The sequence below is a fragment of the Streptacidiphilus jeojiense genome, from assembly GCF_000719095.1.
GTDB lineage: Bacteria > Actinomycetota > Actinomycetes > Streptomycetales > Streptomycetaceae > Streptacidiphilus > Streptacidiphilus jeojiensis.
On record NZ_JOEH01000045.1, the window covers coordinates 1 to 40,899 of the forward strand.

Annotated in this window: 34 protein-coding genes and 1 pseudogene; 18 read left to right on the forward strand and 17 right to left on the reverse strand. The window is 69.9% G+C overall.

Annotated features, from left to right (window positions below):
• A pseudogene (locus IF29_RS48265) lies at positions 1 to 239 on the forward strand (hypothetical protein); the annotation flags it as partial.
• A gap of 74 nt (positions 240 to 313) precedes the next feature.
• Positions 314 to 616: a hypothetical protein gene (locus tag IF29_RS46575; protein WP_157624138.1), complete on the forward strand. Its 303-nt coding sequence runs from the start codon at positions 314 to 316 to the stop codon at positions 614 to 616.
• A 54-nt stretch (positions 617 to 670) separates the two neighbouring features.
• Here IF29_RS46575 and IF29_RS0138085 read toward each other — a convergent pair whose 3' ends face one another.
• The 4 genes from IF29_RS0138085 to IF29_RS0138100 all read right to left on the reverse strand — a co-directional run bounded on the left by IF29_RS0138085 (position 671) and on the right by IF29_RS0138100 (position 5,443).
• Entirely contained in the window at positions 671 to 1,504 is an 834-nt protein-coding gene (locus tag IF29_RS0138085) for an alpha/beta fold hydrolase (RefSeq protein WP_030265904.1), read from the reverse strand.
• A 57-nt stretch (positions 1,505 to 1,561) separates the two neighbouring features.
• Positions 1,562 to 2,584, reverse strand: coding sequence for a DUF4331 family protein (locus tag IF29_RS0138090; protein WP_030265907.1), 1,023 nt, complete (start codon positions 2,582 to 2,584; stop codon positions 1,562 to 1,564).
• Positions 2,585 to 3,053: 469 nt separating this feature from the next.
• Positions 3,054 to 3,686: a TetR/AcrR family transcriptional regulator gene (locus IF29_RS0138095; protein WP_030265909.1), complete on the reverse strand. Its 633-nt coding sequence runs from the start codon at positions 3,684 to 3,686 to the stop codon at positions 3,054 to 3,056.
• Between the two features lie 98 nt (positions 3,687 to 3,784).
• Positions 3,785 to 5,443, reverse strand: coding sequence for an MFS transporter (locus IF29_RS0138100; RefSeq protein WP_051726570.1), 1,659 nt, complete (start codon positions 5,441 to 5,443; stop codon positions 3,785 to 3,787).
• Positions 5,444 to 5,546: 103 nt separating this feature from the next.
• Here IF29_RS0138100 and IF29_RS0138105 point away from each other — a divergent pair, with 103 nt between their 5' ends.
• Positions 5,547 to 6,191: a TetR/AcrR family transcriptional regulator gene (locus tag IF29_RS0138105; RefSeq protein ID WP_030265917.1), complete on the forward strand. Its 645-nt coding sequence runs from the start codon at positions 5,547 to 5,549 to the stop codon at positions 6,189 to 6,191.
• On the opposite strand, the gene IF29_RS0138110 is transcribed toward IF29_RS0138105, so the two are convergent.
• The gene (locus IF29_RS0138110) at positions 6,192 to 6,917 is read right to left on the reverse strand and encodes an LmeA family phospholipid-binding protein (protein WP_198037666.1); all 726 of its coding nucleotides are present in this window, start codon (positions 6,915 to 6,917) and stop codon (positions 6,192 to 6,194) included. It abuts the gene before it with no gap.
• Between the two features lie 197 nt (positions 6,918 to 7,114).
• On the opposite strand from IF29_RS0138110, the gene IF29_RS48700 reads away from it, so the two are divergent.
• The 5 genes from IF29_RS48700 to IF29_RS0138135 all read left to right on the forward strand — a co-directional run bounded on the left by IF29_RS48700 (position 7,115) and on the right by IF29_RS0138135 (position 13,353).
• On the forward strand, positions 7,115 to 8,722 hold the full coding sequence (locus IF29_RS48700; RefSeq protein WP_051726572.1) for a protein kinase domain-containing protein: 1,608 nt from the start codon (positions 7,115 to 7,117) through the stop codon (positions 8,720 to 8,722).
• Positions 8,723 to 8,830: 108 nt separating this feature from the next.
• Complete coding sequence (locus IF29_RS0138120; RefSeq protein WP_030265927.1) at positions 8,831 to 9,976, forward strand: VOC family protein; 1,146 nt, start codon at positions 8,831 to 8,833, stop codon at positions 9,974 to 9,976.
• Between the two features lie 49 nt (positions 9,977 to 10,025).
• Positions 10,026 to 10,964 carry a fumarylacetoacetate hydrolase family protein gene (locus IF29_RS0138125; RefSeq protein ID WP_030265929.1) on the forward strand — a complete coding sequence of 313 codons (939 nt, stop codon included), beginning with the start codon at positions 10,026 to 10,028 and terminating at the stop codon, positions 10,962 to 10,964.
• A gap of 29 nt (positions 10,965 to 10,993) precedes the next feature.
• Positions 10,994 to 13,003 carry an acetoacetate--CoA ligase gene (locus IF29_RS0138130; protein ID WP_030265932.1) on the forward strand — a complete coding sequence of 670 codons (2,010 nt, stop codon included), beginning with the start codon at positions 10,994 to 10,996 and terminating at the stop codon, positions 13,001 to 13,003.
• Positions 13,000 to 13,353, forward strand: coding sequence for a DoxX family protein (locus IF29_RS0138135; RefSeq protein WP_030265935.1), 354 nt, complete (start codon positions 13,000 to 13,002; stop codon positions 13,351 to 13,353). Before IF29_RS0138130 ends, IF29_RS0138135 begins: the two co-directional genes overlap by 4 nt.
• Before the next feature lie 74 nt (positions 13,354 to 13,427).
• On the opposite strand, the gene IF29_RS0138140 is transcribed toward IF29_RS0138135, so the two are convergent.
• The gene (locus tag IF29_RS0138140; protein WP_030265938.1) at positions 13,428 to 14,462 is read right to left on the reverse strand and encodes an alpha/beta fold hydrolase; all 1,035 of its coding nucleotides are present in this window, start codon (positions 14,460 to 14,462) and stop codon (positions 13,428 to 13,430) included.
• 50 nt (positions 14,463 to 14,512) lie between these two features.
• Entirely contained in the window at positions 14,513 to 16,108 is a 1,596-nt protein-coding gene (mhpA, locus tag IF29_RS0138145; RefSeq protein ID WP_030265941.1) for a bifunctional 3-(3-hydroxy-phenyl)propionate/3-hydroxycinnamic acid hydroxylase MhpA, read from the reverse strand.
• Between the two features lie 502 nt (positions 16,109 to 16,610).
• Here mhpA and IF29_RS46580 point away from each other — a divergent pair.
• Positions 16,611 to 16,751 (forward strand): hypothetical protein, encoded by a 141-nt coding sequence (locus IF29_RS46580; protein WP_157624139.1) that lies wholly within the window; start codon positions 16,611 to 16,613, stop codon positions 16,749 to 16,751.
• A 52-nt stretch (positions 16,752 to 16,803) separates the two neighbouring features.
• Here the strand turns inward: IF29_RS46580 and IF29_RS44170 are convergent, their stop codons facing one another.
• Positions 16,804 to 18,711: a magnesium transporter MgtE N-terminal domain-containing protein gene (locus tag IF29_RS44170; protein ID WP_051726573.1), complete on the reverse strand. Its 1,908-nt coding sequence runs from the start codon at positions 18,709 to 18,711 to the stop codon at positions 16,804 to 16,806.
• A gap of 739 nt (positions 18,712 to 19,450) precedes the next feature.
• Entirely contained in the window at positions 19,451 to 19,672 is a 222-nt protein-coding gene (locus IF29_RS0138160) for an MDR/zinc-dependent alcohol dehydrogenase-like family protein (RefSeq protein ID WP_051726574.1), read from the reverse strand.
• A gap of 427 nt (positions 19,673 to 20,099) precedes the next feature.
• On the opposite strand from IF29_RS0138160, the gene IF29_RS0138165 reads away from it, so the two are divergent.
• The 5 genes from IF29_RS0138165 to IF29_RS0138185 are packed head-to-tail and all read left to right on the forward strand — an operon-like array spanning position 20,100 to position 25,198.
• Positions 20,100 to 21,197 carry an extracellular solute-binding protein gene (locus IF29_RS0138165; protein ID WP_030265952.1) on the forward strand — a complete coding sequence of 366 codons (1,098 nt, stop codon included), beginning with the start codon at positions 20,100 to 20,102 and terminating at the stop codon, positions 21,195 to 21,197.
• Between the two features lie 3 nt (positions 21,198 to 21,200).
• Complete coding sequence (locus tag IF29_RS0138170; protein WP_030265956.1) at positions 21,201 to 23,006, forward strand: ABC transporter permease; 1,806 nt, start codon at positions 21,201 to 21,203, stop codon at positions 23,004 to 23,006.
• Positions 23,003 to 24,166: an ABC transporter ATP-binding protein gene (locus IF29_RS0138175; RefSeq protein WP_051726576.1), complete on the forward strand. Its 1,164-nt coding sequence runs from the start codon at positions 23,003 to 23,005 to the stop codon at positions 24,164 to 24,166. Before IF29_RS0138170 ends, IF29_RS0138175 begins: the two co-directional genes overlap by 4 nt.
• Before the next feature lie 40 nt (positions 24,167 to 24,206).
• Positions 24,207 to 24,992 (forward strand): COG4280 domain-containing protein, encoded by a 786-nt coding sequence (locus IF29_RS0138180; RefSeq protein ID WP_030265963.1) that lies wholly within the window; start codon positions 24,207 to 24,209, stop codon positions 24,990 to 24,992.
• Positions 24,989 to 25,198 (forward strand): hypothetical protein, encoded by a 210-nt coding sequence (locus tag IF29_RS0138185; protein WP_030265966.1) that lies wholly within the window; start codon positions 24,989 to 24,991, stop codon positions 25,196 to 25,198. Before IF29_RS0138180 ends, IF29_RS0138185 begins: the two co-directional genes overlap by 4 nt.
• Positions 25,199 to 25,267: 69 nt before the next feature.
• Here IF29_RS0138185 and IF29_RS0138190 read toward each other — a convergent pair whose 3' ends face one another.
• The 3 genes from IF29_RS0138190 to IF29_RS0138200 all read right to left on the reverse strand — a co-directional run bounded on the left by IF29_RS0138190 (position 25,268) and on the right by IF29_RS0138200 (position 29,530).
• The gene (locus IF29_RS0138190) at positions 25,268 to 25,873 is read right to left on the reverse strand and encodes a Chromate resistance protein ChrB (RefSeq protein WP_198037667.1); all 606 of its coding nucleotides are present in this window, start codon (positions 25,871 to 25,873) and stop codon (positions 25,268 to 25,270) included.
• A gap of 116 nt (positions 25,874 to 25,989) precedes the next feature.
• On the reverse strand, positions 25,990 to 27,612 hold the full coding sequence (locus IF29_RS0138195; RefSeq protein ID WP_198037668.1) for a hypothetical protein: 1,623 nt from the start codon (positions 27,610 to 27,612) through the stop codon (positions 25,990 to 25,992).
• Between the two features lie 463 nt (positions 27,613 to 28,075).
• A complete protein-coding gene (locus IF29_RS0138200; protein WP_232242807.1) occupies positions 28,076 to 29,530 on the reverse strand; it encodes an FAD-dependent monooxygenase family protein in 1,455 nt (484 codons plus the stop codon).
• 240 nt (positions 29,531 to 29,770) lie between these two features.
• Here IF29_RS0138200 and IF29_RS0138205 point away from each other — a divergent pair, with 240 nt between their 5' ends.
• Both IF29_RS0138205 and IF29_RS0138210 read left to right on the forward strand, forming a co-directional pair.
• Complete coding sequence (locus IF29_RS0138205) at positions 29,771 to 30,262, forward strand: nucleotidyltransferase domain-containing protein (RefSeq protein WP_030265979.1); 492 nt, start codon at positions 29,771 to 29,773, stop codon at positions 30,260 to 30,262.
• 164 nt (positions 30,263 to 30,426) lie between these two features.
• The gene (locus tag IF29_RS0138210) at positions 30,427 to 31,893 is read left to right on the forward strand and encodes an arabinofuranosidase catalytic domain-containing protein (protein ID WP_030265982.1); all 1,467 of its coding nucleotides are present in this window, start codon (positions 30,427 to 30,429) and stop codon (positions 31,891 to 31,893) included.
• A 164-nt stretch (positions 31,894 to 32,057) separates the two neighbouring features.
• Here the strand turns inward: IF29_RS0138210 and IF29_RS42830 are convergent, their stop codons facing one another.
• The 4 genes from IF29_RS42830 to IF29_RS0138230 all read right to left on the reverse strand — a co-directional run bounded on the left by IF29_RS42830 (position 32,058) and on the right by IF29_RS0138230 (position 36,690).
• Positions 32,058 to 35,375 carry a lectin gene (locus IF29_RS42830; protein ID WP_051726577.1) on the reverse strand — a complete coding sequence of 1,106 codons (3,318 nt, stop codon included), beginning with the start codon at positions 35,373 to 35,375 and terminating at the stop codon, positions 32,058 to 32,060.
• Between the two features lie 85 nt (positions 35,376 to 35,460).
• Positions 35,461 to 35,703: a hypothetical protein gene (locus tag IF29_RS47180; RefSeq protein ID WP_030265990.1), complete on the reverse strand. Its 243-nt coding sequence runs from the start codon at positions 35,701 to 35,703 to the stop codon at positions 35,461 to 35,463.
• Positions 35,704 to 35,910: 207 nt separating this feature from the next.
• Positions 35,911 to 36,117: a hypothetical protein gene (locus IF29_RS0138225; protein WP_198037669.1), complete on the reverse strand. Its 207-nt coding sequence runs from the start codon at positions 36,115 to 36,117 to the stop codon at positions 35,911 to 35,913.
• 42 nt (positions 36,118 to 36,159) lie between these two features.
• Complete coding sequence (locus IF29_RS0138230; protein WP_030265997.1) at positions 36,160 to 36,690, reverse strand: DUF6985 domain-containing protein; 531 nt, start codon at positions 36,688 to 36,690, stop codon at positions 36,160 to 36,162.
• Positions 36,691 to 37,273: 583 nt separating this feature from the next.
• Between IF29_RS0138230 and IF29_RS0138240 the strand changes: the two genes are divergently transcribed.
• A complete protein-coding gene (locus IF29_RS0138240; protein WP_051726578.1) occupies positions 37,274 to 37,849 on the forward strand; it encodes an SMI1/KNR4 family protein in 576 nt (191 codons plus the stop codon).
• 159 nt (positions 37,850 to 38,008) lie between these two features.
• Here IF29_RS0138240 and IF29_RS0138245 read toward each other — a convergent pair whose 3' ends face one another.
• Positions 38,009 to 39,979 carry a HEAT repeat domain-containing protein gene (locus IF29_RS0138245; protein WP_030266005.1) on the reverse strand — a complete coding sequence of 657 codons (1,971 nt, stop codon included), beginning with the start codon at positions 39,977 to 39,979 and terminating at the stop codon, positions 38,009 to 38,011.
• A gap of 435 nt (positions 39,980 to 40,414) precedes the next feature.
• Between IF29_RS0138245 and IF29_RS0138250 the strand changes: the two genes are divergently transcribed.
• Entirely contained in the window at positions 40,415 to 40,855 is a 441-nt protein-coding gene (locus IF29_RS0138250; RefSeq protein WP_232242809.1) for a hypothetical protein, read from the forward strand.
• The last annotated feature ends 44 nt before the right edge of the window (positions 40,856 to 40,899 follow it).

Genomic DNA, 40,899 nt, shown 5'->3' on the forward strand with positions numbered 1-40,899 from the left:
GGTGGCCCACCCTGTCGGCAGAGCGGAAGCTACCCGGGTCCACGCCCCCGGCGCACCACCCCACGCTGATCGGCTACACCACGCCAAGGGACGCGATCCCGCTGGTCAAGCGGGGCATCGGCAACCTCGCTGCCGCTGACCTCAGCCAGATCACCCGCGCGGTGAAACGCAAGCTCAAGATGCTGCAGTACCGGCCGGAGGTCCTCGACGGCTGTCTGGCGGGCGCCGGCCTGAGCATGGCTTTGTCCCCTGACCGACGCTGGGATGAAAATGCCCGACCGCTTACGACGCCAGGTATGGCAGCATCATCGCCATGTCATTGCTGACCTGGGACTACGAGGGTGAACTGTTCTGTGCCCTCACCACCGTGACTGGTACAGCTGAAGGCCGGATGACACATTTCGAGCTCAGCGAGGCTCGCATGGTTCCGGGCGGAGCTCCTTCTGTGCCTGCTTCGCCGGCTCCAGGGCCGACAGCTGTGACGGTGCTTGTCTACGCACCCGAGGATGAGAAGCCAGCAGAGGTCTACTTCGACACGATGCAAACGCTGCCGTTCGCCGTCCTCCAGCACTTCGTGGCGCTCGTTGCCTCACGCTTGGAAAGCGCAGGATCGTAGAGCAGCCGCCCTGGCAGCACAGCCAGATCCTGGGCCGACATCACGAGTTCAAGTTCAGTAGCCGAAGAACCTCAGCAGCTGGTCGTTGACTTCTTCGGCGTGGGTCCAGCACAGGCCGTGGTCGGCGCCTTCGATCGGTGCGTAGGTGCTGTCCTTGATCAGCGCGTGGGCGGCCGGCCCGCAGGCGTCGATGGGCAGGATCCGGTCTGCGGTGCCGTGCAGGATGAGCACGGGGATGTCGATCTTCGGCAGGTCGGCGCGGAAGTCGGTGTACCAGCTCGCCACGCAGGCGATCGTGCCGACGGGCGAAGCCGAGACCGCGGCGTTCCAGGCGTCCTGGACTGCCTCAGCGCTGATTCGGGTGCCCAGGTTTTCGTCGAGGTTGAAGAAGTTCTTGTTCCATTCGGTGAAGTAGGCGAACCGGTCGGCCGTCAGCGCGGCCGCGATCTGGTCGAACACCTCCTGGGGCACGCCGTCCGGGGTCTGCGGGGTCTTGAGCAGATACGGGGGGACGCCGGAGATGATCGCGGCCTTGCGGACCCGGGCCGAGCCGTAGGTGCCCAGGTAGCGGGCGATTTCTCCGCCACCCATGGAATGCCCGGCCAGGTCGGTGTCTTGGAGGTCGAGAGTGGTCAGCAGGGTGTTCAGGTCGGAGGCGAAGGTGTCGTAGTCGTAGCCGGTGCTGGGCTGGCTGGAGCGGCCGAAGCCGCGGCGGTCGTAGGTGATCACGCGGCGTCCCTGTGCCAGCAGGGCCCGTTCCTGACGTTCCCAGGCCCGGCCGCTGAGCGGGAAGCCGTGGATCAGGACGATCGGCCGTCCTTGGCCGTGGTCCTCGTAGTGCAGCTCGATCGGTGTGGAGTTCTCGTCGCCGACGGTGATGCGGGGCATGCTCTGCTCCTTCGTGAGGGGCGCCGGGCCAGGGAACCGGTCCCGGCTGAGGCTTGCTCATGCAGGCCGGACGTAGGGGAAGTCCGGGAGGCGCAGTGCCTGGGCGGTGGCGGGGGTCAGGCCCGAAGGCACCGCGGTGTTGAGCACCAGCGAGAGCATTGCCTCGGGTGCATTGTCGGCCAGGGTGCGACCGTTGCGCGCGGCGAAGCCGTAGCCAGCCGGGGTGCCCAGGACGTAGGGCAGTACGTCGGGGAAGAGCTCGCAGGCCACGGTATTTCCGTAGCCGTCCGGGTCAGCCGATGTGCCCGCGGCGCGTACGACCGCGGCAACCTGGTCGGCGATCTGCTTTCCGGCGGCCGCGGCGTCCTGGGAGGGGTGGCGCGTGTTGGCGGGGTTGGTGAACTCGACGTCGGTGGGCCAGAAGATCGGCCACATCATCGGGTGCCCTGCGCGGTTGACCTGCCGCCAGCCTCCCGCGTCGGTGGCGAGTTTCGTCGCCGCCCACAGTCCGATCCGGGTACCGGGCCTGAGCACCGGGTGGCTGTGGGGCACTTCGAGCACGATCGTCTGGACGGTGGTGCCGGCGAAGCTGTTGGACGCCGCCTGCGGCTGCCAGTCCGCCAGCTGGGGTGCGGAGCCGTCGGCCACTGCGGCGTTGATCCGTGCAAGCAGCGACAGGTCGATGTAGAAGCAGTCCGCGATCCTGCCGGCATAGATCCGCACGCCGCCGGAACGCACACTCTCGCCGGTGCGGCCCTGGGCGAGGACTGGTGAGTCGGCGAGGTCCCCCTGGGCATCCTGGCCCGTGAGCTCGCCCATGGTGTAGGCCTGCTGGCCGTCCTCGTCCGGCTCATCGAAGGCGAAGCGATAGGTCAGGGCCTCGAAGTCGGCGCCGTCGAGGTGGACCTTGAATTCGTAGCGCGCTTCAGAATGGAAGCCGGGTTTTGCGCATGTGCCCGTGATGTCGGAGTTGACGTTCACCACGAACACGGTGCTGTCCTGGCCGGGGAAGACATACAGATCGTCGATGAGCAGTTGGCCGCTTCGCGCGGCGAGAGGGGTGTCGAGGTGGTGGGACATGTAATCGCCTCGCGGAGTCGAGTTACCGGTCGGCCCACGGTGGTCGCAGCGTTGCTCCGGCGGGGGAGCCGACCGAAGTGCTGCGGTCCCGCTGGTGCTACGGCCGTCGCCACTGTTGACGGATACAGGATCCTTCGGTCGGCAGGCGATGCGTACGCCAGAACCGGGTGGTCGCATGCGATGCGGTATCCGAAGACATCCTGATAATGATGATTTAATCAGTAGCGATGAAAGTAGTCAACTGTCTTCGATGGCGCCAGAGAGCTCTCGGGAGCGGGCCCCTGGGTTGACGCAGCTTCAGGGCCTGGACTTCCAGCTGCGGGCGCTTGGCGGATCAGGCGAAGAGCGTCGGCCGCAGGCGCAGGGATGTGCTCTTCCGGCAGCACCGCGGCAAACCTCGGCATCGCGGGGAGCGCGGGCACGGGCCGGTGCTCCGGCGATGGTCTCGGGCGCGGCTGGGCGCGCGGGGTCAGGGGAGCTGCGGCAGGGGGCGGGTGGCGACCTCGTGGGCCTCTTCGAGCGGGAGGCCCAGGAGACGGAGAATCAGTTCGGCCATCTGCTCGCCCGCCTTCGCGTCGATGCCGGCGGCGGTGTTGAGCTGGAGCAGTCCGATCATCGCGCCGCCCACCGCGCTCAGTGCGACCTTCGTGTCGTCGAGGACGAACCGGCCCGATGTCCTGCCGACCTCCAGGTCGCGCAGGGCACGCGGGCCCAGGCCGGTGTCGGCGTGCACGTGGGGGAGTCCCCGGAGCCGGACGATCTGGGTGACCTCCGGATGGGTGGCCGCCAGGATCAGGGTCAGGCGCACGGAGGCGGAGATGGTCTCGGCCGGGTCGTCGATGTGCTGGGTGACGCTGTCGAGGAGTTGTCCGTACTCCTCCAGTGCGTCGGCGACCGCGGCGTCGAAGAGCTCGGTCTTGGTGGCGAAGTGGTTGTAGAAGGTTCCGAATCCCACGTCCGCACGTGCGGCGATCTCCTGGATGCTCGCCGAGGTGTCTCCGGACTCGGCCAGGATCCTGCGTGCCGCGGTGACCAGTGCCTGACGGGAATGGGCCCGACGGCGCTCGAAGCGGTTGGCAGTCTGCGGGGTCGGCTTCTGCATGTGCTCACCCTAGAGCACGTACTTCACAATTGATGAACCTGTCAGAGGTGGCAGGGGCTCAAGGGCTCAGAGGTCGCAGGGGCGAGGAAGAACGCCGCTCATGCACTGCGTACACCGTGGGCGGTGCCCTGGGTTTCACCGGTGTCCCTGTCCGGCTCCGTGTCCGTGTCGGTGGCGCTGACGCGGCCGGGCTGCTCCTGCTCCGAGGACGACCGCCCCGCGGACGGCATGACCAGGGCCACGACGCCGGTCCCCACGGCCATCGCGATGCCGCCGATGAGGCTGGTGTGGGCGACGGCGTCGGCGAAGGACTGGTGGGCGGCCGAGACCAGGGCCTGGGCCTGTGTCGGGCCGCCCTGCGGGCTGTGCGCGATGTGCTCGGCCACGCCCAGGGCTCCGCCGATCGAGTCCTTGGCGGTGTCCAGTGCGGCGCCGGGCAGCTTGCCCGCGACCGCGTCGGTGAGCCTGTCCCGGTAGGTGGTGTTCAGGACCGAGCCGAGGATGGCGATGCCGAGTGCGCCGCCGAGTTCGAGCGCGGTGTCGTTGGTGGCGCCGCCGACGCCGAGATCGTGCTCGGGGAACGCCTCCATGATCGTGTCCGTGCACGGGGACACGCTCAGGCCGATGGCGAAGCCCAGCAGGGCGAACGGGGCGACGAAGTCGGTGTAGCCGGAGCCCGGGTCGATCCGCATCAGCAGCAGGACACCGGCGGTGCCGACGGCCATCCCGGCGACGACCATGGGCTTGACGCCCAGCCTGGGGGTGAGCCGTCCGGTCACCGCGGCTCCCACGAACACCGCGCCGGCCAGCGGGAGCAGCCGTATGCCGGTGTCGAGCGGGCTGTAGCCGAGGACGAACTGCAGGTGCTGGGTGGAGTAGTACAGCGCCCCGAAGGTTCCGAAGAAGAACATGAGGACCGCGATCATGGAGCCGGAGAAGCTGCGGATCCTGAACTTGCGCACGTCCAGGATCGGGCGCGGGTGTCGCAGTTCCCAGGGGACGAATGCGGCCAGGCCCAGCGCCGCGGCGATCGCGCCGGCGAGAGGCCCGCCGGTCCAGCCGAAGCGGGCGCCTTCGATGACGGCGTAGACCAGGGCTCCGACGGTGACGACGGACAGCAGGCCGCCGACGACGTCGATCCGTCCCCTGCCTTCGGCGCGGGAGGGCGGCACCAGGGCCATCGCGAGCACGATCGCCACCGCGGCGACGGGCACGTTGATCAGGAAGGTCGATCCCCAGGCGTGGTTCTCCAGCAGTCGGCCCGCGAGCAGGGGGCCGAGGGCGATGGCGAGCCCCGAGGTCGCGCTCCAGGCGGTGATGGCCTTGGCCCGCTCGCTGCGGGGGAAGGTGGCGACCAGCAGGGAGAGGGTGGCGGGCATGATCAGTGCGGCGCCGATGCCCATGACGGCGCGGGCGGCGATCACCGCGTCGGCCTGGTGGACCAGGCTGCCCATGACGGAGCCGGCGCCGAAGATCAGCAGGCCGGTGACGAGTCCGCCGCGGCGGCTGTACTTGTCCCCGACCGCACCGAGCATCAGCATCAGGGCGGCGTAGGGGACGGTGTACGCGTCGATGACCCACTGCAGCTGGCTGGCGTCCAGGCCCAGGTCGCGGGTGAGGTCGGGCGCGGCGACGATCAGCGAGGTGTTGGCCATCACCACGATCAGCAGGCTGAGGCACAGCACGAACAGGGCGGCCCAGCGCTTGGGGTAGGGCCCGGCCATCCGGGGGACGGGAGTGGAGGCGATCAGTGGCATAGCGGGTCCTTCATGCGGAGCAGAAACTTGCACATCGATGTGCATGTTAGTTTCCTGCGCACGCATGTGCAAGTATTGCTGGAGAGCCGAAGAAGGAGATGCCGTGACCACCCCCGCGCCCAGCGCCCCGCTCAGGCGGCACGCCCGCTCCAATCGCGCGCGCATCCTGGCGGTGGCACGGCGGGAACTGGGCTCGAGCCCGGATACGACGCTGGACGAGATCGCGATCGCGGCCGGTGTGGCCCGGCGGACCCTGTACGGGCACTTCCCCGGCCGTGAGGCCCTGCTGGAGGCACTCGCCGAGGAGGCCGAGCAGGCGCTGCGCGACGCCCTCGAGGACGGGCCGGCCCTGGACGGGCGCCCGGAGTACGCACTCGCACAACTGGTGCTGCGGCTCTGGGGAGTGGGCGACCGCTACCGGATGCTGATCTCCGTCGCCCGACGTGATCTGGGCTTGGAGCGGGTGGAGAAACTGCTGGAGCCGGCCCGGCACGCGGTGACCGCGGTGCTGGCGCGCGGACAGGGGGAGGGAACGTTCCACCGGCTGCTGCCGGTCGACGCCCTCAACGCCGGCCTGGAGGCCCTCAGTATGGCCCTGCTGGAACGCCTGGATCCGGAGGAGTTCCAGGACCTCCCGGGAGCCGTGGCCATGCAGAGCCTCGTCGCCGCAGGCGTACCTGCGCTTGCGGCCCAGGAGGTCGTGGGGGAGGTCCGCCGAGAGGCCCCCGGCGCATCCTCCGGCGCATGATCAGACCCGGGTGTCCGAGGTGCCGGCGCCGCTGTCGGGGGTGAAGGTGACATCACGTCCCGTCAGGTCCACGTTCACCCCGGAGGCGTCGGTCGTGAGGCCTTGGAGCTTCAGCCCCTGCGGGAGGTTGCGGAGGGTGAGCGGCTGCTCCAGGGCCCTGGTGACCATGGACGCGACGCCGGGGGGCAGGTCGCCCACGACACGGGGGTCCCGGAAGGCGATGCCGGTCGGGCCTGCGACGGCGAGTTCGGCGGAGACGGTGACCTGCCCCAGTAGGGGCACGTCCGCGGTGGCGTCCACGCGTCCCGGGTCGCGGTCGGGCCGGATCTGTAGTCCCAGGCTGTCGGAGAGGTCGCGGTAGGACAGGGACGCGGTTCCCCGCACCGAGTCGACGTGGGCGGCCTGTGCGTTGCCGTACGCGCGCAGGCCGTTCAGGTGCAGGCTCAGGCCGGTGATCGGGACAGGACGGGAGCCGGAGGCCGGTATCTCGCCCGAGCTGAGGTCGACGTGGGCCAGCTGCCCCGAGAGGACCTGGGTGAGGACGGGTATGCCGCCCACGTGGACCGAGGTCGGACCGGCTGCCCCGGTGGCCTCCTGGAACGCCTCGGCCGTCCGGTGCTCCACCCAGGCGTCGGTGAGCCGGTCCGCGAAGCCCGCGGCCGCCACGGCGCAGAGCAGGCCGAGGGCGGCGAACCGCCGGGCGCGGGGCTTCGGTATCAGACGCATCATCATCGTTCCTTGCTGCAGGGGGAGTTGCGGTGCCCCGGGCTGGCCGGCCCCTGGGGTTGCACGACGCCCGCGGTCGACCCGGGGCCCGGCCCACAGTAGATACTTGCACGTTCATGTGCAAGTATTGGCGGATCATCCGTCCCTGGAGAGGTAGGGCACCGCACATGGAGAGGATCACTCCCCACCAACGGGGCATGGCCGTGATCCACGAGGACCGCGCCGCGATGACGTCCGGGAGCAGCCAGGCCGGACCGATCGGCGGCCGCTACGTCCTGCGCGAGGTGATAGGCCGCGGTGGGATGGGCGAGGTGTGGCTCGGAGAGGACCTCCTGCTCGGCCGGCCGGTCGCGGTCAAGGTGCTGCACGCGGAACTGTCCTTCGATGAGACGGCCCTGGCCCGGTTCCGCCGGGAGGCGCGTTCCGCGGCCTCCCTCAACCACCCCCGCATCGCCACCGTGTACGACGCCGGCGAACTGCCCTGGACCCCGCCGAGGCCCTACCTGGTCATGGAGTACGTCGACGGGCAGACCCTGGCCGAACGTCTGCGCCAGGGGCCGCTGCCGGTCCACGAGGCGGTCGGGTTCACCGTCGGTGTCCTGGACGGACTGGCGTTCGCGCACGCGCGCGACCTGGTGCACCGCGACATCAAGCCCGCCAATGTGATGATCACCAACGGCGGTGGGGTCAAGGTGATGGACTTCGGCATCGCCCTGGCCCTGGGAGGGCCGGACACCACCAGGACCGCCACGGGCACGGTGATGGGAACCGCCGCCTACATGTCACCGGAGCAGGCCTGCGAACGGACCACGGACTCACGCTCGGACCTGTACTCCACCGGCTGCCTGCTCTACGAACTCCTCACCGGCCGCCCGCCCTTCTGTGCGGACAGCGCTCTCGCCCTCATCTACCAGCACGTCCATGAGACCCCCGAGGCACCGAGCCGGCTGCGGCCCGCCGTGCCGCCCGAACTGGACGCCGTCGTCCTCGGCGCACTGGCCAAGGACCCGGGCCGGCGCTGCGCCGGCGCCGAGGACATGAGCGCCGCCCTGCGGGGCCTGCGTCTGCCGACAGCCCTGCACCTGCCGCAGGCCCTGCGGCCGTCGACGGAGGGGGTGGAGACCGTACGGCTGGGACGCTCCGGTGCGACCGCACCGGCCGCCCGGCCGCCCGACACCCTGCTGGAGGAGCCCCGCCCCGGAACCGGCCACCGCGCCCGGGTCCTCGTCGCGACGGGCGCACTCCTGGCCGTCGCCGCGGCCGCGGTCCTCACCGGGGCCACGCAGGCCGGGATGGGGCAGCCGTCTGCGCGGCAGGGGCGCGGGACACCCGGCGCGACCGCCCCCACCGCCACGACCGGGAGCGGCTCGGCCGGCAGTCGGTCGACGACGTCGAGCACCGGGCGGGTGGGGATCCCGGGCGATCTGGTGGGCCGCAGGGCGGGGCGGGCGGAAGCGGAACTCGCCGGACTCGGCCTGCGCTTCGCCCTGGCGCCCGGCTCTCCCGCTGGAACGGACACGATCGTCACCGGCACGCTGCCGCCGGCCGGCACCGACGCGACCGTCGGCGACACCGTTGTCCTGCTCGTCGCCGAGACCGCCACGGGCTCGGCGGCACCCTCGTCGACCGGCAGGAGCCCGGCCTCCGCTTCGCCCTCGGCGGCGTCCCCATCGTCCTCGGCGGCATCACCTTCGCCTACGGCGGACCCGCCCTCACCGTCGGCGACCTCCTCGACACCCGCAGGGGCCCCGCCGCGCAGCCCTGCCCCGCCGCTCCCGCCCCTGGCCGTTCCGCCACCCGGATAGCCCTGTCTCAGTTCTGATAGATACATCATTTATTGCCGCGCACACCTTGACGATAAAAGGGTCATGCCTGATAATTTCATCATTACAGCAATGTTGCTGGGAGGCACCATGTCTGACACCCGCTCCAACGGGGCCGTCGCCACAACGGCCCACCAGGACCTCCACAGCGAGCAGGGCGCCCTGCGCGGCGAGCATCCGGGCCGGTCCAGGAATCCCGTGGTCAAGGTGGCGGACCTGGCCTGGCTGGAGTTCGAGAAGCCCGACCTGGACCGGGCCGAGGTCTTCGCCCGGGACTTCGGCTTCCAGATCGCCGCGCGCACCGAGAACGAGCTGTGGCTGCGCGGCACCTTCGCAGGCTCGCCCTGCACGGTGATCCGCCGCGGGCGCACCTCCCGCTTCATCGGCCCGGCGTTCCGCGCGGCCGAGCGGGCCGACCTGGACCGGCTGGCCCGGGCCACCGGCACCGAGGTGCGCGACGCGGGCGTGCCTGGCGGCGGCAGTGCAATCGGCCTGCTCGACCCCTCCGGCCTCCCGGTGCGGGTCGTGCACTGCGCCGAACAGCTCCCCGAACTGCCGGGACAGCAGCCGCTGCTGCTCAACTCCGGGACGGAGCAGCGTCGCACCGGAGCCGCCCAGCGCCCGCCGCGCGAGCCGTCCCGCATCCAGCGGTTGGGCCACGTGGTACTGGAGACCCGGGTGTTCGCCCAGGCCCTGGACTGGTACCTGGACACCCTCGGGATGATCGTGTCCGACTTCCTGTTCCTGGACGGGCAGCGCGAACGCGGTCCGTCCATGGCGTTCCTCCGCTGTGACCAGGGCGCCCTGGCCGTGGACCACCACACCCTGGCGATGCACCTGGGGCCGGGCAACGGCTATGTGCACTCCGCCTACCAGGTGACGGACCTCGACGCGATCGCGGCCGGCGGCGAGTACCTGAACGAACGCGGATACAAGCGCAGCTGGGGCATCGGCCGGCACATCCAGGGCAGCCAGCTGTTCGACTACTGGCGCGACCCCGACCGGCTGATGCTGGAGCACTTCGCCGACGGCGACCTGTTCTCCTGCGACCTCGAGCCCGGCTGGGCCCCGATGTCGACGAGCGGGCTGGCCCAGTGGGGCCCTCCCGCCACCAGGGACTTCGTCGGCGCGAACCCATCGCCGCAGCGGATCCGCGATGTCATCGGAGCCCTGCGCGGCGACAACGAGATGGACCCGGCACGCCTGCTGGCACTGCTCCGCGCCGCCAACTCCTGACCCCCGCGAACTCCTGCCCCCACCCACCCCTTTGACGAAGGCCACGACCATGAGCACCAACATCCTGCGCAGCGCCGAGGGCTGGTGGGTCGTCCTCGGCGACCGTGCCGTCCCGGTCGACACCGCGGCCGTCACCACCGCCGAACTGATCGCCGACCGGGCCGCGGTACGAGCGGCGGCACGCTCCGGCGGGGCGGGCACATCCGTCACCGACCTGGTGCCGCTCGCCCCGGTGACCACCCCCTGCCGGGTGGTCGCCCAGATGGTCAACTACCGCAGCCACGCCCACGACTCCGGCTTCACCGGGGACATCCCGCCCGCCTTCTTCCGCAAGGCGTCCGGCTCGCTCAGCGGCCCGCGCCAGGACATCGTCCGGCCGGCGCATGTGCGGCTCCTGGACTACGAGGTCGAACTGGGCCTGGTCATGGGTGCTGCGCTGCCGGTGGGCAGCGTGGTCGAGGAGGCGGACCTGCCCTCGTACATCGCCGGGCTCGTGATCACCGACGACGTCAGCGCCCGTGACGTACAGCTGACCCGGACGCAGTTCTACGAGAGCAAGTCCTACCCGACCTTCACACCGACCGGGCCCTACCTGGCGCTCCTCGAACCGGAGGACTTCGCCCGTCTCCCGGACCTGCGGCTGCGCCTGTCGGTCAATGGTGACCTGCGCCAGGACCGCCCGCTCACCGACATGATCGTCCGCCCGGCCCAGGCCCTCACCCTGCTCGCCCGGTTCCAGACCCTGGACCCCGGCGACCTGCTGCTGACCGGCACCCCCGGCGGCACCGCGCTGAAGGCCCCGCCCAAACCCGTCGAGAAGATCGGCGCACTGCTGCCGCCCGCGGTGAAGTGGAAGGTCTTCTTCAGGAGTCAGGCCAGGAATCCGCGCTACCTGCAGACCGGCGACGTGATCACGGCGACGATCGCCACCGCGGACGGCCGGATCGACCTCGGCGAACAGCGCACGCCCGTCACCCACGCGAAGTAGCGCACGCACAGCAGGAGGAGAGCCGCACCATGACCGCGCCGCACCCCGACCCCCACACCACACCTGACCCCCTCACCACGCCGGACCCCTTCACCACACCCGATCCGCAGACCGTCGCCGACAGCCGGATCATGGACTTCGCCCGCCGGGTCGGCGTGGACGGCACCGACTACGCCGCCCTGCACCACTGGTCGGTCACCGATCTGGCGGGCTTCTGGGGAGCGGTGTGGGAGTACTTCGCCATCGACGCGGACACCCCGTACCAGCGAGTGCTGGGCCAGGAGACCATGCCCGGCACCCGCTGGTTCCCCGGCGCCACCCTCAACTACGCCCACCACGCCCTGCGCAACCTGCCCTCCGGCGATCCGGCGATCATCGCCCTGGACGAGACCGGCTCCGGCTACGAGGTGACCGGGGAGCGGCTGCGAGCCCAGGTCGCCTCCGTCGCGGCGACGCTGCGCGACCTGGGCGTGGGGAGGGGCGACCGGGTGGTCGGCTACCTGCCCAACACCCCGCACGCGATCATCGGGTTCCTGGCAACCGCGAGCCTGGGCGCCGTGTGGTCGGTATGCGGACAGGACTACGCCGCCAAGGCCGCTGCCGACCGGTTCGCCCAGCTCGAACCCACGGTGCTGATCGCCGCCGACGGCTACCTCTTCAACGGCACCGTCCACGACCGCCGGGACGCAGCCGTCGAACTCGCCGGCGCGCTGCCGACGTTGAAGGCGACGCTGCTGGTGGACCACGTGGGCCTGCCGTGGCCGCCGGGGGCGTACCCGTCCCTGGCCGTCCCCTGGGAGGACGCAGCCGGCCGCACCGAGGAACTCGCCTGCACGCCGGTGCCGTTCGACCACCCGCTGTGGGTGGTGTTCTCCTCCGGCACCACCGGCCTGCCCAAGGGCATCGTCCACGGCCACGGCGGTGTGCTGCTGGAGCACCTGAAGACCCTCGGCCTGCACTCCGACCTGGGCCCCGGCGACCGGCTGCTGTGGTACACCACCACCCACTGGATGATGTGGAACCTGGTCGCCTCGACACTGCTGACCGGCGCCACGACATGCACCTACGACGGCAGCCCGGCGCCGTTCGCCCACCTGGACATCCTGTGGGAGCTGGCCGCACGCCACCGGGTGACCGTCTTCGGCACCAGCCCCCAGTACCTGCTGGGCATGGCCAAGTTCGGCATCGACCCGTCCGGACACGACCTGTCCTCCGTCTGCGTGGGCGGCTGCACCGGCTCCGCGCTGCCGGCCTCCGCCTACCCGTGGGTCCGCGACCACGTGGGCGAGCACGTGCTGCTGGCCTCCACCAGCGGCGGCACCGACGTGGTGTCCGGCTTCGCCGGCAGCGCGCCCAACACCCCGGTCTGGGCGGGGGAGTTGTCGGCGCCCAACCTGGGTGTGGCGCTGGCCGCGTTCGACGACGCGGGCAACCCGGTCACCGACCGGGTCGGCGAGCTGGTGGTCACCCGCCCCATGCCGTCGATGCCGCTGTACTTCTGGAACGACCCCGACGGCAGCCGCTATCACGATGCCTTCTTCACCACCTACCCCGGCGTCTGGCGGCACGGCGACTGGATCACGGTGACCGGACACGGCTCGGTGATCGTCCACGGCCGCTCCGACAGCACGTTGAACCGCAACGGCGTCCGCCTCGGCAGCGCGGACATCCACGATGTCGTCGAACGCCTCCCCGAGATCGCCGAGGCCCTGGTCATCGGCGCGGAGGAGCCCGGCGGCGGCTACTGGATGCCGCTGTTCGTGGTCCCAGCGGCCGGCGTGACCCTGGACGACGCCCTCAGCGAGCGGATCCGCGACGCCGTCAGGACCGGCGCCTCGCCGCGCCACGTCCCGGACGAGATCATCCAGGTGCCGGGCATCCCGCACACCCGCACCGGCAAGAAGCTGGAGGTCCCGGTCAAGCGCCTGCTCCAGGGCGCCCCGGTGGAGCAGGTCGTCGACCCGGCCGCGGTGGACGCCCCCGAACTCATCGACCACTACGCCCGCCTGGGCGCCGCCCGCCGGGAGCGCTCCGCATGACCACCGCACAGGTCGTCCTCGCGACCGTGCTCTGCCTGGCCTTCATCCCCCTGGGCCTGGCGAAGATCGCCGCTGTGGCGTTCATGCGCCGGGCCGCGGCGCACCTTGGCATGTCACCGGGCCGGTACCGGGCCATCGGCGCCCTGGAACTGGCCGGAGCCGTCGGGCTGCTGCTCGGACCGGTCTGGGGCCCGATCGCTCTGGCCGCCGCGACCGGGCTGGCCCTGCTGACGGCCGCGGCCGCCGCGGCCCACCTGCGCCACGGCGACCCGCCCGCACGAGCCCTGTCCGCCGTTGTGCTGGCCCTGGCAGCGGTGGCCTACATCGCGTTGGCGGCGGCCGCCGCCTGACCCGTTGTCGCCCCCGGGCCAGACGAACCGCCCGGCGTCGGCGGAACCCCCCGGCGTCGGTCGAACGCCGGGCGTCAGACGAACTCCGGGCGTCGCAGGAACTCCCGAATGACGGCGACCGTTCCCTCGGGAACCTCGAAAGGCCAGAAGTGGCCGGAATCAAAGAGGTGCACGCCGCTTCCCCGCGGGAGCTTCGCGACAACAAGGGGGTCGGTGTAGAACTCGCGGGGCTGGACCGGGTCGTCCGCTCCCTGCAGGAGCAGCACGGGGCACCTCCACCGGGGGATGAGCCGGGTGCGCCGCTCGATCCACTCCTGGCGGAACGACGAGGAGTTGAAGTACCGGGGAACCGCCGTACTGATCCCGTCGTAACTGAACTCCTGCACGGTCCGGACCAGGTCCGACACCTCCACTTCGCGTTCGGTCAGCAGGGTGTAGGCGCTGACGACCAGTCGCCGGGCATCGGCCAGCACGGAGGGGGCGTCGGGCGAGGTGAACACCTCCTGCTGGGGATGCAGGTCGGGGTGGAGATGCCACAGGTGCTGCTGGCCCCGGCCGTAGCGGATGACGCGGTTGCCCGCCCGGGCCACCAGGTGGTCGCCGACCGGGGTTCCCCGGTCGTGCGTGACCAGGCTGAACCGCTCGATCCGGAGCCGGTCCAGCAGGGCTTCGAGCTGGATGGCGACTCCCTCCTGACGGTAGTCGCCGGTGCCCTTCTCGGACTGGCCGTAGCCCTTCAGGTCCACGGCCAGGCAGCGGTAGTCGCAGCCGAGGGCTTCGAGGGCGTAGTGCCACTGCCACCATGAATCCGGTACGCCGTGCAGGAAGACGACGACAGGGGCATCGGCAGCACCGGCCTCCACGTAGTGCCAGCGCACGGTTTCGCCGTCACCGGGAGCGTCGACGAAGCGGTGGGTGACGGTGACCTGGCCCAGCCGCTCCTGGTCGCCGTCCGCGTCGGGTGCGCGTGGCGGCGTCGGGGGCAGATCGGCCAGGAGCCGGTCCACCCCGGACAGCCTGCCGACGGCCTGCTCCAGTCCGGGGCGGACACGCGGCGGAGGCGCGGTGTACTCATGCGCAGTCTCGTGCTCAGTTACGTCGTACGACACGGTGGATCATCCCTCCAGAGACTTCCGGTCCGGGCGCTCCGAACCGCTCTTCACCGCGCGGCGCTCCCGGACAGGGGAGCGGACGCAGTCTCCTCGACCGGCCCGCGGGCGGTGCACAGAACCGGCGCCCAGGCGGCAGCGCCAGAGAAGCCCCGGCCGCCGGCCGGGACGACGTCCATCACGACGCGGTCGGGGCGCACCAGGACGGCGTCGGCGCGGCCGCGCCGCAGCCAGGCGGCCAGGGTGCCGTCGTCGTTGAGTGCGGCCACCGGCACCGCCCGGACGCCGAGCCCCTGGACCAGCGCGTTCAGCGAGGGCGAGGGGTCGGCGGCGGTCAGCACGGCGAAGGAGTCGCCGAGCACCTCGTCCAGACGGGCCCGCCGCCCGTCGGCGTCGACCCACGGCTGCGGGCAGTGGGTACCCACCAGTCGGCTGCCCCGGCGGGTATGGCGCCCCACCAGGGGCCCGGCAGTCAGGGCCGGGCTGAGGTCCCGGCCGGCCGCCTCGGTCAGACCGGGTATCCGGCAGGCCACGGCCAGCAGCCTGCGGCGCAGCGCGGCGGCGCCATCCTGGCCGCCGGTCATGGCCCAGCCCATGAGCACCGCCAGCCGGATCACATGCCGTGCGTGCGGCTTGCGCTCGCTCTCGTAGGTGTCCAGCAGCCGCTCGTCGCCGCCCTGCCGGAGGACCCGGGCGAGCTTCCAGGCGAGGTTGTAGGCGTCGCGCAGCCCCGAGCACAGCCCCTGTCCGATGAACGGCGGCATGAGGTGGGCGGCGTCGCCCAGCAGGAACACCCGTCCGCTGCGCCACCGGTCGGCGGTACGTGCCCGGAAGGTGTACTCCCGCTCGCGCACGACCTCGAAGTCCCCGTCGTACGAGGGCGGCAGCCACGGAGCGACCAGCTCGCGGACCGGCTGCTGCCCGTCCCGCAGTCGGAACTCCCAGCGGTAGCGGTCCTCGCCGACACGCATGAAGGTCGCCGGCCGGTCCGGGTCGCAGACCTGGTCCACACCCTCCCAGCAGCGGACGTCGGCTGTGGTCCGCACGTCGATGACGGTCCAGCGCTCCTCGAAGCGCAGGTCCTCCCACGCGGCGCCGATGGCCTGGCGGGTGAGGCTGTTCGCGCCGTCGCAGCCGAGGACCGCCTCGGCCCACAGCTGGTGCTCCCCGTCGTCGTCGCGGTAGGTCACGCATACCGGGCCCCCGGTGTCCGGCCCGATGCCGGTGACCTCCGCCCCGCTGCGCAGTTCGCACTCCGGGTACCGGGCCAGGGAGTCGCGCAGCAGCCGCTCCAGGGCGGGCTGTTCGAACATGCTGGTCTGCGGATAGCCGTGCGGGCCCTGCTTACTGCGGCGGAACTCGGCCATCACCCGGTGCCGGGCGTCGAGCAGCCGCAGCCCGTTGCCGGTGCGTGCCATCGCGGCGAAGGCCTCGCCGACCCCCGCGGCCTGGAGGATCCTGCGTACCTCGTCGTCCACGACCAGGGCGCGCGGGAGCGGGTAGACGTCCCGGTGGCGTTCCAGCACGATGCTGCGCACTCCGCGCCGGGCGAGGAGGAGGGCGGCGGTCACACCCACCGGTCCTGCGCCGACGATGACCACGGGCACGCTCGCGCCGGCGGGTGCGGCCGTACATGTTTCACACATGGTTCTCCTCCCGGCAACGCTGCCGTAATGATGAAACTATCAACTCTGCTGGATCGATCGTCAATAGATCAGTCAGTGAAATCTGATGCTTTCATCAAAACTGCTGCACGGTCCCCGTCTCCTTGTCGGGTGAACGGTGCGCTGCTCCCGTGGAGAACCCACCGGCTCCCTCGGGCTGCCGGAGCGAGGAAGCGGATGCGGCGCGGGGATCCTGGTGCGCCGAGGGTGTGTACGTCCCGCGGATGTCGTCAGGACATCGTGGTCCTACGGCTGGTGTGGGTGGTGGCCGGGTCTGCGGCGTGGAAGTCCTGTGCCCTCTGTGTCGAGCCGTAGGGTTTCCCGGCAGCGGTGCCCCGCAGGAGTAGGCAGCCGATCCGGCGGGCGTAGGGGCCCCGGGTGGTTGACTGCAAACGGCCTCGGTCGAGAGAACCATGCACACGAGCGGGTGATGGTCGACTGAGCGTTCGAGTCCGGGTCTCAAAGGTCAGGGCGCCCGGTCACAGTGGACTCCGCGGACATCGGTGTCGTGGAGACCTGGGATGAAGTCGACCAGCTGCTGGCCTGGGCCAAGGTTGGCGACGACGCCGACCTGATCTTCTGGGGGCGGCCCGGATCACTGGGGCTGACCGTGGGCGGCGGTTGAGGACCGGCGCTACGAAGGTCGCTGATATCCCCGGGCCGCGCCCCGGCTTGGTTCAGTCTGGATCGGAACGGAGCTGAGCTCGTACAGCGGAGGCCTGGTCCGATGCCATCCGATGCATCGCGGCGGAGGCCTGGTCCGATGCCATCCGACGGATCACGACAACGGCGTCGCCTGGCTGCATGTGACTGAGCACAGTGCCGGTCCAGACCAGGTCCATCCATCTCAATATCTCCACGACCTGACCTGGGGCCATGTGGCTGAGCATGGCGGCGGCCCGTTCAGGGTCCATCGGACGGAGTGGGGATTGATCCTCGTCGGTCGGACGGAGAACTCTGGCGGCGTGCTTCGGATCCATTCGGTCCAGTGCAGCAGCTGCAAGCCGTGGATGCAGCCAGGTGAGCGCCCTGGCGGCCCGGACCGGCTCCATTCCGCTGAGTGCAGCCCCGACCGGTGCAGGGGACAGCTTGATCGTGCGTTTGTACTCAAAAAAGCTGCTTCTGTACCACGAAGCCGCTATGTCAAGGGAGTCATGTCGACGGCTGTCAGGCTGGCGTGGGCCCGGAATCAGACCGACGCTGCGTTCGTCAAAGAACCTGTTCCAGGGTTGCTCACGTTCGATGAGGAGGAGTATGGCCGCGATCCGGCCTGAGTCCATCCAACCCAGAAGGGAGACCAGGAGCTTCGTCTCCATCTCGGCGAAGGCGACTGAAGCCCTGTGCGAATCCATCATGTCGCATGCGGCGGCGGCATCCGCTGGGGCCATCGCCTCAAGCGCGGGGCTGATCCGCTCAGGTTCCAGTCCGTCGAGTACCCGGCCAACCTCGGGAGGGGGCATCCTCTGGAGTACATGACCGAGTTTGTCTGCCTCCATTCGACGAAGCGCGACCTTGGCTCGCTGCGGACCCAGCCCAAGAATGATCTCCGTCGCCCGGTCGGCGGTCATGCTACTGAGGGCTGCAGCGGCGGGACCTGACGCCATCTGCTTGATTGCAGTGGTAGCCGGGCTCGCGTCCATCAGGTCAACGATGCCGGCAGCGGTTTGCGAGTCCATCACTTCGAGTGCCGCAGCAGCGTCCCCAAGGTCCATCGCCGTCAGCGTGATGGCGGCGCGTTCGCGATCCATCCGACGAAGGGTAATGGCTGCTTGGTTGGCGTCCATCTGCTCGATTGACCGAGCGGTCTCTTTGGGATCGGTTGAATCGATCATCCTGGGCGCTGGGTACGCTACTCCGCTCGCCACGCTGGTGCCCCGGTCGGCCTCCGCCTCCCAGATATTGACGGTCTGCGCCTCTGGGAGATCTTCCGCGCTGCCGTTCATTTCGAGTTGGCGTTCGAGTTCTTCGCAGCGCTCCTCGGCCGCGAGGCGGCGTTGATGAGCCGTAGCCAGCTCCGCTGCAAGGCGCTCGACCTCCTGCACCAGAGCCTCGCGAACCCGTTGCGCCTCGGCGAAGCCCTCTTGGTAGAGAGCGAGCTCAGCGGTGTGAGCGCCGCGTTCTTCCTCCAGACGGGCTTCAAGTTCGCGTTCACGCACGGCCGCCTGTGCGCCCCGAAGTCGCGCCTCCTGCAGATTCTCTTCGATTTCACGCTCGCGGATGACTGCGCGCGTAGCCGCGCGGTCGGCATCTTCGAGCTGGTCCTGCAGGAGCTGAACGGCGTGGACGTGCGAACCGCCTGTCGCCAAGGCTTCAGTGTGCAGCGCCTTCATGTGGGCGACCACCTCCTGTGTAGGAGCTGTACCGCCCTGCAGCTCAGTGAAGGCAACCAGGAGTTCACGTACGAAGGACCACGGTGGGATCCGTCCGCCGCTGAGATAGCGCGAGACCTGACTCTTGTGCAGATGGACGCGAGCGCCATAGCGGCCCTGGCTGATTCCCAGGGCGGTGAAGTATGTACGCATCGCCTGGACAAGATCGCGTTGCGGCTGCGGCAACGCTTCGTCGAGCGGCTGAAGCTCCCCCATCGAACACCCCGCTTTTCTGACTGCTCATCAACAGGGTCGCGTTGCCTTAGAGGTGGCAACCCGTCTCCTCTGCCGCAACACCTTGGGCCCATTTCACCCTGGTCAGACACCGACACGCAGCCGATTCCCAGAAAGGCCTCTCTATGCGCCGCTATCTGCCTGACCCAACGACCCGGTGCGGAGCACTGTTCTACGGAGTGAGCGGAGCATTGCTCGGAGGAGGGACTCTCGACCTGCTTCACCACATCCAGTTGATCTGGCATTGATCCGTCCCCCTTGCGAACGGCCGAGCGGGCCCGCCGCCAACCGAGATGCCGGGTTGGCGGCAGGCCCGTTTCCGTTCCGCTGCGCGGCGCTGTTAAGCAGTCGCAACGGGTCGATGTCAACGAAGGGGTCGTCGTCCGCGTCTCGCAGCGGGCGGGCGTACACCCGTTCGAAGGCGCACATCTGGTGCAACACCTTCCCTGGCCACAACGACAGTCGATACGGGGCCGTGGTCAACACTGGTGCGTCTAAGGCCACCTGCGACTTGACGGGCAACCCCGTCGCCGTATCCGTGTTTGTCGACGGGTCCTGGCAGGACAAGAACGGGGTCGGTTGGAACTCGGGAACGACCACCATTGATGTGTAGCGCGAGCGCGTCCGCTCACCCTCGGCAGCGCTGTTCCACGAGGCTGCCGAGGGCGAGTTGCTGTTCAGGGAGTGGCACGACGGGCGTTGCCGGCCTGTGCCAGGGCGCTCAGGGGCGTACCCGGATGACGGTCTTGCCTTTGCGTCGCTCGGTCGGGTTCAGCGCGGGGATGGCGTCGTCGAGGGTCGCGATGGTTCCGATGTGCGTGCGAAGGCGTCCGTCCCGTACCCGGTCGACGATCTCCACCAGCTGACTCGGAACGGGCTCGACGACGAAGTCGATCGCGAGGCCGTCGAGGGGGCGGGCCTCGACAGGGCCGACTGCCGACACCAGCGTTCCTCCGGGGCGGATGATGCTCGCCGAGCGCCTTTGGATGTCGCCCGCTGGTCGATGTCGATCTCGGCGCGGATCGTCGCGTCGTGGGGCACGGGTGCACCCAAGGTGGCCCGAACCGCCTTGGTCCGTTCGACTATCACGCCGGGGTTCATCCAGTCTTCGTCGTTGGATGGCTGGTCCACCGTGCACCTCTGCCTGTCAACCCTGGGGTGGCCGCCGGTACCGTATGTCTACATCGATGTAGACGTTTTGCGTTGGCGGCTGCCCATGGAGCCATCGTGCTCATGGGGATGATGCCACTGGCCACTGGGTTGTGTTCGCTGCTCGTTCATGGAGACGCCACTCCAGTACATCCATTTAGTTTCAGTTGTGGCTCCACAGTTCTAACCGTCGTTACACTTCAGACGTGATGGAGCTTGGAATGTCGATTCAGACAGCGGTATCCGCCCGCAGACGCGCAGCCGTGGCCCTGGCTGCGGGGATCGCCGTGGCCGGCCTGGCCACCGGATGCGGCGGCTCGGCCAGGGCGTCGAGCGCCGGTAGCGCCTCCGCCGCCTCCACCACCTCGGGTTCGTCCGCACCGGTGCCGCTGGTGGTCTACTCGGCGCAGGGCTATGACAAGGCCATGGTCACCGCCTTCCAGAAGGCCACCGGCATCCCCACCAAGCTCGTGGACGACAGCACCGGGCCGCTGCTGGCCCGGGTCCAGGCCGAGCGCGGCAACCCGAAGTGGGGCGTGCTCTGGGTGGACGGCGACGAGGCGTTCGCCTCGATGGACCAGGCCGGGATGCTGGTCAAGGGCTTCGAGCCGAACGTCCGGCTGAACGCCGCCGGGCAGGCGGTCGTCCCGGCCGACAAGAGCTACGTCCCCACCGGGCTCACCGTCACCGCCGCACTGGTCTACGACGCGACCAAGACCCCGAATCCGCCGACCAGCTGGCAGGAACTGCTCACCCCGGCCTGGAAGGGGCAGATCGGCATGAACGACCCCTCCGTGTCCGGACCCACCTACCCCTTCGTCGCGGGCATGTTCTCCCAGCTCGGCGGCACCAGCCAGGGCGAGGCCTTCTACAGCGGCCTGAAGAGCAACGGCCTGCACGTGTTCCAGACCAACGGCGACACCCTGCACGCCCTGCAGACCGGCCAGATCAAGGTCGCCCTGATCCAGAGCTCGGCCGGACTCGCCGCCGGCACCAAGAACCACAACATCAGGACCACCTACCTGCCCAAGGTCACCTCACTGCCCAGCGTGATCGGCATCGACGCCAAGGCGTCCGCCCAGGAGCAGGCCGAGGCAGAGCAGTTCGCCTCGTTCGTGCTCAGCGCCCAGGGGCAGCAGGTGATGCTGACCGGGGATCAGAACGGCGACTCGCTCTACTGGCCGATCGTGCAGGGAGTCTCCCCGCAGGCCGCGCTGCCCCCGCTGTCCTCGGTCCCCACCCAGGCGATCGATCCCAAGACCTGGGGCCCGCAGGAGGGGACCATCAACACCTGGTTCACCGACACGATCGTGCACTGAGCCATGACCGACACCACTACCGACTCCCGGCCGCGCCTTCCGGACGCGGCCGGGACGGCGGCCGCCGGCCGGCCGCCGATACGCCCGCCGCACCTGCTCGGCCGGGCCGGGGCCCGCCTGCGCGCCACCGCCCGGGCGCTGCCCTGGCTGTTGTTCGGCGCCGTCCTGCTCCTGCCGGTCATCGGCTTCCTGCTGGTCGCCGTCACCCCGCGACTGTTCGGACAGGGCGACGCCTGGTTCACCCTGAGCACGTTCGGCCAGGTGATGTCCGGCTGGACCGGTCGCGCGATGCTGGACACCTTCCTGGTCGGGACCGGCGCGGCCGCGGTCGCCACCGTCGTGGCCACCGCGCTGGCCTGGATCACCGAACGCGCCGACCTGGTGGGGCGCGGGGTGTGGCGGCTGCTGCTGTGGGCGCTGCTGCTCGCCCCCTCCTACCTGGAGTCGCTCGGCTGGACCTGGCTGGTGGAACCCCAGGGGGTGCTGTCGCGGCTGCTCGGCCACGACCCCGTCGCGCTGCGCTCGGTCGTCTTCGGACCGGCCGGGGTGGTCTGGGTGCTCGCCACCCGCGGCGTGCCCTTCGCCTACCTGGCCGTGTCCGCGCTGATCCGGGGCATGGGCCGGGAGTTCGAGGACGCGGCCCGCACCCACGGCGGCAACAGGCGCTCCACCGCGCGGCTGCTGCTGCCGATCCTGGCGCCGGGCCTGTGGGCCGGTTTCGCCATCGTCTTCGCCGAGTCCATCAGCGACTACGGAGTGGCCGCCACCCTCGCCGCGCAGGCGAACTTCCCCCTGGTCACCGGTGCCATGGAACAGTCGATCTCGACCTTCCCGGCCCAGTTCCCGCTGGCGTCCGCCCTGGGTTGGCTGCTGCTCGGACTGGTCGCCCTGGCCCTGCTGGCCCAGCGGCGCTCGATGCGCGGCCGCAGCTTCACCGTGCTCTCGGGCCGTACCCGCCCCGCGGTCCGCACCCGGCTCTCCGTCCGGGCGCAGGCCGGCGCGCTCACCACCGTCGGCGGATTCTTCGTCCTCGCCCTCGGCATCCCCGCCTTCGGTGCCGCCGCGGCCGCGCTGCTCCCCTCCGGCGGGAGCGTCACCCTCACCGGGCTCACCCTCGCCAACTTCCGCCAGGTGCTGCACACCGGCGAGCTGCTCTCGGCGCTGGGCTACTCGGCCCGACTGTCGGTGATCACCGCCACCGCGGCCCTGGTCCTGGGCGCCTTCGCCGGCCGGGCCCTGGCCCGACGCGGCGACGGCGCCGCCGGACGGATCCTGGACCTGCTGCTCCTGGCCGCCATCGCGCTGCCGTCGGTCCTGCTCGCCAGCGGCTACATCTTCACCTACAACCTGCCGCTGGCCTCGCACCTGGGGATCGACCTGTACGGCACCAGCGCGCTGCTGGTGCTCGGCTACCTCGCCGGCGCCCTGCCGTCAGCCGCACGACTGCTGTCCGGATCGCTGGGACAGGTCAGCGACTCGCTGCTGTGGGCCGCCCGGGTGCACGGCCGCCCGGCCACCCGGGCCTGGACCGGTGCGGTGCTGCCGCTGGTGGCCGGCTCACTGGTGTGGACCTGGCTGATCGCCTTCTGCGGCACCCTGCTGGAGCTGCCGGTCTCGCAACTCCTCGCCCCACCGGGCAGCGAACCGCTGTCCGTCGCCATCACCCGGCAGCTCCAGGGCTACAACGTCGGCGCGGGCGCGGCCATGACCGTCCTGGTCGTCCTGGCGGCCCTCGCGCTCATCGCCGCGGCCCTCGGTGTCCTGCGCCTGTTGCTCCCCGCAGCCCACCGCCTGGAGGCCGTGGCATGACCGCCCACCTGCGCGTCGAGAACCTCAGCAAGAGCTTCGGCCCGACCCGTGTCCTCGACGGGATCTCCTTCGCCGTACCGCCCGGGCGCTTCACCGTGCTGCTGGGGCCGTCCGGCTCCGGGAAGACCACCCTGCTGCGCTGCCTGGCCGGCATCGAGCGCGCCGAGTCCGGCTCCATCCACCTGGGCGAACGGGCGCTGGCGCAGGGCCGTTCCCACCTCCCGCCGGACCGCCGCGACCTGGCGATGGTCTTCCAGGACTACGCGCTGTGGCCGCACATGACCGCCGCCGCCAACGTCGGCTACGCGCTGCGCCGTCGGCGCCTGGACCGTGAGCCGTCCCGGCGGCGGGTCGCCGAGGTGCTGGCGCGGGTCGGCCTGAGCGACCACGCGGAGCAGTTCCCGCACCAGCTCTCCGGCGGTCAGCAGCAGCGGGTCGCCCTGGCCCGCGCCCTGGTGGCCGAACCAGGGCTGCTGCTGTTCGACGAGCCGCTGTCCAATCTGGACGCCGACCTGCGCGAACGGCTGCGGGTGGAGATCGCCACGCTCACCCGGGAATCCGGCGCCACCGTGGTCTACATCACCCACGACCAGGCCGAGGCCTTCGCCCTGGCCGACGAGGTCGGCGTGCTGGAGGGCGGCAGGCTGGTGCAGCTCGGCTCACCCGAGGACGTCTACCACCGCCCGGCCTCGCCGTTCGTGGCCCGCTTCACCGGCCTGGCCGGTGAGTTGGAGGGAACGCTGGAGGCCGCTGCGGACGCCGCCGCAACCGTCACCGTGCGCACCGCCGCCGGGCCGGTCACCGCGGTGGCCGGCGGCACGGCCCGCGCCACGGGCAGCCGGGTCCGGGTGCTGGTCCGACCCGCCGCCGTCACCATCGCCCGCGACACCGGAACCGAACCGGTCGCCGCACGGACCCTGGCCGGCACCGTGGTGGACACCGCCTACCGCGGCCGCGGCTACGACCATGTGGTCCAACTACCGGGCGGCGTAAGGCTCACCGGAGTGTTCGACCGCAGTGCGCAGCAGCGCGGCACCGCGGTCCGCCTGCTGCTGGACCCCGAAGGCTGCTTCGCCTTCCCCGACCCCGCTGCCGCATCCACGCCCGTCGCGGTAGCGGAGAACCCCGAACCCATCCGCACCACCCTGGAGGTCCGATGACCACCCCACTGCCCGCACGATCCTGCCCGGGAGCCGCCGCATGAGCTCCTGGGTGCTGTTCCTCACCGTCTTCCTGGCCTGCACGGTGGAGGCCGTCGAGGCCCTGACCATCATCCTGGCCGCGGGCACCAGCCGGCACTGGGGCTCCGCGCTGCAGGGCACCGGCGCCGCCCTGGTCGCCCTGGCCGCCACCGTCGCGGTGCTGGGCCCGGCCGTCTCACTGATCCCGATCAACGCGCTGCGCCTGGTCGTCGGCGCGCTGCTGCTGGTCTTCGGCCTGCAATGGCTGCGCAAGGCCGTGATGCGCGGCTCGGGCTACAAGGCCCTGCACGACGAGACGGCCGCCTTCGCCGAGGAGGTGGAGGCCGCACGTGCGGCGGCGACCGGCGGACGCGGCGCCGTGCGCGACTGGTACGCCTTCACGCTGTCCTTCAAGGGCACCTTCCTGGAGGGCCTGGAGGTGGCCTTCATCGTGGTCACCTTCGGCAACAACCAGAAGAACGTGCCGGTCGCCGCACTGGGCGCGCTGGCCGCGGTGGTGCTGGTCGCCGCCGTGGGCATCGCGGTTCGGGCGCCGCTGGCGAAGGTCCCCGAGAACACCATGAAATTCGTGGTGGGCACCATGCTCACCGCCTTCGGCGTGTTCTGGGCCACCGAGGGAACCGGTGCCCACTGGCCCGGCTCGGACACCTCACTGCTGGCCCTGGTCCCGGCAGTCGCGCTGATCGCACTCGGGTACACCGCCGTGCTGCGCCGCTCCAACCCCGCCGTCAAGAACTCCGTGGGCACCCCCGCCGGCGCCCCGGTGGAAGGAAGCCTGACGTGACCCTGCTACGCAATTTCGCGAGGTTCTGGTACGACTTCGTCGTCGGCGACGACTGGCAGGTCGCCCTGGGCGTGGTGCTGGCCCTGGCCGCCTGCTACGGCCTGGTCCAGGGCGGGGTCAACGCCTGGTGGCTGCCGCCGGTCGCCGTCGTGCTCCTGCTGGGTCTGTCGCTGCTCCGGGTGGTGCGGACGGCCCGCCGGGGGTGAACCGGTGGGGTGAACCGCGCAGTGCATCCCGCGGGGCGCATCCCGTGCGGTGAGACAGGGGAGGGCCGGTCAGCGGCCCTCCCCCTCCTCGGCGTAGACCCGAGCCGCGTACTCGTCCAGGACCTGCTCGCACTTGGCCAGCGCGGCCGTCGCCGCCGCCTTGCCGGACGCCGTCAGCACGTCCCGGTTCTCCACCTTGGCGAACCAGTTGCGCAGCTTCACCAGGTCCTCGTCGTTCTCCTCCAACTCGGCGTAGGTGAAGTGCTCGGCCCGGTACTCCTTGTCGATCTGCCCCAGAAAGTCCTGGCACCGGTCGACGATCTCCTCGTACTCGTCGTCACGGGCCGCGTTGAAGGCCTGCTCGACCTCCGCGCTGCCCGACAGCACCTCGGAGCCCAGCAGCAGTGCGCTGCCGCCCATCTCCACGATCTCGTTGCGCAGGACCCGGAAGGACCGTTCCGCGCTCGGGCTCTGCGGCAGGGCAGCGACCGAGTTCTGCAGGTAGATCGCACCCAGGCCCTTGATCTTGCGCCACACCCCGGCCCGCAGCCGGGTCGGCTCGGCCGGCACCTTGTAGACCAGGACCAGCCAGCGCACCCCGGAACCCTCCGGTGGGTGCCCGTCGGCCCGCCTCGCCTCGCTCTTCGGGGCGGGCTGTCCCGCTGCCTGTGCCACCTGCACTCCTCCACCGACCGGTCACGCGACGTACGTGATCAGAGTAGCCGTGCGGACCGCGGGGGAGTGTCGGGCCGCGTGACCGGACCCGACACTCCCACGCTTCTGGTGACCGGTCAGTTGCCCGGCACGTAGACGATGCCGCGCAGGGCCTCGCCGGACTGTGCCGTGCGCAGGGTCCGGAAGGTGTCTCCGGTCGCAGTGGTCGCGTGCAGGCGGTCGGTCACGCTGACGAGGCGGTTGGGGTCGGCGCCCTCGTCGGTCGCGCCGGAGACCGTGGAGGTGATGCCCCAGATGGTGACGTCGCCGTGGGCGTCGACCTTGCCGGTGATGTTGCGCAGCCCGTCGGTGGCCGGGGCCCACGGCAGGCCGGTGGCGGGGTTGTCACCGGTCGGGTAGTGGGAGACGGCGTACGGGGTCCCCAGGGCGAGCCCCTGCTGGATCGTGTACTGCAGCTGCCAGGTGCCGTCGCGCAGCACCCACTTCTGCAGCCCGGCACCGGTCTGGGCGGCGGCGACGGTGTAGCTGCCGGTGGCCGGGTCGTAGGTGTTGGTGCCGTCGCCCTCGTCGGCGACGTACATCGTGGTGTCGTTGGCGAACCACACGCCGAACGGGAAGGACGTCGTCGACTTCAGTGCGGTGGGGAAGCCCTTGAGGACGCACATGTTCTCCGGCAGGCCGGTGGACTGCAGCGTCGCGGGGTCGTACGACAGCGCCTTGGTCGGCAGCGGCGCCCCGGGCACGGGCAGGCCGACGCCGTTCGGGCAGGCCTTGCCGGTGGTGTCGATGAAGTAGACGGTGTTGACGCCGTTGCCGCCGCTGCCCTTGGTGAGGTAGACGACGTTGTCATGCAGGGTCAGGCCGCGGAAGTTGGTGTCCTTGCCGACCTTGTCGGCCTTGTCGCCCAGCTCGGTGACGCTGAAGCCGCCGGCCGGAGTGGGCTGGCCGACCTGCTGCCTGCTCTCCGGCAGCCTCGACGGGGTGGCCAGCTGCGCTCCGGCGCCGGCTATCACGCCGACCGGCTGCGGGTTGCCGCCGTTGCCGGCGTTGCCCGCCATGAGGAACTCGTCCGCGGCGTTGTCGAGGATCGCGGAGCGGCCGTTGTTGCCGCTGTAGGCGTTGGTCTCGGTGAAGCCGAGCGACCCGTTGGAACGCAGCTCGGCGACCGCGCGGTAGTAGGAGGTGCCGACCGGGTTTGTCGGGTCGACCACGCCGGGCGTGTTGGAGTTCGACACGTCGGGGGCGTTCAGCGGCGCGACGTAGCCCATGAACGTCAGCGCGCTGCCGTTGCTGGAGAGGTTGAGTCCGAGCTCGGACTTCGAGGGGAAGCTGGTGACCAGGTGGTCGCCGTTGACGTCGGTCGGCACGCCGAGGGTGCGCACGGTGCGACCGGACTGGGTGAGCGCGTCGAGGAGGATGGGTGAGGAGACGCCGAAGCTGGCGTCCACCGACTCGTTGTTGAAGACCTCGGGGTAGCCGCCGTCGGCGACCGCGGTGACGCAGGCGGTGGTGCAGCCGGCCGGCAGCTGGGTGATGCCGGGAACGATCGAGCCCTTTCCGGCGGTGTAGACCGTACGGGAGAGGACGAGGTGGCCCGGAAGCATGACCCCGTGCCGGCCGGCAGGATCACCGTGCCTCGCGGACGCGGCCGTGGCGGCGGTCGCCGCTGTACCGGGGGTCAGCAGAAGGCCGGAGAGGACGCCGCCGACGGCGACGGCAAGGGTGAGGCGAGAAGGCATCGGAACGCTCCTGGGTACGGGCGGGAGGTGCGCGGCAAGGACGTGCCTCACTTGGGTGGAGACAGGCCGCCAGCGGCCATTCCAAGGGAGGAGCGCGGTCAACGCAGGCTATGCCGGTGGTCTAACAGTTGACACAAACGCGCCCTAACGACTGAGTGAACACCGTCGCCGGCTCGTCGGCCTCGTCATGGCTGCTCCTGACTAGCCGTCAACCGGTATGGGCAGGTTGGACGGCCGTCCCGCTGATGACGTCCCATCAGGCATGGGTCAGGCGGCGGAGCAACGACCACGAATCTCACGACTACAGCAATGTAGACACGGCTGTGCCATGGTGCTCGCCTCCAGGCAGCCGGCGCAAGCACTCCGAGGGAGGAGGCTGAGAGCCGAACCCACGCTGCAACGCGGTCCGGGAACTGGCGGTGGGATGCGCCGGCGGACGGCCGCTGTCTGCCCGCCGTTCGTGTCAGTCGGGCCGCTTCCGGGATCCGTGCGACCGTTCCTTCGTGTACAGCCGCAGGGCCCGCAGCAGGACGGCGGGGCGTGCCAGTGAGTCGGGATGCGCCAGCATGGTCGTCACCCGCGCCATTCGTTCACTGGTGACGGTGTCGGTGACCGACTGCTCGAACAGCAGGCCGGCCACCCAGCGGGTGAGCCGGTACCCGCGCGGGTAGGGCCCGTCGACGTGCGGCAGGGCGAGGTCGGCGAAGGTGGACACCTGCCAGGCGGCGTCGACCACGACCCGGACCAGGGCGAAATAGCCGAGGGCCGGATCGGTCAGGGTGGTGTCGGTGGCGTGCAGGTAGGCGGACAGGCAGGAGGCGTGCAGGGCGGCCGAGGTCATTCCCTGCCCGTAGACGGGGTTGAACGAGGCCACCGAGTCGCCTGCGGCGACCAGTCCGGCGGGAAAGCGTCGCAGCAGGTGGAAGTCCCGCCGCCGACTGTCCGACTGATGGTAGGTCACCACCTCGCCGAGCATCTCGGCCCGCTCGGCGATGTCGCCGAACACGGCGGGGAAGTCCGTGCGGCAGCGCTGCAGGTAGTCCTTGGTATCCCGGCTGGGCCGGTCCTCGCCGTAGCCGGAGACCAGCATGATCCAGCGCTGGTCCTCGACCAGGGTGAAGCCGCCGATCCGGGCCGGGGCGCCGGTCTGCGGATCTGCCGCGGCGACCGAGACCGCGTTCCACACGTCGGTGATCGCCGGGTCGTGCCGGAACACGGCGGTGGCGTAGTTGAGACGGATCGGCATCCGCCGCATCGGCGGGCGCGGCCATCCAGCCTGTTCCAGCCAGTCGCTGAGCCTGCTGGAGCGCCCCATCGCATCGACGACCAGGTCGGCGGCGAGGGCCGCGGCGTCGTCCGCGAGGTCGGCGCCGTCGGCACCCGCCGGCCGGTAGCGCACTCCGACCACGGCGTCCCCCTCCCACAGCAGCCCTTCGGCCTGCCCGGTGACCATGCGGATGTTGGGCGCGGCGAGGGTCTTGCGGCGCACCAGTGCCTCCAGGAAGGGGCGGGTGCTGACCAGGACCGGCCAGTCCTGGTCGATGGGCGCGGTGACCCGGCGGCGGCCGTCGATGTAGAACCACTCGCGCGACCCGTCCTGGGGCGGGGTGACCGCACCCAGGGCCACTGCCTCGGCGACGAAGCCGGGGAACCATCGCTCCAGCTGGACCGCTCCGGCCGGGAGCAGCGCGTGCACCTGGCTCCCCTGCGGGACTCCCGCCCGCGGCCCCTGGTCCACCTCCGAGCCGTCACGCTCGACGATGAGCACCTCGTCGGCGTGCTCGCTGAGCACACGGGCGGCCAGCAGCCCGGCCATGCTGCCGCCGAGCACCACGGCCTGTCCCATCGTCACCCCGCCGCCCTGGGGCGGCAGCCCGGTGGCGATCTTCTCGAAGAGCCGCGCCTGAGAACCTGACACTAAGTCAACTCCCGCTCTCTTGAGTTTGGTTCACGAACAGCCGGGAGCGTAGCGGGTAGGCGTTCGGGATATCCAGAGCGCCTGGCACGCTCTCCTGGATCCGAAGTATGGGGTGCCGCGGACCCAGCTCGTGCTCACGCGCTGCCGGCGTCACCAGCGCACCGGCAATACCGAGGGCGGGGGAGTCCCGATCGAAATCGTTCGCCGCCGGGCGCCGGCGCTGCTAGCTTGCGCGGCGTGATGACTGCTGATGACGTGCTGTCGGTTTTGGCCCTGTTCCGCAGGGCCGGGGTCGACGTCTGGATCGGTGGCGGATGGGGGATTGACGCCCTGGTCGGCGAGCAGACTCGAGACCATGAGGATCTGGACGTGATGCACCGGCAGGACCAGGAGGCCGCCCTGGTGGCGGTCCTGTCTGCGGCGGGTTTCGTCGAGACGCTGGACTGGAGGCCCGTCCGGTTCGTCGTGACGGCCCCGGACGGCCGCCAGATCGACCTCCATCCGCTGGTCTTCGCCGATGACGGCTCCGCGGTGCAGGCCTCACCCGATCCACAGCACCCCTTCGCCTACCCCGCCCCCTGCTTCGTGACCGGCACTGTCCAAGACATGCCCGTCCCGTGCCTGTCCGCCGAGCAGCAGGTGTACTTCCACCAGGGATACGAACCCAGGCAGCGCGACCTGCACGACATGGCGCAGCTGCGCCGGGTCTTCGGGACAGCCACGCAGTTCTGACCGCTCGTTTATGTGCTCCGCTTGTGCAATGTCTTGACTGTGCATCAACTATGCGGCAGTGTCGCGGACTTGAACCCTCTGACGCAGAACCGCGGCTGCGCCGGTCCGAATGTTAGCGCTAACAAATCCCTGAGTCGCACTCCACCAGAGAGCTAGGGAGAGGCATGAGGAACATCATCCGGACAAGGCTGGCCCGATTCGGGGCGGCTCTCGCCGTCCTGATCGGCGCGGTGGCCGGCGCCACCGCGACGGCCGGCACCGCACAGGCCGCCACCCAGGGACCGTGCGACATCTACGCCGCGGGCGGCACCCCGTGCGTGGCCGCGCACAGCACCACGCGTGCGCTCTACGCCGCCTACAACGGTTCGCTCTACCAGGTCAGGCGCGCCTCGGACAGCAGCACGCTGAACATCGGCGTGCTCAGCGCCGGCGGCTACGCCAACGCCGCGGCCCAGGACTCCTTCTGCGCCGGCACCAGCTGCGTCATCACCGTCATCTACGACCAGTCCGGCCGGGGCAACAACCTCACCGACGCCCCCGCCGGCGGCGCCGCCGGCGGCCCGGACAACCTCGCCAGCGCCACCGCGGCCCCGGTCACGGTCGGCGGCCACGAGGCCTACGGCGTCTACGTCGCCGCCGGCACCGGCTACCGGGACGACAGCACCTCCGGCATCGCCACCGGCGACGCCGCCGAGGGCATGTACGCGGTCCTCGACGGCACCCACTACAACGGCGGCTGCTGCTTCGACTACGGCAACGCCGAGACCAGCAACAACGACACCGGCAACGGCCACATGGAGGCGATCTACTTCGGCAACATCAAGGTCTGGGGCTACGGCACCGGTAACGGCCCCTGGGTGATGGCCGACATGGAGAACGGCCTCTACTCCGGGGTCAACGCCGGCTACAACGCCAACGACCCGACCGTGAGCAGCCGCTTCCTGACCGCCATCATCAAGGGAGAGCCCAACCAGTGGGCGATCCGGTCCGGGAACGCCCAGTCCGGCAGCCTGTCCACCTCCTACAGCGGAGTGCGTCCCAACGTCGCCGGCTACAACCCGATGCACAAGGAGGGGGCGATCATCCTCGGGATCGGCGGTGACAACAGCAAGGGCTCCGCCGGAACCTTCTACGAAGGGGTGATGACCTCCGGCTACCCGTCGGACGCCACCGAGAACTCGGTCCAGTCCAACATCACCGCGGCCGGCTACAGCACCAGTGCGAGCACCGGGAGCACCACCGGACCGCTGCACGCGGTGGGCGCGGGCAAGTGCCTGGACGTCCCCAACGGCACCACCACGGCGGGGACACAGGTCCAGATCTACACCTGCAACGGCCTGGCGCCGCAGGCCTGGACCCACAGCTCGTCCAACCAGTTGACCGTCACCGACAGCGGTACCACGGACTGCCTGGACGCCAGCGGGAACGGCACGACGGCCGGCACCAAGGTGATCATCTATCCCTGCAACGGCCAGAGCAACCAGCAGTGGACGCTCAACTCCAACGGCACCGTGACCGGGGTCCAGTCCGGCCTGTGCCTGGACGTGACCGGCGCCTCCACCGCCAACAACGCCCTGGTCGAACTGTGGACCTGCAACGGCGGCAGCAACCAGCAGTGGACCCTCGGCTGACCGGTAGCGCGGTCAGCCGCTAGTCCGACCGCACCGACCGCACCGATCGCACCGACCGCACCGACCGCGCCGCGGCCGACGATCCTCCCCGTCGGCCGCGGCGCACCCGTTCCCTCAGCGGCCGGGCAGCACGAGTATCTGCGCAGGACCCGGCCGTCACCGGGTCAGGGGAGGCTCCACTTCTGGGCGCTGCTGCCGTTGCAGGTGTAGATCTGCAACTGGGTGCCGGTGACGGTGGTGGATCCGGGGTCGTCCAGGCACTTGCCGGAGTTGGGGTTCACCAGGGAGCCGGATGCGCCCGGCTGCCACTGCTGCTCCCCGGTTCCGTTGCAGGTGTACCACTGCACCTTGGTGCCGTCCGCAGTGCCGCTGTTGCTGACGTCCAGGCAGCCGCCGAGCACCTGGAGGGTGCCGTCGCTGCCGACCGTCCAGCTCTGGGCGGAGGTGCCGTTGCAGGTGTAGAGGTCGATCGGGTTCCCGTTGGCGGCGACGCTGTGCAGGTCGTCGGCGCACAGGCCGGTGCTGACGCCGGAGGTGATCGGACCGGTGGCCGGTGCGGTCCCGCCCCCTGCGGTGCTGAAGCCGACAGCGAAGACATGCAGCGCCCCCGCGCTCACGGCCGACGGCAGCCGTACGCTCGCCACCGTCTTCCCGGCGGTCAGCGTGACCGGCGCACTGCCGAACAGGTAGGTCTTGACCGTGTCGGAGGTGGTGCCCGCCTGGTTGCGGTAGGCGGCCGTGGCCGCGACGGTGCTGCCGGACAGCGCGGTCGCCGAGCCGCCGTTGAGGGTCCAGTCGGAGAAGGCCAGCGGGACGGACTGGGTGGTGCCGTCGGTGAAGGTGACGGTCGCCGTCCCGGAGGAGGGTCCGTTGCTCGCCGAACCGAGGAAGGAGATCGCCCCCGAGCCCGACGCCGCGATCGTCTGACCGTTCGCCAGGTAGTTGTCCGGCTGGCCCGCGGCGACGTTCGGCCAGGTGTAGGTCACCCCGCCGGCGCTGACCGTGCCGCCCGGGTTGACCCCGGCCGTGGACAGGGCTGTGGCGGAGTAGCTCCAGCCGCCGCCGTCGAAGTCGGCCGAGGAGGAGGCGGAGTCGGCGGAGATGCCGATGTCGCTGTAGCCGGGGTTCCCGGCGTAGGAGGGCGGCGCGGCCGAGGCGGCCGAGGCCCAGGAGGTGTTGGCGGTGGTGCCGAGGGTGAAGCCCAGCGTCCCGCCGCCGCTGATCGCGCCGGCGGGCGCGTAGGCGTTGTTCCAGTCCGACCCGTTCCAGGTGGCGGACTGGACGTACGGGGCGTTGTCGGCCGCACCGCTGCCGTTGACCGTCAGCGTGCTGCCGGACGGCAGGGTGAGCACGGCCTGGGTGAACAGCGGCGAGCCGAGCGCCAGGTCGGCGGTGCCGGGGGTCTCCGGGTAGAGGCCCAGCGCGGACCACACGTACCAGGAGCTCATCTCGCCGAGGTCGTCGTTGCCGGCCAGGCCGCCGGGTGCGTCGGTCCAGATCTGGTCCTGGACCTGTCGGACCACCTTCTGGGTCTTGTACGGCTGGCCGACGTAGTCGTACTCCCAGGGGATGTTGAGGCTGGGTTCGTTGCCCAGGTCGGTGTACCCGTTGCCGCCCGTCAGCGAGGACAGGTCAGTGTCCAGGAAGGACGCCAGCTTGCTGTCGCCGCCCATGGCGGTGGCCAGGCCGTGCACGTTGAACGGCACCATCGGGGTGTACTGCCAGGAGTCGCCCTCGACGAAGTTGGTCCCCGAGGTGGGCGAGAAACCGGAGCTCCAGGTGCCGTGGGCGTCGCGCGGCTGGATGAAACCGCTGCTGTAGTCGAAGAGGTTGCGCCAGTCCTGGGCCCGGTTGGCGAAGGCGCTCTGGTGCGCGGTGTCGCCCAGCGCCCCGGCCAGGGCCGACACAGCGAAGTCGGCCGAGTCGTACTCCAGCGTGGTGGAGGCCGGGCCGTAGAAGTTGCAGCAGCCGTAGCTTCCGTCGCTGGGCAGGTAGCCCAACTGCTCCAGGTAGGACAGCCCGGGGCGGTCGTTGTTGGCGTTGGTGGCCTGGGCGACCATGTCGTTCAGGGCGGTGGCGCTGTCGAACCCGGTGGCACCGAAGGCGTGGTAGTCGGCCAGGATCTCGTCGGCCGGGTCGCCGACCATGACGTAGCTCTCGCCGTTGTCCTCGGACCACTTGGGGAACAGTCCGGTCTGCGCGTAGTCGTCGACCATGGACTGCGCGGTGTCCGAGGCGGCCTGCGGGTCGACCAGCGCTTCGAGTTGGGCCTGCGAGCGGTAGATGTCCCAGCCCGAGTAGTTGGCGTAGGCGGCCTGGTGGCCGGAGTCGACGGTGTGGGTCTTGCCGTCGAAACCGTAGTACTGGCCGTTGCTGTCGCTGATCACATTGGGGTGCAGCAGCGAGTGGTACAGCGCGGTGTAGAAAACCGCCTGTTGGGCGGCGGTGCCGCCGGAGGTGGCGACCCGTCCGAGCACCGAGTTCCAGGCGCCCAGTGCTGCGCTCTGGGTCGAGCCGAAGTTCCAGTTCGGGTTCTCCGCGGTGCGGTTGGCGACCGCGTTGGCGGTGGAGACGTAGGAGATGCCGACCTTGGCCTGCACCACCGGGTTGCTGGTGGTGTTGAAGGTGACGTAGCCGTCGCTCGCCGCGGCCTGCGGAGTCACCGCCTTGGGTGCGACCTTGGAGACCGGGGCCTTCCCGTGCAGGGTGGGCTTGTTCTTCGCCTCGGGGGTGCTCGGCGCGACGCCGGTCTTCGCGGTGGCGCTCGGGACGGCGTCCTTGACCGCCGCCGTCCCGTTGGTGGCGAACGGCTGGTCGAAGACCATGTCGAAGTACACGGTGTAGGTGTTGCTCGCACCGCAGAACTTGCCGCTGGTGACCTGGCCGCTCACCTCGGTGCTGCTGACCACGTTGAACTGGGTGTTGGAGTCGCCGTTCTGGCTGCCCGTCAACTTGAAGACCAGGTTGGCCTGGGTGGTGGACGGGAAGGTGAACCGAGCCATCCCGCTGCGGGTGGTGGCGGCCAGCTCGGTCTTCACCCCGTTGTTCAGCGAGACGGTGTACGAGCCCGGCGTCGCCGACTCGTTGGCGTGCGAGAACGCGTCCGTCGCGCTGGTGCTGACCGCACCGACGGTCGGCAGCACCGGTATGTCGCCGCCGGCCCCGCAGCCGGGGCCGGCGATGTGAGTGAGGCTGAACCCGGTGATCGACGAGTCCTTGTACTCATAGCCGCCGCCGTCCGGACGGGACGGGGTGTCAGGGCTCCACTGCACCATGCCGAACGGGACGTCCGCGCCGGGGAAGTCGTCCGCTGAGTTGGAGGTGCCGATGAACGGGTTCACCAGCGAGGCGGGCGCGGTGACCAGAGCGGCCTTCGCCGCCGGAGCTGCCGCAAGGGCCGGCGCTGAGCCGGCGCCGTAGGCGAGCAGGGCGCCTGCGGCGAGGAGGGCGGCTAAAGCCCGGTTCTTATCAAGTCGTGGCATGTGGGATCGCACCCTTCTGACAACGTTGTCGATGTGCGGAACATGACAACAAGTTGGGCCCAATGCGGACCACTGTCAAGACACTTCACAGCCCGAGGCAGTGGCTTGCGCCCTGCGCACCGCTGGACGGCGTTCCCTGGGCCCGGCTGGCGGCTGGCGGTGGGTTCGTGCCGCAGCCCAAGATGTGGTTGTCGAGCAGGTCAACGGCACGCTGATACTGCATCGGCGGCTGGCGCGACCTCGAGCTGGCCGGGTGAACGCCTTCGACTTCCTGCGGCACCTGCAGGTCGATCAGGTCCAGGCCGCCGCACCCACCGAGCACCTGCAACCGCAGATCGACGAACTCATGGCGGCTCTCGTCGAAACCCGAGCACGCCTCACAGAACTGCAGACCATCTGCAAGGTCATCGAGGGCCGTGTTGCTCTGCCGGGAAGGATCACGAGCGTTGGACGTCGCCCAGCGTGTCGGCGTCGGCGTCGAGCCGTCGACGGGCTTCTACCCCTGTGGCGGGGGTGCGCTGCCACAGGCGGATACTCACGGGTGGTTGGTCCACGGGCGGGTGCCGGCGGCGGTGCGGAGTTGGATGCTGCCGCTGTCCTCGATGTGGAGGACGTTGGTGGCACCTCTGGTGGCGGTGGCCCAGGTGGCTTTGCAGTAGCGGTTGTAGATGACCAGGTTGCCGTCGCGCTGGAGGATGCAGACGCCGGGGTTGTCCGGGGTGCCGGGGGAGCGCCAGACCACCGGCGAAGGAGAACCGGTGACGCCGACCAACAGCTGGAAACCTCAGCCGAACCGGTGATAGACGACGTCAGCAAGATCCGCACGGTCGAAGGCGGAGACATTGGTGAGGTGGCTGTCGAACGGGCCCACTTTCGACACCGAGGAACCGCGGCAGAACACGATCTGAAGTCCGTGCTCGGGCTCCCAGGCGCACTCGCACTCCACGGAGACATACACCTTCCGGTCGCCGTGGGCGTCCTCCCGCTGGACCGACACCTCGCCTCCGGGCCGGACATGCGACCAGACATCGTCCGGGCCGTCGATGGACACGAAGCCCTCCTCGTCGCCCACCTCGGCCTTCACATCCAGGTAGTACTGGAGGACCGGTTCCGACGCGGACCTCAGAGCCGACTCGTCAAGCCCCAGAAACGCGCTGATGGCCGCCTCGAAGTCAACCTTCGCGTCGTCATCGTCATAGCCGGCGATGACGAATCGGCACAGGGCGTCGGCGAAGACGGGAACAGGAAGCGGCGGACTCACGTAGTCGCCAAAGTCAGCATCGACGGTCACGGGGCCGAGGCCGGGGATCTCCATGCGCGCACTCTATGGCCTCTATCGAGAGCCCCAGAGGGCACGGCCACGCTACGACCCCAGGGGTCAATTCTGCGAGAGCGTTGACGCCGCCTGGACCCCAGAGGGGAAGCCCGCTTCATGTACCTGTGGAGCTTGGCGCCGGCCGGAGCGTTGGGCTATCTGCGCAGTACGCTTCCGGCCGGAGGTGGGTCCCGTGTTCTGGACATGGTCGACGCTAGTCGGAGGCTGTTTGGTTGCCGCTGCGGGCATCGTGAGCGCGAGCAAGCGAAGCGCGTCATCCACAACCCGGAGGGGCGGATGGGCGCTCGTGATCTTGGGGGGCAGCAGTGTCCCGCGAGCCTTGCCTCTACTGTTCGGCAGCTTCAAGCCGTACGTGGCACTCCTGGAACTCGCAGCGGCAGTGCTAACCATTGCGGGGGCAGTCCTCATGATCCGCAACGTCATGTCTGTCAGGACGCAGCAACGCTTGCGCACTGAAGGTGCCAGCGTGCCCGCAGCGGAGTACAGCAACCGGCCCAACCAGTAGCAGGCATCCTGACCAGCGCTGGGTTGGTCCGACCAAGCGAAAGGGCAGGACATGGCGATGCATCCCGGGGTCGAGGCACTGGCACGGATCATGCCGACCGACACCGGCGTCGACGAGCCGATCAACTGGGCTGCGGCTGAGGGCGACCTGGGGACCCGGCTGCCCTCGGACTACAAGGCATTTATGCACACCTACGGATCCGGCGTCATCAACGGGATCACCCACATCCTCCTCCCGGTTCAGGCCCCGGACCGCCTCCATGAGCAGGAAAGCATCGCAGAGGGCACACCCGGAGCCCAAGCGACCTGGCACCACACACCCGAACGCCAGCGCCCCGACGTCGATCCCGACGACATCATGATCTGGGGCCGCACCCCCGGCCCCGACATCCTCTGCTGGGTCACCACCGGGGACGATCCCGACCAGTGGCCCGTCCTCGTCTGCGGCCGCCACACCAACTCACGCTGGACGCTCTACCCCTGCGGCATGGCCGAGTTCCTGATCAACCTGGTGACGAACCAGTACGACGACGCCATCAGCATCGACGAGACGCGCCCGCCACGGTTCCTCCACTGGCGCGAAGAGGAACGACTCACTGCGGCGGGAATCTTCGACCATTACCCAGAAGCCTGAGCAGCCGACACGGCCACGGCAGCCGCCAAGGAGCGGTCTGATTGAGCAGCACTACGCCGGTTTGATTCGGGGACGCGATGTTCTGGGCCTACGACGTCGCTCTTGGGGATCCTGTTCGCCGAGGCGGCCTTCCAGCCGAGAAGGCCCAACGGACTCCTACTAGCCACTGATCTTGAGCAGTTCGGTGATGGCGGCGCGGATCGCTTCGTCCTGGGCGAAGCCGCGCCAGCCGCCATTGCAACGCAGCCGCTGATCAGCAGTTGTCACGTCGCGCAGGCGGTCGGCGGCTGGGGCGGCGGCGGGGCCGATCTGGGTTAGATACCGTACTGCGGGGAGCGAGACCGGCTGGTAGGCGCCCTTGGTCAGGCCCTGTACGGCAGTCGCCAAGGCAGGGACGGTGATCTCGGTGTCGCCGGTGGTGGCCCACAGTGCGTGTGCTGCCTCGACGCGGGTCCATACGTCGGCGGCGGCGGTCAGTGCCCGGAGCTGATCCGCGAAGGCGGCGGCGTGTGAGCCGAGGTCCGCGAGCCTGCGCACGGCAGGGTGCGGGAGTCTGCCCAGGGTGGCCATGCGTCCAAGGGCTGCCAGGGCCGGTCCGGGGTCGCCGCTCACTTTCCAATAGGCCCAGGCGGCGAGTTCCGCTTGGTCGCCACTGCCCGAGCGGGCCAACAACGCGTCGCGTGGCTCATCGGCGGCAACACCGATCCCTCCCAGGGCCACTGCTGCCGCTGGCCAGGTCCGGTCCCCTCCCAGCAGAGCGAACAGGTCGGGAATCGCTGCCTTCGCTGCAGGTCCCCAGTCCGCAAGCACCTGGCAGAGTCGGTTGAGCGTGTGGTCGTCGGCTGAAGCAAGCTTGTGGCCGACCGCCGGCGCGAGGACCTCGCAATGGTCCGGCAAGGCCGCCAGGACTTCGTGCAGGCCGGGCAGGACGGGATAGTGCCAGCCTGCGGTGACGGGGTAGCTTGCGGAAACCGAGGCGAAGCCGGACCGTGTGCCGCCCATCAGCCCCATCAGGAGCGGCAGGCATCGTGCGTCATTGATCCGAGCCAGCGCCCACAGGGCACCCTCAGCGACAGTCTCCTGGTCCCGGGTGGCCCGGGCTGCGGTGTCGCTCAGGAGTGCCACTACGTCGTCGGCATACGCTGCGGCGGCTGGGCCCAGGCAAGCCAACAGCTCGACCGCGCGAAAGCGGACCTCAGGCGCGGAGTCGTGCAGCCGAGCGACGAGAGCGGGAAGCAGACCTGCGTTGGCCGAACGCCATTGCGCCAGCTGTCCGCCCGCCAGGGAGAGCGCGCCGACCCGCTGGTCGGCATTGTCATGATCGGCCAGCAGGCCAAGGGTGAAAGCCGGGAACGGGTCCGGGAACAGCAGTGCCGTCCAGTGCTGGACGCCCTCGACGCCGGCCTCGACCGTGCTGGACTTGCGCCACAATTCGACGCTGGGGTCACGGATGGCCTCCAGCAGCGCACCGACCTGGCGTACGGGGAGCTCAGGGTCGGATGGGGCCAGCGCATGCACTGCCGCCAGGCGCATCTGCGCATCCGGTTCATCAAGTAGCCCGCGGAGTAGATCGATCACCTCAGAGGCCCGCTGACCGGCAGGTTTCCGAGTGATTGCTTGCCCCAGAGCGAGCACCAGGTCAAGGCGTGCTGCCGCGTCGTCCTCAGCTTGCAGGCTGTCCAGCAGGGCTGGCAGGACGAGTTCTCCGGGGCTGCTGCAGATACCAAGGATGTGGGCCGCGTCCCGCCGGATCTCTGGACAAGGATCAGTCAGCAGGGCGAGTATGCGCGGCAGAGTCTGTTCCCAGGCCGGCTGCCATTCGGGATCCACGGCAGCGACCTGCCCGGCCTCGGCAGCCAGCCTCCACACCAACTCCAGCGTCATGCGCCGTCCGGGAAGCAGGACGTCCGGACTCGCAGCCAGCCCCACGACATAGGGCAACGCGGCCGGTGCCGCTGAACAGATCCAGCCGCCCTGGTGAAAAAGATGGTTGAGGAGCTGAAATGCCGCGTCGTCGACATCGTCCGGCTCAGCCCCCGCGCATCGGCGTAGAAGGCCAGGGATGTTCTGCGCGGATCCGTAGTTGTGCTCCAGTGCAGCCCAGTCAACTTCATCCAGTCCCACCCACATGCCCGGACCCTACCGTCGTGTGCGTCACCGAACGACTCCGGATCCCCCGACCAAAGGTCTCGACCGCCACAGCTGGATCATTGGTCTCCAGAACCGCACGGCCCTTGACTGGGCCCCGAACTCGGCCACTGCCTGCGCATGCCCGCCGAAGGCCCGTGCGAATGTGATCTCTGCCTGCGGTGCTCCAAACCCTTCACCACCAGCGAGTACGCCCTACGACTACGCGAGCGGCTGGTCCGCGAACACGAGCTGGCCCAGGACGCGGTCGAACGCGGCTGGCCCGCGAGGTCTGACGGCACACAGCGATCTCCGCCCGGATCTGCGAACTCCTCGCGGACCGCGGTGAGTCCGTTGCCCCTGACACGCTCGGGGATGCGTGATCCCCTCTTCGGGTCGGCGGGGCATCGGCGATAGCCGCTGGCCTATGCTGCGCGGGTGACTGATGAAGGACATGGCTGGGATCCGCTGTCGGCCCTTCCTGAGGGTGAGCGGGAGAGGTCCTTCGGTGGGCGCTGGGAAGACCGCCTGTGGCAGAACGTGCCCGGCCCCTTCTACACCGGCATGTCCGACAACTGCTGGACCGGCCGTCTGCACGCTCCCCGCCATGTGCTCTACGGCGGGGAATACCTCACCGAGTACGTCTACCGTCAGCCGACGACAGCGGCCGACGTCCTGGCCTTGCTGACGGCCGCGCAGGAGGATCCGTTCGCCGGTTACGCCTGCGACGGGGACCGCTGGTGGACTCCGCGAGGTGTTCGCGATTGGTGGCAGGAACGCGGACGGGTCGCGGACTACCTGTCGGGGCTGCTGCCCGAGTGGTCCGGGTCACGTCTGCTGGCGTGGTGTATTGACGGCCAGTCGGTGATCTGGTTGTGAGGTTAGGCGGTGAGGGCGGTCGGGTCGGTGGTGTCGGTGGGTTG

Coding starts and splice junctions, on each gene's coding strand:
- IF29_RS0138205 (WP_030265979.1), top strand. CDS start 29,771: ATGACTGCTGATGACGTGCTGTCGGTTTTGGCCCTGTTCCGCAGGGCC.
- IF29_RS0138240 (WP_051726578.1), top strand. CDS start 37,274: ATGCATCCCGGGGTCGAGGCACTGGCACGGATCATGCCGACCGACACC.
- IF29_RS0138110 (WP_198037666.1), bottom strand. CDS start 6,917: ATGCGTCTGATACCGAAGCCCCGCGCCCGGCGGTTCGCCGCCCTCGGC.
- IF29_RS44170 (WP_051726573.1), bottom strand. CDS start 18,711: ATGGGGGAGCTTCAGCCGCTCGACGAAGCGTTGCCGCAGCCGCAACGC.
- IF29_RS0138120 (WP_030265927.1), top strand. CDS start 8,831: ATGTCTGACACCCGCTCCAACGGGGCCGTCGCCACAACGGCCCACCAG.
- IF29_RS0138090 (WP_030265907.1), bottom strand. CDS start 2,584: ATGTCCCACCACCTCGACACCCCTCTCGCCGCGCGAAGCGGCCAACTG.
- mhpA (WP_030265941.1), bottom strand. CDS start 16,108: ATGTGTGAAACATGTACGGCCGCACCCGCCGGCGCGAGCGTGCCCGTG.
- IF29_RS0138170 (WP_030265956.1), top strand. CDS start 21,201: ATGACCGACACCACTACCGACTCCCGGCCGCGCCTTCCGGACGCGGCC.
- IF29_RS0138100 (WP_051726570.1), bottom strand. CDS start 5,443: ATGCCACTGATCGCCTCCACTCCCGTCCCCCGGATGGCCGGGCCCTAC.
- IF29_RS0138175 (WP_051726576.1), top strand. CDS start 23,003: ATGACCGCCCACCTGCGCGTCGAGAACCTCAGCAAGAGCTTCGGCCCG.
- IF29_RS0138135 (WP_030265935.1), top strand. CDS start 13,000: ATGACCACCGCACAGGTCGTCCTCGCGACCGTGCTCTGCCTGGCCTTC.
- IF29_RS0138085 (WP_030265904.1), bottom strand. CDS start 1,504: ATGCCCCGCATCACCGTCGGCGACGAGAACTCCACACCGATCGAGCTG.
- IF29_RS48700 (WP_051726572.1), top strand. CDS start 7,115: ATGGCCGTGATCCACGAGGACCGCGCCGCGATGACGTCCGGGAGCAGC.
- IF29_RS0138125 (WP_030265929.1), top strand. CDS start 10,026: ATGAGCACCAACATCCTGCGCAGCGCCGAGGGCTGGTGGGTCGTCCTC.
- IF29_RS42830 (WP_051726577.1), bottom strand. CDS start 35,375: ATGCCACGACTTGATAAGAACCGGGCTTTAGCCGCCCTCCTCGCCGCA.
- IF29_RS0138180 (WP_030265963.1), top strand. CDS start 24,207: ATGAGCTCCTGGGTGCTGTTCCTCACCGTCTTCCTGGCCTGCACGGTG.
- IF29_RS46575 (WP_157624138.1), top strand. CDS start 314: ATGTCATTGCTGACCTGGGACTACGAGGGTGAACTGTTCTGTGCCCTC.
- IF29_RS0138245 (WP_030266005.1), bottom strand. CDS start 39,979: ATGTGGGTGGGACTGGATGAAGTTGACTGGGCTGCACTGGAGCACAAC.
- IF29_RS0138165 (WP_030265952.1), top strand. CDS start 20,100: ATGTCGATTCAGACAGCGGTATCCGCCCGCAGACGCGCAGCCGTGGCC.
- IF29_RS0138230 (WP_030265997.1), bottom strand. CDS start 36,690: ATGGAGATCCCCGGCCTCGGCCCCGTGACCGTCGATGCTGACTTTGGC.
- IF29_RS0138210 (WP_030265982.1), top strand. CDS start 30,427: ATGAGGAACATCATCCGGACAAGGCTGGCCCGATTCGGGGCGGCTCTC.
- IF29_RS0138130 (WP_030265932.1), top strand. CDS start 10,994: ATGACCGCGCCGCACCCCGACCCCCACACCACACCTGACCCCCTCACC.
- IF29_RS0138195 (WP_198037668.1), bottom strand. CDS start 27,612: ATGCCTTCTCGCCTCACCCTTGCCGTCGCCGTCGGCGGCGTCCTCTCC.
- IF29_RS0138095 (WP_030265909.1), bottom strand. CDS start 3,686: ATGCAGAAGCCGACCCCGCAGACTGCCAACCGCTTCGAGCGCCGTCGG.